At 61.3% G+C, this 57,671-nt stretch carries 50 protein-coding genes and 2 pseudogenes (1 of these 52 running past the window's edge); 22 read left to right on the forward strand and 30 right to left on the reverse strand.

From position 1 onward, the window contains the following. The 3 genes from AC1RQC_RS31660 to AC1RQC_RS31670 form a co-directional block, all read left to right on the forward strand. On the forward strand, positions 1-304 hold a 304-nt coding region (locus AC1RQC_RS31660), incomplete at its 5' end, for a hypothetical protein (RefSeq protein ID WP_492885634.1). A gap of 265 nt (positions 305-569) precedes the next feature. Further along, positions 570-1,577: an amidohydrolase family protein gene (locus tag AC1RQC_RS31665; RefSeq protein ID WP_492808691.1), complete on the forward strand. Its 1,008-nt coding sequence runs from the start codon at positions 570-572 to the stop codon at positions 1,575-1,577. Positions 1,578-1,716: 139 nt separating this feature from the next. After that, complete coding sequence (locus AC1RQC_RS31670; protein ID WP_492808693.1) at positions 1,717-2,496, forward strand: hypothetical protein; 780 nt, start codon at positions 1,717-1,719, stop codon at positions 2,494-2,496. Positions 2,497-2,583: 87 nt separating this feature from the next. Here AC1RQC_RS31670 and AC1RQC_RS31675 read toward each other — a convergent pair whose 3' ends face one another. Both AC1RQC_RS31675 and AC1RQC_RS31680 read right to left on the reverse strand, forming a co-directional pair. After that, entirely contained in the window at positions 2,584-2,718 is a 135-nt protein-coding gene (locus AC1RQC_RS31675; protein ID WP_492808694.1) for a hypothetical protein, read from the reverse strand. A 6-nt stretch (positions 2,719-2,724) separates the two neighbouring features. Continuing rightward, positions 2,725-2,877: a hypothetical protein gene (locus AC1RQC_RS31680; protein WP_492808696.1), complete on the reverse strand. Its 153-nt coding sequence runs from the start codon at positions 2,875-2,877 to the stop codon at positions 2,725-2,727. Positions 2,878-3,461: 584 nt separating this feature from the next. On the opposite strand from AC1RQC_RS31680, the gene AC1RQC_RS31685 reads away from it, so the two are divergent. The 11 genes from AC1RQC_RS31685 to AC1RQC_RS31735 all read left to right on the forward strand — a co-directional run bounded on the left by AC1RQC_RS31685 (position 3,462) and on the right by AC1RQC_RS31735 (position 16,790). Beyond that, on the forward strand, positions 3,462-3,671 hold the full coding sequence (locus AC1RQC_RS31685; RefSeq protein WP_492808697.1) for a hypothetical protein: 210 nt from the start codon (positions 3,462-3,464) through the stop codon (positions 3,669-3,671). Between the two features lie 71 nt (positions 3,672-3,742). Continuing rightward, positions 3,743-4,225, forward strand: a complete 483-nt coding sequence (locus AC1RQC_RS31690; protein ID WP_492808699.1) for a hypothetical protein — start codon at positions 3,743-3,745, stop codon at positions 4,223-4,225. Positions 4,226-4,588: 363 nt separating this feature from the next. Then, positions 4,589-6,196 (forward strand): DUF1302 domain-containing protein, encoded by a 1,608-nt coding sequence (locus AC1RQC_RS31695; protein ID WP_492808701.1) that lies wholly within the window; start codon positions 4,589-4,591, stop codon positions 6,194-6,196. 46 nt (positions 6,197-6,242) lie between these two features. After that, a complete protein-coding gene (locus AC1RQC_RS31700; protein ID WP_492808702.1) occupies positions 6,243-7,616 on the forward strand; it encodes a DUF1329 domain-containing protein in 1,374 nt (457 codons plus the stop codon). 14 nt (positions 7,617-7,630) lie between these two features. Continuing rightward, a complete protein-coding gene (locus AC1RQC_RS31705; protein ID WP_492808704.1) occupies positions 7,631-8,704 on the forward strand; it encodes a WD40/YVTN/BNR-like repeat-containing protein in 1,074 nt (357 codons plus the stop codon). Between the two features lie 18 nt (positions 8,705-8,722). Next, complete coding sequence (locus AC1RQC_RS31710) at positions 8,723-11,281, forward strand: efflux RND transporter permease subunit (protein WP_492808706.1); 2,559 nt, start codon at positions 8,723-8,725, stop codon at positions 11,279-11,281. An 18-nt stretch (positions 11,282-11,299) separates the two neighbouring features. Then, positions 11,300-12,451 (forward strand): acyl-CoA dehydrogenase family protein, encoded by a 1,152-nt coding sequence (locus tag AC1RQC_RS31715; protein WP_492808707.1) that lies wholly within the window; start codon positions 11,300-11,302, stop codon positions 12,449-12,451. A 9-nt stretch (positions 12,452-12,460) separates the two neighbouring features. Beyond that, positions 12,461-13,447 carry an acyl-CoA dehydrogenase family protein gene (locus tag AC1RQC_RS31720; protein WP_492808709.1) on the forward strand — a complete coding sequence of 329 codons (987 nt, stop codon included), beginning with the start codon at positions 12,461-12,463 and terminating at the stop codon, positions 13,445-13,447. Positions 13,448-14,103: 656 nt separating this feature from the next. Beyond that, positions 14,104-15,120 carry a zinc-dependent alcohol dehydrogenase family protein gene (locus AC1RQC_RS31725; RefSeq protein ID WP_492808711.1) on the forward strand — a complete coding sequence of 339 codons (1,017 nt, stop codon included), beginning with the start codon at positions 14,104-14,106 and terminating at the stop codon, positions 15,118-15,120. 30 nt (positions 15,121-15,150) lie between these two features. Continuing rightward, the gene (locus tag AC1RQC_RS31730; protein ID WP_492809068.1) at positions 15,151-16,323 is read left to right on the forward strand and encodes a thiolase family protein; all 1,173 of its coding nucleotides are present in this window, start codon (positions 15,151-15,153) and stop codon (positions 16,321-16,323) included. An 11-nt stretch (positions 16,324-16,334) separates the two neighbouring features. Then, entirely contained in the window at positions 16,335-16,790 is a 456-nt protein-coding gene (locus AC1RQC_RS31735; RefSeq protein WP_492808713.1) for a Zn-ribbon domain-containing OB-fold protein, read from the forward strand. A 290-nt stretch (positions 16,791-17,080) separates the two neighbouring features. Here the strand turns inward: AC1RQC_RS31735 and AC1RQC_RS31740 are convergent, their stop codons facing one another. Next, on the reverse strand, positions 17,081-18,691 hold the full coding sequence (locus AC1RQC_RS31740; protein ID WP_492808715.1) for a long-chain-fatty-acid--CoA ligase: 1,611 nt from the start codon (positions 18,689-18,691) through the stop codon (positions 17,081-17,083). After that, a complete protein-coding gene (locus AC1RQC_RS31745) occupies positions 18,688-20,043 on the reverse strand; it encodes an alpha/beta fold hydrolase (protein WP_492808716.1) in 1,356 nt (451 codons plus the stop codon). The genes AC1RQC_RS31740 and AC1RQC_RS31745 overlap by 4 nt, the downstream gene beginning before the upstream one ends. A gap of 247 nt (positions 20,044-20,290) precedes the next feature. On the opposite strand from AC1RQC_RS31745, the gene AC1RQC_RS31750 reads away from it, so the two are divergent. Further along, positions 20,291-21,070 carry an enoyl-CoA hydratase-related protein gene (locus AC1RQC_RS31750; protein WP_492808718.1) on the forward strand — a complete coding sequence of 260 codons (780 nt, stop codon included), beginning with the start codon at positions 20,291-20,293 and terminating at the stop codon, positions 21,068-21,070. Between the two features lie 37 nt (positions 21,071-21,107). Here AC1RQC_RS31750 and AC1RQC_RS31755 read toward each other — a convergent pair whose 3' ends face one another. The 16 genes and pseudogenes from AC1RQC_RS31755 to glnT all read right to left on the reverse strand — a co-directional run bounded on the left by AC1RQC_RS31755 (position 21,108) and on the right by glnT (position 40,644). Further along, on the reverse strand, positions 21,108-22,232 hold the full coding sequence (locus AC1RQC_RS31755; RefSeq protein ID WP_492808720.1) for a CaiB/BaiF CoA transferase family protein: 1,125 nt from the start codon (positions 22,230-22,232) through the stop codon (positions 21,108-21,110). 928 nt (positions 22,233-23,160) lie between these two features. Then, a complete protein-coding gene (locus tag AC1RQC_RS31760) occupies positions 23,161-23,844 on the reverse strand; it encodes a molybdopterin dinucleotide binding domain-containing protein (protein ID WP_492809070.1) in 684 nt (227 codons plus the stop codon). Between the two features lie 15 nt (positions 23,845-23,859). Then, positions 23,860-25,302 (reverse strand): annotated as a pseudogene (locus tag AC1RQC_RS31765) (molybdopterin-containing oxidoreductase family protein); the annotation flags it as partial. Between the two features lie 27 nt (positions 25,303-25,329). Then, positions 25,330-26,694, reverse strand: coding sequence for an FAD-dependent oxidoreductase (locus tag AC1RQC_RS31770; protein WP_492808722.1), 1,365 nt, complete (start codon positions 26,692-26,694; stop codon positions 25,330-25,332). Between the two features lie 2 nt (positions 26,695-26,696). Next, positions 26,697-26,957: a 4Fe-4S dicluster domain-containing protein gene (locus tag AC1RQC_RS31775; RefSeq protein ID WP_492808724.1), complete on the reverse strand. Its 261-nt coding sequence runs from the start codon at positions 26,955-26,957 to the stop codon at positions 26,697-26,699. 265 nt (positions 26,958-27,222) lie between these two features. Then, a complete protein-coding gene (locus tag AC1RQC_RS31780) occupies positions 27,223-28,971 on the reverse strand; it encodes an FAD-binding protein (RefSeq protein ID WP_492808725.1) in 1,749 nt (582 codons plus the stop codon). Positions 28,972-29,724: 753 nt separating this feature from the next. Continuing rightward, positions 29,725-29,842, reverse strand: a pseudogene (locus AC1RQC_RS31785) (DUF2274 domain-containing protein); the annotation flags it as partial. Positions 29,843-29,884: 42 nt separating this feature from the next. Further along, a complete protein-coding gene (locus AC1RQC_RS31790) occupies positions 29,885-30,697 on the reverse strand; it encodes an NADPH-dependent F420 reductase (protein WP_492809072.1) in 813 nt (270 codons plus the stop codon). Between the two features lie 165 nt (positions 30,698-30,862). After that, positions 30,863-31,648 (reverse strand): SDR family NAD(P)-dependent oxidoreductase, encoded by a 786-nt coding sequence (locus AC1RQC_RS31795; protein ID WP_492808727.1) that lies wholly within the window; start codon positions 31,646-31,648, stop codon positions 30,863-30,865. Positions 31,649-32,306: 658 nt separating this feature from the next. Beyond that, positions 32,307-33,305 (reverse strand): Lrp/AsnC family transcriptional regulator, encoded by a 999-nt coding sequence (locus tag AC1RQC_RS31800; protein ID WP_492808729.1) that lies wholly within the window; start codon positions 33,303-33,305, stop codon positions 32,307-32,309. Positions 33,306-33,454: 149 nt separating this feature from the next. Beyond that, complete coding sequence (locus AC1RQC_RS31805; RefSeq protein ID WP_492885636.1) at positions 33,455-34,414, reverse strand: alpha/beta hydrolase; 960 nt, start codon at positions 34,412-34,414, stop codon at positions 33,455-33,457. Positions 34,415-35,007: 593 nt separating this feature from the next. Then, entirely contained in the window at positions 35,008-36,033 is a 1,026-nt protein-coding gene (locus AC1RQC_RS31810) for a LysR family transcriptional regulator (protein WP_492808733.1), read from the reverse strand. Between the two features lie 247 nt (positions 36,034-36,280). Further along, on the reverse strand, positions 36,281-37,645 hold the full coding sequence (locus AC1RQC_RS31815; RefSeq protein WP_492808735.1) for an FMN-binding glutamate synthase family protein: 1,365 nt from the start codon (positions 37,643-37,645) through the stop codon (positions 36,281-36,283). Between the two features lies 1 nt (position 37,646). After that, positions 37,647-38,339: a protein glxC gene (locus AC1RQC_RS31820; protein ID WP_492808737.1), complete on the reverse strand. Its 693-nt coding sequence runs from the start codon at positions 38,337-38,339 to the stop codon at positions 37,647-37,649. Next, positions 38,327-39,235 (reverse strand): class II glutamine amidotransferase domain-containing protein, encoded by a 909-nt coding sequence (locus AC1RQC_RS31825; protein ID WP_492808739.1) that lies wholly within the window; start codon positions 39,233-39,235, stop codon positions 38,327-38,329. The genes AC1RQC_RS31820 and AC1RQC_RS31825 overlap by 13 nt, the downstream gene beginning before the upstream one ends. Positions 39,236-39,249: 14 nt before the next feature. Continuing rightward, positions 39,250-40,644: a type III glutamate--ammonia ligase gene (gene glnT, locus AC1RQC_RS31830; RefSeq protein ID WP_492808740.1), complete on the reverse strand. Its 1,395-nt coding sequence runs from the start codon at positions 40,642-40,644 to the stop codon at positions 39,250-39,252. 163 nt (positions 40,645-40,807) lie between these two features. Here glnT and AC1RQC_RS31835 point away from each other — a divergent pair, with 163 nt between their 5' ends. Continuing rightward, positions 40,808-41,410 carry a helix-turn-helix domain-containing protein gene (locus tag AC1RQC_RS31835; RefSeq protein WP_492808741.1) on the forward strand — a complete coding sequence of 201 codons (603 nt, stop codon included), beginning with the start codon at positions 40,808-40,810 and terminating at the stop codon, positions 41,408-41,410. Between the two features lie 58 nt (positions 41,411-41,468). Here the strand turns inward: AC1RQC_RS31835 and AC1RQC_RS31840 are convergent, their stop codons facing one another. From AC1RQC_RS31840 to AC1RQC_RS31860, 5 genes are all read right to left on the reverse strand, one after another. Beyond that, a complete protein-coding gene (locus AC1RQC_RS31840) occupies positions 41,469-43,157 on the reverse strand; it encodes an electron transfer flavoprotein-ubiquinone oxidoreductase (RefSeq protein WP_492809074.1) in 1,689 nt (562 codons plus the stop codon). A 79-nt stretch (positions 43,158-43,236) separates the two neighbouring features. Then, the gene (locus AC1RQC_RS31845) at positions 43,237-43,857 is read right to left on the reverse strand and encodes a HutD/Ves family protein (protein ID WP_492808743.1); all 621 of its coding nucleotides are present in this window, start codon (positions 43,855-43,857) and stop codon (positions 43,237-43,239) included. 29 nt (positions 43,858-43,886) lie between these two features. Continuing rightward, a complete protein-coding gene (locus AC1RQC_RS31850) occupies positions 43,887-44,834 on the reverse strand; it encodes an electron transfer flavoprotein subunit alpha/FixB family protein (RefSeq protein ID WP_492808744.1) in 948 nt (315 codons plus the stop codon). A 17-nt stretch (positions 44,835-44,851) separates the two neighbouring features. After that, complete coding sequence (locus AC1RQC_RS31855; RefSeq protein WP_492808746.1) at positions 44,852-45,604, reverse strand: electron transfer flavoprotein subunit beta/FixA family protein; 753 nt, start codon at positions 45,602-45,604, stop codon at positions 44,852-44,854. Positions 45,605-45,667: 63 nt separating this feature from the next. Beyond that, a complete protein-coding gene (locus AC1RQC_RS31860) occupies positions 45,668-46,852 on the reverse strand; it encodes an NAD(P)/FAD-dependent oxidoreductase (protein WP_492808748.1) in 1,185 nt (394 codons plus the stop codon). Between the two features lie 167 nt (positions 46,853-47,019). Between AC1RQC_RS31860 and AC1RQC_RS31865 the strand changes: the two genes are divergently transcribed. The 6 genes from AC1RQC_RS31865 (at position 47,020) to AC1RQC_RS31890 (ending at position 53,756) form a co-directional block, all read left to right on the forward strand. Beyond that, positions 47,020-48,033 (forward strand): LysR family transcriptional regulator, encoded by a 1,014-nt coding sequence (locus tag AC1RQC_RS31865; RefSeq protein ID WP_492808750.1) that lies wholly within the window; start codon positions 47,020-47,022, stop codon positions 48,031-48,033. Positions 48,034-48,043: 10 nt separating this feature from the next. Further along, positions 48,044-48,865 carry an N-formylglutamate deformylase gene (gene hutG / locus AC1RQC_RS31870; protein WP_492808752.1) on the forward strand — a complete coding sequence of 274 codons (822 nt, stop codon included), beginning with the start codon at positions 48,044-48,046 and terminating at the stop codon, positions 48,863-48,865. 658 nt (positions 48,866-49,523) lie between these two features. Further along, positions 49,524-50,795 (forward strand): ammonium transporter, encoded by a 1,272-nt coding sequence (locus tag AC1RQC_RS31875; protein WP_492808753.1) that lies wholly within the window; start codon positions 49,524-49,526, stop codon positions 50,793-50,795. A gap of 37 nt (positions 50,796-50,832) precedes the next feature. Continuing rightward, complete coding sequence (locus AC1RQC_RS31880; protein WP_492809076.1) at positions 50,833-51,174, forward strand: P-II family nitrogen regulator; 342 nt, start codon at positions 50,833-50,835, stop codon at positions 51,172-51,174. A gap of 264 nt (positions 51,175-51,438) precedes the next feature. Beyond that, positions 51,439-52,203 carry a TorF family putative porin gene (locus AC1RQC_RS31885; RefSeq protein ID WP_492808755.1) on the forward strand — a complete coding sequence of 255 codons (765 nt, stop codon included), beginning with the start codon at positions 51,439-51,441 and terminating at the stop codon, positions 52,201-52,203. A gap of 83 nt (positions 52,204-52,286) precedes the next feature. Then, on the forward strand, positions 52,287-53,756 hold the full coding sequence (locus AC1RQC_RS31890; protein WP_492808757.1) for an MFS transporter: 1,470 nt from the start codon (positions 52,287-52,289) through the stop codon (positions 53,754-53,756). A 298-nt stretch (positions 53,757-54,054) separates the two neighbouring features. Here AC1RQC_RS31890 and AC1RQC_RS31895 read toward each other — a convergent pair whose 3' ends face one another. From AC1RQC_RS31895 to AC1RQC_RS31915, 5 genes are all read right to left on the reverse strand, one after another. Continuing rightward, the gene (locus AC1RQC_RS31895; RefSeq protein ID WP_492808759.1) at positions 54,055-54,258 is read right to left on the reverse strand and encodes a hypothetical protein; all 204 of its coding nucleotides are present in this window, start codon (positions 54,256-54,258) and stop codon (positions 54,055-54,057) included. 45 nt (positions 54,259-54,303) lie between these two features. Next, positions 54,304-55,164 (reverse strand): bifunctional 5,10-methylenetetrahydrofolate dehydrogenase/5,10-methenyltetrahydrofolate cyclohydrolase, encoded by an 861-nt coding sequence (locus AC1RQC_RS31900; protein ID WP_492808760.1) that lies wholly within the window; start codon positions 55,162-55,164, stop codon positions 54,304-54,306. 5 nt (positions 55,165-55,169) lie between these two features. Next, complete coding sequence (purU, locus tag AC1RQC_RS31905; RefSeq protein ID WP_492808762.1) at positions 55,170-56,039, reverse strand: formyltetrahydrofolate deformylase; 870 nt, start codon at positions 56,037-56,039, stop codon at positions 55,170-55,172. A gap of 43 nt (positions 56,040-56,082) precedes the next feature. After that, positions 56,083-57,213 (reverse strand): aminomethyl transferase family protein, encoded by a 1,131-nt coding sequence (locus tag AC1RQC_RS31910; RefSeq protein ID WP_492808764.1) that lies wholly within the window; start codon positions 57,211-57,213, stop codon positions 56,083-56,085. Positions 57,214-57,279: 66 nt separating this feature from the next. Continuing rightward, on the reverse strand, positions 57,280-57,671 hold the 3' end of the coding sequence (locus AC1RQC_RS31915; RefSeq protein WP_492808765.1) for a heme-dependent oxidative N-demethylase family protein. The gene runs 631 nt beyond the window's last position; 392 of the gene's 1,023 nt are visible here — the last part of the coding sequence; the start codon falls outside the window, past its right edge; the stop codon is at positions 57,280-57,282.

Raw genomic sequence — 57,671 nt, forward strand, 5'->3', positions numbered from 1 at the left:
CTGCATCAAGCGCGTCAGAAGCCTGCGCATCGATCGCCTTTGTAATGCGTCATCGAATCGCCGATACGAAGCGACTGCCTACAACAACACCGGAGACACCTCAATGACAGAGCAGTCAGCGTACATAGCGCGCCGAGCCGACACGCCCAGAGATGCGGCTTCCAGGTTGTTGCTCGCATGCGTGAGCGCTGCCCCGGCGTTCAACTTCGACGTTGACGATCTCGACTTCAAGATCCGCTGGGACAACACGCTGCGCTGCAACCAGGGCATACGCGTTCAGAATCAGGACGGCATGCGTTTGTAGAGCAGGATTGGTGCGCTAATTCTGATCCTCGACCGTCCCACACATTTCCACGCAATGTGAGAGTAACGCTGATCGCGGCGAGCCGCGCACTACTGGCACGATAGAGCAGATCCGCTTTCAGCGTTCGATATTTAGTGGGATGGAGATCAATTCTGCTTTGGATTGGAGGCGTTGCCTCCGAAGTGCCGAAGAGAGCGAGTGGCGCCAGAATCAAGACGACATTGGCGACAGGAACAATAATCGATTAAGTCACGGAACTGGAGAGATGGACTCTACCCTTTGGAGAAGCCTCGTCAAGGAGGAGCCGCTCGAACCCGAGCTTGGCATCATAGACGCGCATCATCATCTTTGGGACGCTCCGCCCGTTCCACAGTTCGAATCCTATGGCGAGCAGGCGGTGTTGGCCGATCAGGTGGCAGGCCATAATATCGTCGCTAGTATCTACGTAGAAGCCGAATCGTACTACAGAACGTCTGGGCCTCGGCACCTTCGTCTTGTTGGCGAGACGGAATATATCAACGCCGTTGCCGAGCGAGCGGCGAGCCGCGAGGGCGCGGGCGGCGGCGCTTGCGCCGGGATCGTCGCGCGGGTAGACCTCCTTCTAGGCGCGGCTGTCGAAGAGGTGCTGCACGCACATCGCGAGGCCTCTCCGATGAGGCTTGTCGGCGTGCGGCATCGCACCTCATTTGATCACGACGTGCCTGAGCACAGCGGAACGCTCCCGGGTATTCTCCTAGAGTCAAAATTTCGCGAAGGCTTCGCCCGGATAGCGCCGGCCGGCCTGACATTCGACGCGACTGTGTTCCAGTCGCAGCTCCACGAATTGCATGATCTCGTGAGGCAGTTCGAGGGCACCACGGTGGTGATCGATCATCTGGGCGGCCCGATAGGCGTAGGGCGGAATGCCGCCCGCCCTCGCGAGGCGTTCCAGGAATGGCGCAGGGATATGCTCGCTCTGTCGGCTTACGACAACGTGTATGTCAAGCTGGGTGGTCTGAATATGGATTTTACCGGGCTCGTCCGCGCCGATCGTGTTTGCCCTCCTACGTCCGATGAGGTAGCTGCCAGTCAACGCGACTACATACTGGCCGCTATCGACATGTTTGGTCCCTCGCGCTGCATGTTCGAAAGCAACTTTCCGGTAGACATGCGGAACATTTCCTATGTAGTGCTGTGGAACGGATTCAAGAAGATCGTATCTAGCTTTAGTGACGTGGAAAAGGAATTCCTGTTCCACGAAACGGCCAAAAATGTTTATGGTATGAGCCGATGAAAAGTAATGTCGGTGGGCCAAAGGAATTATAAGAGTGATGAACCATCAGGCACTGCCTGCGATGAATGAAGTTCTGGAAGTTCGTGGAAGTGAATTAAGGTGTTCACGACTGTTCTAGCAATGGATAAAGGAGCTTTGAATGTACTCAATCGATGAAGTCATACGAAATATCGATGCAAGGCCATTGGCGGTGTCCTTGGCTGCGGCAATGGCGATGCTGGTCGGATACATCCAGTGCATAGAAAGCATAAGGCTCGGTTTTCGCGATAGAACGCATGCGATGCCGCTAGCGGCGACGACATTTTTCTTTGCGCATGATACATTTTTTGCTGGATCGTATTTTATGGGGCACGGCGTTTCTAACCATTGGTTCTTCGCCGCTGGCGGTTATGTAATCGCACCATATATAGTATTGGAATTTGTGCTTTCTTGGCAGATAATAAAATACAGTGGAAAAGAGATCGGCTTGGGTGAGACAACAGGGAGGGTGGTTTTGTCTTACTTTTTCATTCAGGTGGCGATGTACGTATTCTTTATATTTATGCGATCTGTAATTAATGATCAGTTGTATCTGTTAACGACATATATCTCTCTGTTCGTGGGGACTATCTGGATGATTCCAATGATGATTAAGAGAAAATCTCGCAAGGGGCAGTCTATTCTTTTGGCTGTCGTATTGTGGATCGGTCAATCTCTGTCGCAGATAATATATTACCCGTTACTATCTCCGTATTTCTCGTCACCTATGATTATAGCAATTGGAACGGTCCAGTTTTTCATCGGCGCCGTATACACATACATGGTGATAAAGGCCCCTTCTTATGATGCGGGTCGGCAGCTCGACGATCTGAAGCAGGAAGGTTCGGGATACATGCGGGCGAGCGTTCCGGGTTCGTCCCGTTGGGTGCCCGGGCAATGAACCAAGGGAAAGATGTCATGACCGAGCCATCTCCGTTGATAGAGGGTTTGCCTACGGGGTTGGGGCATATCAAACAGAACTGGCTCATCATCGTGGACGTTCCAGCAAGCGTGGACTTTTGGGCGTGCCCTTGTCGAGGCATTCCTCGTCTTTGAAATCGGCGTGATTGATGATGTCCACGTCGGCCGCCGGGAACTTGGGCACCGCTTTGCGGGTGGTCACGTGGACTCACACCCGCACGTCAGCCCTGTGCGCCGACGCCACCGCGGCGCGCATTTCGGCATTGGACATGTTGCGATAACGGACGCTCCAGTAGAGGTCGTGGCCTTTGCTGGGCAGGATCTTGATGATCTCAGCGCCGAACAGGATCTCCTGGCGCACTGCCTTGATCCTCTGCGGCACGCCATCGATCGGGGGGCGGACAGGGCCCAGCACTGACCGCAGCGCTCGCAGTCGCCGGTCGTCATCACGAGCCGGCCGCTTGGCATGATGTACGGCCCTTCGATCCATTCCGGCCCCTTGGCCATGCGCAACTGGATGTCGTTGTTGTGCCCACAGGACGCCGACAGTGATGGTGTCGTCAGCGCTGGACCCCATAAGGACTGTGGCGCCGCGTGCGCGGTGTATATCCGCCGCATGCGGAAGCACTTCTGGGCGAACAAGGAGAACCTCGTGGTCCCGGGTATGTGAAGGCGAGAAACCTCTCCATCACTCAGAGCGATAGTTCCCATAAGCTCGGACCGGGAACTACTCGTTCACTCGCTCGAAAGTACCATATCACTACATGAGCAAGCCAGCTGGCCAGCAGTTGGCAGAGTGCTTCTTCATTCTGTTCCAACTGGACGTGGGCACCGGCAAATCCCGAATTGCGCGCTGAGCAGGCGGCTCATAGCGCCAGCGGACCTGTGCTAGGCGATACCGCATCTGTTGGTGCTGCTGCGTGAGGAGGGCGAGTAGGTCAATGTATGGTCGGTGACAAGCTCGTGTCGGCGTTGCTGAAGACGGCTGCGGAGGCGACCGAGGAGCGGGGCGTGCAGGTCGGTCCGCGCCAGAGTATCCGCGAGAAGCGGCTCGAGGACATCATCGCGTACATCAGCATGCTGCACCTGAGCAATCTAGATCTCCCTCTGCCCACGCTTGCGCAGGTGCGCCAGATCTCGCAGCGCAACCTCTGAAATTTGCTCAAGGAGCATGGCACCGCTTTCTCCGACTTACTGTGAAAAATCCGGCTCGCGAAGTCGCATGATTGGATTTCTCGCTGGACCGGCGCGGATACACCATCACCGGGATCGAGATGATGGCTGGGTTTAAGAGCGCGGCGCATTTCGCCTGCATGTTCCGGGAGCACTTCGACTGCTCGCCGTGGGAGTTTCGCAGTTGTGACAGGCAAGGATGCCGTGTGCGAGACGATCGACGTCGCGAAGGCGGTGAGGCCTTCGCTGGGCGCGCCGCGCTCGCGGGCAAATCGCCCTGTACGCTGGGGCGCGAGCCGCGACGCCGAGAGGCCCAGGCTGCACGGATCAACGCGAGCGGTATACACCTGTACATCGATTTCCAGTCGCCGGCGGCCTTAGCGTCGCGCCCAGTATCGGCGGCGATCTCCCGCCTCCAAGCCATCGTGTTCCTGCACGGCGGCGGACAGACCCGCCACAAGTTGGCACCGAGCATTCGAGGCGTTTGTCGTGGTCAGCTACCACGTGGTCTCGCTCGACACGTGCGGCTGCGGTGACAGCGACTGATCAACGACGGGCGACCATGGGATCGCCGCGCGCGTCTCGGATCTTTGCTCAGTGCTGGAGTGACTGACGCCCGGCCCAATCGTCCTCGGCGCCTCGCTAGGCGGAATGATTGCGCCGGTCGCGTTCGCCGGTCTCGCTTCGTCGCACACACACACGGTCACGTCGTTGCATGGAGGCACCGCTTGTATTGCACGCGCAGGCAAGCCCTCGACGGCCGCACTTCTTAGAATGCATCGTACGAAGGCGCAAGTTGCTTCGGGCTCATCGGAGGCCTGCGCATCGATCGCCTTTGTGATGCGTCATCGAGTCGCCGACACGAAGCGACTGGCTACAACAACACCGGAGACACCACAATGAGAAAGCAGTCAGCGTGCGTAGCGCGCCTAGCGGGCACGCCTAGACATGCGGCTTTCGGGCTGTTGCTCGCATTCGCGAGCGCCGCCCAGGCGTTCAATATCGACGTTGATGATCCAGATTTCAAGGTCCGCTGGGACAACACGCTGCGCTACAACCTGGGTGTACGCACACAGCAGCAGGATCCGGCTATTATCAACACGCCGCCGTACAACAGCTCGGACCTGAAGTTCAAGCGCGGCGACTTGGTCGCCAACCGGATCGATCTTCTGTCCGAATTCGACGTCACGTATAAGGCCGACCACGGCTTTCGCGTGAGCGCGGACGCGTGGTACGACCAGGCCTACCACGACCTCTCGGTAAAGGGAGCGCCGGGCACATACCCCGGCGACGTCTACACCCCCTACGTTAGGCGCTTCACCCGCGGCCCTTCTGGCGAACTGCTTGACGCCTTCGTTTTCACTAAGGTTGACCTTGGGGAGGTCCCCTTACGTCTGAAGATCGGCCGCCAAAACGTCTATTGGGGCGAGTCACTGTTCTCGGTCGCCAACAGCATCGCGTACTCGCAGGGTGGGCTTGACGGGATCAAGGGCGTGGCGAACCCGGGAAGCCAGGCGAAGGAGCTGTTCCTTCCGCTGACCCAGGTTTCAGGTCTGGCGCAGGTCACGAATGACCTCTCGCTTGGCGCACAGTACTACCTCGAATGGCAACCGTGGCGCCTGCCGCCCGGAGGCTCGTACTTTGGTTCCGCGAACTTCTTCAACACCGACGGAGGCACCTTCCTTGCGCCCGGTGTGCCGTTCAACGGCTCCTCCGTCGACCGGCCAAAGAATAGTGGAAACTGGGGAGCGATGGCGCGTTGGTCGCCGGAGTGGCTCGCGGCTACCGCCGGTTTGTACTATCGCCAGTTCGACGAGAAACTGCCGTGGTTGGCCGTCAGTCCGGATTTCAGCGAGTCTCACCTGGCCTATGCGCGGGACACCAAGATGATCGGTGTGAGCCTAGCCAAGAGCGTGGGGGGCGTCAGCTTTGGCGCTGAAGTTTCCTACCGCAAGGACGCGGCGCTCAACAGCGCGAACGTCACGAGCCAGGGCGCGCGAGGTGACACGTGGCATGCGTTGGTGAACATGGTGCAGTACTTCGGCGGCAATCCGCTCTGGGACGCTGCGCCGCTTACCGCCGAACTCAACTACACGCGCCTGGGCAGGGTGACAAGCAACGCCGATAAGTTCGCTGCCGTAGACTCGCCGGCCTGCTCGGGCGGGGTTAGCAACGGCTGTATCACGCGTGACGCCTGGGCGATCAACCTCGCGCTTGAGCCGGTGTGGTACCAGGTATGGCCGGGCGTGGACCTGAAGATGCCCCTGAACTTCGGCATCGGTCTCAAGGGTAACGGCGCGACACTGGGCAGCAGCCGCAAAGGGAACGGCGCGTGGAGTGTGGGCATGACGGCCGAAGTGAGGAACCAGTATTTCATCACCTTGAGCTACGCCGGCTACATGGGGCAAATGAGTACGGTAGGCAACCAAGTTGTCACGAACAACTCCGCTGGCGCAATCTACAACGACCGCGGCTGGCTTTCACTGACTCTCAAGACCACATTCTGAGGGCGCATCCCTCCCAATCAAGTTTGAACTGACTCAAGGAACCGACATGAAGACGAGCATTCAAATCACCGCCTGCGTGCTGGCCGTGCTGGCCACTCAAGTCGCTGCTGCCGCCGTCACCGCGGACGAAGCAAAGCAGCTCGGCACGACGCTGACTCCGTTCGGTGCGATCAAGGCCGGCAACAAGGACGGCACCATCCCCGAGTACACCGGCATGCCGATCAAGCCTCCGGCCAGCTTCGATCCGAAGAGCCCGGGCTACCTGCCTGACCCGTTCGCCGACGAGAAGCCCTTGCTCACGATCGACGCGAAGAACATGGCGCAGTACGCCGACAAGCTGGCCGATGGCGTGAAGGCCATGCTGACCAAGTACCCGAGCTTTCACCTCGACGTGTACCCGACGCACCGCACAGCCTACTACCCGAAGTACGCGCTCGACAACATGGTGTCGAACGCGACGAAGTGCAAGCTGGTCAACGAGGATCTTGAGGGCGAGTGCAAGGCGGGCCTGCCGTTTCCGATTCCGAAGACGGGCGAGGAAGTACTCTTCAACAAGTCCCTCAGCTTCATGGGCACGGCGATCAAGTACATCGTGGGCTTCTATGTTGTCGACAAGTCCGGGAGGATGACGCTGATGTCGTGGTTCAACGCCGCCAGCGAGCAGCCGTTCTGGCAGCAGACCAGCTCCGCAGACAAGCAGGAAGACCGGATCATCTTGCGCTCCCGGTACGACACCGAGGAGCCGGCACGCAGTGCGGGTGAACGCTTCTTGCAGAATGTCCCGATCGATCAGAAGGCTGCTACCTCGACCTATCAGTACCTGCCGGGTCAGCGTCGTGTGAAGCTCTCGCCCGACCTGGAGTACGACACGCCGAACCCGTCGTCCGGCGGCACGTCGGCGATGGACGAAGTACGTGGCTTCTTCGGCCGCGCGGACCGCTTCGAATGGAAGCTCGTGGGCAAGAAGGAGATGTACATTCCGTATAACAGCTACAAGCCACTGCAGAAAGAGTGCAGCGAAGAGAAGTTGTTGACGCCGAACCACATGAACCCGGCCTGCGTGCGCTGGGAGTTGCATCGCGTCTGGCAGGTGGAGGGAACACTGAAGTCGGGGCGCCGCCACATCTTCTCTAAGCGGGTGATGTACATCGAGGAGGACACGTACAACGCGGGCGTCTACGAGGGCTATGACGCGTCGGGAAAGCTGTACCGAACGACGATGCAGTTGCCGTTTTTCGTCTACAGCAACCCGGATCTTGGTACGTTCCCTAGCCCGTTCGTCACCTACGACAACCAGACCGGTGCGTACGGCGCGTTCAACCTGATCAGCTACACTCGCAAGGGGTCCGCGCCCATCGCGGCCAAGCTGCCCGCGCGTGAGTACACCCCCGGCGCGCTGACCGCTGGCGGCGTTCGCTGAGCGACGAGGCGGCTATGAAGCGAGCATTGCGTACACTCCCGCCTCTGGCCGCTTGCGTGCTGTCGCTCGCGGCCCATGCGTTCCAAGGGCCGTTGAGCGTCCCGGCACCAGTACTCTCCGAGCCCGCGCGGTCGCCGATGTTTGCGGCCAAGCGCGTCGGGCAGCGCGTGGTGGCGGTCGGCCGCTACGGCGTGATCGCCGTGCGAGATGGCGCTGGTGCCTGGCGGCAGGCCAAGGTCGACGTCTCGAACGACCTTGTCGACGTCGCGTTCGGCAGCGAGCGCGACGGCTGGGTCGTCGGGCACGGCGGCGTCGTCCTGCATACCACCGACGGTGGCGCCACCTGGGCGCGCCAGCTCGACGGCCAGCAGGCTGGTGCACTGGCGCTGGAACACTACCGGAGTACGGCCGACCAGCTCCCGCCGGAGCAGCGCGACGTCGTGTTGCAGCAGGCCGAGCGCTGGGCGAAGGAGGGGACGACGCAGCCGTTTCTCGGCGTCTGGTTCAAGGACGCGAAGACCGGGTTCGTTGTCGGCACCTTCAACCGAATCTTCCGCACGGCCGACGGCGGCGAGCACTGGGCGCCGCTCATCGAGCGCATCGATAACCCGCAGGAATTGCACCTTTATGCGGTCGGTGGCCTCGGCGACGAAGTGTACCTCGTCGGCGAGGGCGGCAACGTATGGCGGTGGGATGGGCCGAAGGACCGCTTCGTCAACGTGGCGACGCCTTACAACGGCTCGCTGTTTGGCGCGCTGGTGACGCCGCAGTCGGTGTTGGTCTTCGGCATGCGCGGCAGTGTGTTCCGCACCACTGACCGCGGTGCCCACTGGAAGCAAATCCCCACCGGGATTGCGGGCGGCATCGTGTCGGGCGACGTCAGGCCCAACGGCGACATCGTCCTCGTCAGTCAGGCGGGCGAGGCTCTGGTGAGCACCAACGGCGGTGCCACGTTCAAGCCGCACGGCAACGGCCTACGCGTTCCCGTCGCCGGCATCGTCAGCGCGCCAGACGGAGGTCTGCTCACCGTCGGCTCGACGGGCATCCGGATTGAGCAGGCCGCGGCTCCCGCGTCCTCGCGTCCCTAGCTCCAAGGAACAGAATCAATGGCTCACGTTACAGTCACGACCCCATCCGGGGCGACCGACAACTACAGCGATCCCGCGCGGTTCGACCGCTCGTCGGGGAACGTCATTGAGCGGCTGGTCTTCAACCACCGCAGCTGGGTGATGCTCATCTGCCTTGTCGTGACGGCGGCTCTCGGATGGCAGCTTCGCCTGCTGAACGTAAACGCCAGCTACGAGAAGATGCTGCCGCAAAGCCACAGCTTTGTACGCAACTTCCTCGACAACCGCGCGGAGTTGCGCGGCCTTGGCAATACGGTGCGGGTGGTGGTCGAGAACACCAAGGGCGATATCTACGATCGCGACTACCTCGAGGCGCTAGCCAAGGTGAACGACAGGATCTTCCTGTCGCCGTACGTTGACCGTGCGTGGATCAAGTCACTGCACTCACCTGCGGTGCGCTGGTCGGAGGTGACCGAGACGGGCTTCGACGGCGGCCCGCTGATGCCGAACGACTACGATGGCTCTGAGCGGTCCATCGCCAAATTGCGCCTCAACATCCAGCGCGCGAACCAGGTGGGGAACTTGGTGAGCATCGACCAGCGCTCGAGCATGATCGTTGTGCCGCTGCTCGATCGCGACGCCGACGGGCGTTCCGTGGACAACGAGGCGTTGACGCGATTTATCGAAGAGGTGCGCGCCAGCACGGAAAAGGACCCGCGCTACCGGGTATACGTCATCGGCTTCGCGAAGCTCGTGGGCGACCTGATTCATGGCCTGGAGAAGGTGATGGCCTTTTTCGGCATCGCGGCAGCGACTGCGGCGCTCATCATCCTTCTCTATACCAGGTGTTTGCGCAGCACCGCGCTGGTGATAACCTGCTCGATCGTGGCCGTGGTGTGGCAACTGGGCATCGTCGCAAGCCTGGGCATGGAGATCGACCCTTTTTCCATCCTGGTACCGTTCCTCGTGTTTGCGATCGGCGTGAGTCATGGCGCGCAGAAGATGAATGGAGTGATGCAAGACATCGGCCGCGGCACCCACCGCTGGGTTGCGGCACGCTTCACGTTCAGGCGCCTTTTTCTCGCCGGCCTCACGGCACTGCTCGCGGACGCAGTAGGTTTCGCGGTGCTGGCGGTAATTGACATCCCTGTTATTCGCGAGCTAGCACTGTCGGCGAGCATTGGCGTGGCAATCCTGATTGTCACCAACCTGATGTTGCTGCCCGTACTGCTGTCGTACGTTGGAGTTTCACCAGAGGCTGCGCGCCGCAGTCTGGCGGCCTCCGGTGGCGAAGTCGCCGGCATCTGGCGCTGGATTGCGCGATTCACTGGGCGCGGCTATGCGCTCGCGGCGATCGCGACCTCGCTCGTGCTGGCGGGTCTCGCCTTCGTAAAGGCGCATGACGTGAAGATCGGCGACCTGGATCCTGGTGCGCCGGAGCTTCGCGCCGACTCGCGCTACAACCGAGACAACGCCTATATCACCGAACACTACGGTATATCCAGCGATGTGTTCGCTGTGATGGTGAAAACGCCTACCGACGGCTGCCGCTCGTTCGAGACGCTTACCGAGATGGACCGCCTTGGGGCAGAACTGGGTCGCGTGCCGGGAGTCCAGCAGACTACCTCGCTGGTCGATCAGCTTCGCGCGTTCACCGTGGGCGCCTACGAGGGCAACCCAAAGTGGTCGACGGTCGCGTGGGACCCGCTGGTGCTCAAGGACCGCATCGGCCTCGCGCAGAACTGGAACTCCGAGATGCTGAACACGGACTGCTCGGTCATGCCGGTGCTTGCCTACCTCGCTGACCACAAGGCCGAGACGCTGACGCGCGTGGCGAAGGTGGCGCAGGACTTCGTCGACCGGCATTCGTCGTCGAACTCCGACCGGACATTCCTTCTTGCCGCGGGCAACGCCGGCATCGAGGCCGCAACCAACTCAGTGGTGGAGAAGGCTAACCGCGAGATGCTTCTGGAAGTGTACGCAGCCGTCGTGCTTCTGTGCGCCATCACCTTCCGCAACTGGCGAGCGGTGGTGGTAGCGATTCTTCCACTCATCCTGACCTCCATCATGGCAGAGGCCTTGATGGCGATGCTCGGCATCGGCATCAAGGTGGCGACGTTGCCGGTGGTTGCGCTCGGCGTGGGCATCGGCGTGGACTACGCGCTCTATTTGCTCAGTGTTCAGCTCGCGTTTCAGCGCCAGGGTGTCCCGCTCGATCAAGCTTACCGCTCGGCGCTGGGCTTCACCGGCAAGATTGTGGCGCTCGTGGGTATCACACTAGCTGCCGGGGTCGTTACCTGGGCGGCATCGCCGATCAAGTTTCAGGCGGACATGGGGATCATGCTTACCTTCATGTTCCTGTGGAACATGATCGGTGCGCTCATCCTGATTCCGGCGCTGTCGCATTTTCTCCTGAAGGACGTGAAGGGCACGCGACGCGGCGCCGCAGTCATGGCAGAGTTTGCTTCGGATCGTGCTCAGCCTCATGAGCCTCTGGAGCAGGATCCACGCACTCATTCAGATTCCGCCTCTCCCGCACATCCCCCAGAAGGGCGCGCTGCATGCGTCCGCCCGGCTACTACTGATGTCGCGATGTGAACCCCCTATCTCAAGCTCATGATTGACACTCTCCAACTGGCGTCCGTCCCGGCCGCCGACGAAGCGTTGCGCAAGGATGTGCGCGGGTTTCTGCGCGAATATCTGCGTGACGTCCCGCCTCACCGGCGCGCTCGCTCATGGGCAGGCTTTGATGCTGGCTTCAGCCGCGCGCTTGCCGCCCGCGGTTGGGTGGGTGTCACCTTGCCTGCCGGACTTGGCGGCGGCGGGCGCAGCCCGTTCGCACGGTTCGTCATCTCTGAGGAACTGCTCGCGGCTGGCGCCCCGGTGGCGGCGCACTGGATTGCCGAGCGCCAGAGCGGGCCGCTGATCGTCAAATACGGCACCGAGGCTCAGAAGGCCTTCTATATTCCACGCATCTGCCGCGCCGACGCTTTCTTCTGTATCGGCATGAGCGAGCCGGGTTCGGGATCTGACCTGGCGAGCGTGCGTACGCGCGCGGTGAAGACCGCCGACGGTTGGCGGCTAAGCGGACAAAAGATCTGGACGACGCACGCAATGCGGTCGCAATACATGATTGCCCTGGTGCGCACATCGGGCAGCCCGGATGACCGTCACCGAGGCTTGTCACAGGTCGTCGTCGACCTGTCGCTTCCGGGCGTGACCATTCGCCCTATTGAGGATCTGACGGGCGATGCGCATTTTTCGGAGGTCTTCTTCGACAACGTTGAACTCGGCGACGACGCGCTGATAGGCAGCGAAGGCAGCGGCTGGGAACAGGTGACCGCCGAGCTTGCCTACGAGCGCAGCGGTCCCGAACGCATCTATTCGAGCATCGTGCTGCTCGAGCCGTGGCTCGAGTGGCTGCGAGCACATCCGAATCCGACCCGCGCAGAGCTGGCGCAGGCGGGCGCCATAGCGTCGCGCTTAGCGGTGTTGCGCAGCATGTCGGTGGCGGTGACTGCGCGTCTGGCGGAGGGTTTCAGCCCAGTGGTGGAAGCCGCATTGGTGAAGGACCTCGGCACGACGTTCGAGCAGGAGCTACCGTCGCTCGTTGCGGATATCGTTCATGCCGATCCATATGTGCCGTCCGGTGCGGAGTTGGAGCGGACCCTTGCCTATGTTACGCAAGTAGCGCCGGCATTCTCGCTGCGTGGCGGTACGCGCGAAGTGCTGCGCGGAATGATCGCACGCGGCCTTGGCCTTCGTTGAGGAGCGACCATGCACGACGACATGTTGACGGATGCAATAGAGGCGCTGCTTTCAGGCTGCTCTACACCGAAAGCGGTGCGAGCGATCGAAGCGGGTGGATCGAGCGAGACACTGTGGGAGGCCCTCGAAGCGTCCGGCTTCTGCGACGCGTTGGTGCCCGAGTCGCAGGGCGGCGCAGGGCTGGGCCTTTCAGACGTGTTCGCGTTGTTCGAGGCTTGCGGCCGGCATACCTTGCCAGTGCCGTTCGGCGAGACAATTATGGCTCGGGCACTGCTAGCCCTCGATGGTGAGCCAGCGCCGGAGGGTGCCATCGCCCTCGCGACGCGGACCGAGCCGGTGCGGGCCATTGAGGTGCACCACGGCCGTGTTGCTGACTGGGTGCTTGTCGACGACGGTCGGTCGCTGCGGCTCTTCGACGCTCATGCGGCGTGCCGCGAAGCGCACAATGGTCTGCCCACCGACGCATACCTGCAATGGCATGAGGGCGCGCGGCCGGAGCGGACCCTGCATACCCATCATGACCTTCGAGTCATCCAGTCCGTGGTGATTGCCGCGCAGATTTCGGGCTCGATGCGCGAGGTGTTTGCTCGAACCCTACAGTACGCCAACGAGCGGGAGCAGTTCGGCCGCTCGATCGGTAAGTTCCAGTCTGTTCAGCACCAATTGAGTGTGATGGCCGAGCACGTGGAGAAGTCCCGGATGGCTGCGCGCATCGCGTGCGCTTCGTGCGGTGTTTTGCCCGCCCCACTGCTCGTGGCCGTGGCCAAGGCGTGTACCAGCGAAGCCGTCGTGCCTGTCGCCACCATCGCACACGGGGTCCACGGCGCCATCGGCATCACGGCAGAGTACGATCTACAACTGCATACCCGCCGGCTGCACGCTTGGCGCGTGGCGGCGGGCAGCGAATCCTACTGGCAACAGCGCATCGGGCGCGCCTTGTTCGAAGGGACGCAGAGCGTCCCAGATTTCGTGCGTAGCGCCCTGACGCCGGTGTGATAGCTTACAAGCCTGTTCCCCAAGTGTGGACGGTGCGCCCGCAGATGGGTACCAGGCTGCCATCTCGTCGCGTTCCGCCAGTGTCGGCGACGACCGCCATTGGGGAGCCCTCGCGAGATCACGGATCTGGATGGGTATGCAGGCGAAAGGGGCGCGGTGGAAGCGGACTTGTCGATGTCCTCGCGAAGCGGTTTACTGGGCCAGTATCTCGACCGATTGCCACGGCCACGGTGGATTTCACCAGGCCAGACGGCGCTTATTGCCGCGCAGGACAAGCAGCATCGGTCGTTTGGGCCGACCATTTACATGGCGACTGCGCTAGCGCGTCCAACGAGATAAAGGAAATGCCGAAATTACAGTCCATCGTCGCCCCAATCTTGGCGGTTAACCCTGATAGCCCTAGCGCAGCCACGGAACGGCTACAAGCCCATCATGGCAATCAACAAGGACCTGGAGCACCGATCTTCGGCGTCGCCGAATATGGGTTCGAGACCAACCCGCTCACTGCCCTGCCGGCACTGATCGCGACATCGTAGCGCTCAGACCGCCGTGCGCTAGGAGATCGTTCGGTTGATCTGCATGGCCCAATTCCCGAGACAACAACCAGCGCTCGTCAGTCTTGTCCCGTCGAGCGCGGCAATTTGAAAGGAGTGATCATGAGAGCTGTCCGCATTACGGACCCTGGAAGCTATGATGGCTTGACCCTGGTAGAAGAGCCCACCCCGGAGCCCGGTCATCGCGAGGTTCTGATCCGGGTTCATGCAGCGTCGCTTAATTTCCGCGACACCATCATTGCCAAAGGTCTTTATCCGGGGCCTCTGAAGAAGGAGCCGGTACCGCTGTCCGACGGCGCGGGCGAGGTCGTCGCGGTCGGCGCGGGCGTCACCCGCGTGAAGGTGGGCGACCGGGTTACAGCGAACTGCCAATGTCACTGGATTGGCGGTCCGTTCGTCGATGAGTTCCAGACGCACAGCATCGGCATGACCATCGACGGGATGCTGGCCGACTTCGTCCTGGTCGACGAAAATGCGGTGTTGAAGATTCCTGAATATCTGTCGTATCAGGAGGCCGCTTCGCTCCCTTGTGCCGCAGTATCAGCATGGTCTGCTCTCACATACGCTGAGCCTCTTGTACCGGGTCAGATCGTCCTCGTGCAGGGAACCGGTGGCGTCGCCTTGTTCGCGCTCCAGATTGCACGCATGTTCGGGGCTCGCGCGCTCGCTATCACATCGTCCGAGACAAAGGCTCAGAAGCTGCGGGATCTGGGCGCTGAGGCCGTCGTCAACTACCGGGAGGTGCCGGATTGGGAGAAGGCCATCCTAGACCTGACGGATGGGAAAGGGGTCGACAAGGTCGTCGAGATCGGCGGTGAGACGACGATCGAACGTTCTGTAGCGTGCACGCGGATCGGCGGCCAGATCGGCCTCGTGGGCTTCGTCACCGGGTTTGGAGGCGGACTCGCGCCACTAAGCATCCTGAAGCGCTCGATCAACATCCGAGGCATCGTGATTGGCCCCAGGTTGAGCTTCGAAGCGCTGCTAGCGGCGATGAGCGCCTTTCGAGTCCACCCTGTGATCGACACCGTGTTCCCATTTGCTGAGTTCAAGCAGGCCTATCGCCGTGTGGAGAGCGGCGCGCATGTCGGCAAGGTGGTGATCGATCTCAGCGCCTAGCGCCAGAGAAAACAGGAGAAGCCCTTGAATATGCCAACTGGCGTTGCTATTGCAGCCAGCTACGAAGTGCCGCCCGCGCGCTTTCCCGAAATCAGCCCGCACAACCTCTATCGGCAGGTGGCAATTGGCGCGCTGCGCGAATGGGGCCTTCGCCCGAGCGACGTCAACGGCCTCCTGGCGGTACCCTCAGGGCAGGGCGTTGGCACCATCGACATCTATACCCACGAGAAGCTCGGTGCCGAGCTTGGGCTGCTGCCGGGCTTTGCCGAGACGCTGAACGCAGGCGGCGCGAGCTTCGCGATCATGGTGGGTCGCGCTGCCTCGGCGATTCGCGACGGCCTTGCGGACTGCATCCTCTGCATCGGCACCGGCAAGTTCACGAAGCCGAGCTCGGGCGGTGCCGAAGTGATGGCCCGCATGATCAGCGAGCCCGACTTCGAGATCGGCTACGGACCGTTCATTCCCGCACTGTATGCGCTGATCGCATCCCGCTTCATGGCCGAGCGCGGCACGACACAGGCCGATCTCGCGCGCGTGGCGGTCTCAGCGCGCCAATGGGCTCTGCGCAACCCGCGCGCGCTGATGCACAACAAAGGAGCGATCACGGTCGAGGACGTGCTGGGCTCCCGGATGATCGCTGCACCGTTCCACTACCTTGACTGTTCCGTGCCCTGTGATGGCGGCGGGGCGGTGCTTGTCACCACGGCCGAAAAGGCGCGTCAACTCAACTCGCAACCCGCCTACCTGCTCGGCTACGGTGAGGCACACAGCCACGGCTCACTGAGTTCGGCAGGCAACCGCCTGATCGATACCGTCGCCGGCCGCACTGGCGACGACGCCTTTAGGCGCAGTGGCCTGTCGCGTAAAGACATCGACCTGGCAATGCTCTACGACGCCTTCTCGGTGACAACGCTGATCCTGCTCGAGAACCTGGGCTTCTGCCGACCAGGAGAAGCTGGCGCCTTCGTGCGGAGCGGGGCAATCGACTTCGGCGGCAGCCTGCCCGTCAACACCAACGGCGGCCTGCTGTCCTTCGGTCACACTGGCGAAGCCTCGGGCATGTCGTTGATCGTTGAAGCGGTGCGACAGGTAATGGGCCAGGCCGGAGAGAATCAGCTCGAACGCGCGGAAACGGCGCTCGTCCATGCTTACGGAGGAATGATGTACGAACATGCCACGTTGATCCTGGGACGGTCGCTATGAGCGGTGGACCGATGCCCGAAGTCAACCCGGTGAACCAGCCCTTCTGGGACGGGACCGCGATCGGTGAGCTCCGCATCCGCATTTGCAAGGCTTGCGGTGCCCGCTTTCGCTTCGTCAGCGAATGGTGTCCGACCTGCTGGTCCACCGACCTTGGCTGGCACGCGGCCAGCGGGCGCGGCAAGGTTGTGGCCATGACCGTGGTGCACGTGCCGCCATACGAATCCGTGGCCGCGCGCGTGCCCTACGTGCTCGCGCTGGTCGAACTGGCTGAGGGGCCGACAATGATGAGTAACATTGTCGACTGCGACCCCGATGCGGTGACCGTCGGCATGCCGGTGCAGGTTACGTACGAGCTACGCGGCGATTTGCAGCTCCCGCAGTTCAAGCCCGTCGTAGCCGGGGCAGCCATATCAGAGGCTATGTCTTGCCCGCATTGGATTTCACCCAACACCGCTTCCGAGAGCTGAGGGTCGGCGACCGCTTTTGCCTTGGCGTGCGCACGCAGTCGCACGAGGAGATAACCGGATTCGCGGCGATGCACGACCCACAACCTTTCCATTTGAACTACCAGGCTGCACTTGAGGCTCCCCGGACGTTTGAACGCCTCCATTTGCGAGACGGTGGGGAACTCCACCGCCATCTCAACGAGTTGCCCGAGGCTTGGCTGTGTCATTCACCGATCATCACTAACACCTGGCTCTGATTTTCGCATCTGTCAGAACGTGGCCGATGCCGGTGAATGGGTTCGTGCATTGTCTCAGCCGACGTTCCTTACCTCTCTTCGCCAGTAAGGTTCGCGCAGCACGCGCCGAAGGATTTTTCCGTTGGGGTTGCGCGGGAGCGCATCGGCAATGTCAATGGACTTTGGAGCCTTGTACGCAGCGATACGCTCGCGGGCCCAGTCGATCAAACGGTCGCTGTCGATCGTGGCGCCGAGCCGGGGCACGATGACCGCCTTGACCTCCTCTCCCCACCGCTCGGAGGGAATCCCGATTACCGCGACGTCGGCCACGTCTGGGTGGCAAGACAGCACGTTCTCGACTTCTAGCGGGTAGACATTCTCGCCGCCGGATACAATCGTATCCTTGGCGCGGTCGACCACGGTGAGATAGCCGTCCTCGTCGAGCACGCCAATGTCGCCAGTGCGCATCCAGCCATCGGCGTCGACTGTTGCCGTGGTGGCTTCGGGTCGCAGCCAGTAGCCGGCCATCACCGCGCGTGAGCGCACGACGATCTCTCCGACTTGACCGGTGGGCATTCGGGTGCCGGTACGGTCGACGATCGCGAGTTCGACGCCGAGCATCGCGCGTCCCGCGGACGAGAGGCGCTGTGGCTTTCCTTCCCTGTGATCGTCTGGCGTCAGCGCCACAATGCCCCCGGCCGTCTCGGTCATACCGTACATCTGTGTAAAGCCGCAGCGCAGAGCCTCAACCGCATCTTTGAGCAGTGCCGGCGCGATCGGCGAACCGCCGTAGGTGAGGTAGCGGAGCTTTGGTACGGGTGTGGTGGCCGCGGCCGGATGCTCGAGCAGCATGCGCAGCGCGGTCGGCGCGAGGAGCATGTGGGTTGCGCCGGAGCTTGCGAGGAGGGCCCAAACCTTGGCGGCGTCGAATTCACTTCCAATTACGAGCCTACCGCCGCTGTGGAGCCCGAAGAGGCCGTATGCGGTGCCAGCGATGTGTGCCACTGGCATCACGACGAGACTGGCGTCACCGGCACGCGGGAACCAGGCAAGCCCCGCCTGCAAGCCAGGCTCGCGCAGCGCGAGTACATTGGCATGCGTCAGCATCGCACCTTTGGGAGTGCCGGTGGTGCCGGACGTGTAGATCTGGAGCGCCACGTCGTGAGCTTCCACGCGTGTGGGCAGTATCGTGGCGTCGCTCGGCTCAAGCAGCTTGGCCCAGGTCGCATCGTTGGCAAGCGACTGTACAGAGGCCAGCGCGAGTCGTTCGCCAAGTCGCCGGCTCTGCGCTTCGAAGTGATCATCTGCGAAGAGATGGGTCACCTGAGCATCGCTGAGGATAAAGGCCCATTCGTCGGACGCGAGACGCCAATTCAGAGGCACGAGTACGAGACCGGCCTTCGTGGCGGCGAAGAGCAGCTCGAAGTACCGGTCGCAGTTCTTGCCGAGGTAACCTATGCGGCGGCCAGACTCTGGATGCAACTGCCTCAACGACGCAGCTATAAGGTTCGTTCGGCGATGGAACTCGGCGTAGGACGTCCTGCGCCCCTCAAAGTCGAGCGCAATATCGTGCGGACGGATCTCGGCATGGTACGCGAGCAGGTCTGGTAGTGTCTGCAATCGGACAAAGTCAAGCGTGGCTACGCTCGTCCGTACTGGCGCTGGCATGGCGCTAGCTTTGGTCATGTCAGTTCCTCCCGAGCCACATGCACGCGCCGGTACTTACCCTGCAGGAATAGCAGGGGATCGCGCGCGGGATCGAAGTGCACGCGTGACACGCGCCCGACGACGATTAGGTGATCCCCCCCTTCGTGCATCTCCTCGATCGAGCACTCGAAATTGGCCATCGCATTCTGAATAATGGGTACCCGTAGGCTCCAGCCCTCGCAGTTGAGGCCCGCGAAGCGGTCTACGATCTTGGACGCGAATGCGGTCGATATCGCCTGCTGGCCGATGTGCAGGAGGTTAACCGCAAAGGCGCCATGCGCGCGCAACGCTGCCACACTGGGGGAAGCCCGCTTCACGCAGAACAGCACCAGCGGCGGGTCGAGTGAGACCGAGGTGAACGAGTTGGCAGTGAAGCCAACGGGCTCGCCTTGGGCTGTCGTGGTAGTGATGACCGTGACGCCGGTGGCGAAGCAGCCGAGCGCATCTCGGAGCAAGCGGGGCTCGATTCCACTCTGCGGGCGAGAACTCGGTCTCGGGACGACACGCTCGAGGAACTCGAGGATGGTTGCGTCGAAGGCATCGTTGCAATCGCCTACGATCGCGCTGCCGACGCCGGCAAGGTCGGCGCATTCCGCGTGCGGGACCAATTCGCGAAAGGCAATGACGCTATCCTGATCCACCGTCGCACTTCCTTCCCCGCGCACGAGAATGGTCGGAATTTTCACCGCTGCCGCCGCCGCTGTGAGCCGTTGCAGGGCGGGCAGGCGCACCGATGCATCTTCGGTGAAGGCGCGGTAGGCCGGATCGATATGCCAGCGGAAGCGTCCGTCGTCGGCGCGCCGCAGGTGGCGCTGCATTTCATCCGTGCTTGGACGCGCACCCGGAAGCAGGTACGGCGCGACTGCATCGGCGGCTTGCTCGACGCTGGTGAAACCTGCAGAGTCTATGGTCATCAGCTTAGCCATGCGTTCAAGCCCTTGTCGTGCCATGCGCGGAGCCGCGTCGACGAGCACGAGCGCACTGGCGATCGGCTCGGTGTGCTCGCCGATCGCGGCAAGGGCGGCCAGACCGCCCAGCCCGGCACCGACTACGGCTGGCCGAGAGGGCAACTGCCCGATGACAGCTGTAACGTCCTGCACTAGGTCGCCTAGTTCGTAATGTTGTCGCGATGACCAGTCGCTGTCGCCATGGCCTCGGAGGTCGAGCGTGACGACGTAGCGGCCAGCCGCGGCCAGCGCTTTGGCAGCGCGCGACCAGGCAGCGCGAGTCTGGCCAAAGGCCGGCAGCAGCAGAACTGGAGGACTGCTGGGATCGCCTGTCACGTTTGCGGCGAGCGTGATGCCGTCGAAGCCGTTGAATCGCATCGTCATTGTCGGAGATTCCATCTATGAAGGTCGTGGTTCTAATTTATCGAATGGAGGCAACGTTCGCTTGTCTTTGTCTGCGCTGAGAGTTGTCGGTCGTTAGCATGAGTATCGTGAGGGCCGCGGCCGGGCCGGTCAGGCTTGGGATGAAAAAAGCTCGCACAAGCAAATCCCTTTGCGGAGTGGCGGTAGTGTCAATGCGATGCCGGTCAATACAATCGTCCTGCACGTCAATTCAACCGAGAGGCAGACCATGAACGCATACGAACACATCAAGCTGAACGAAGACGAGGGAGTTGTGACGCTTGTCCTTAACCGGCCGCAATCGCTAAATGCCTTGTGTACCGATATGCTGGATGAAGTCATCAACGCACTGGATATCGTGCGCGACAGCGGCACCGCACGCGTGCTGCTATTGACCGGTGCGGGGCGAGCGTTCTCGTCAGGTGCCGACCTCGCGGCCGACGGCTCAAGCGGCGATATCGGGGCCAAGTTAGAACGCTATTACAACCCAATCCTCGAGCGCCTCCTCGCGTTGCCGTTGCCTTTCGTGACGGCAGTCAACGGTCCTGCGGTGGGTGCTGGTTGCGCACTAGCACTGGCCGGTGATATCGTGCTGGCGGCCCGATCTTCATACTTCCTTCAAGCCTTCGTGAACATTGGCCTGGTGCCGGATGTCGGCAGCAGCTGGCTGTTGCCTAGGCTGATCGGTCGCGCCCGCGCACAGGCGATGATGATGCTGGGCGAACGGATCCAGGCCGAGCGCGCCGAAGCCTGGGGCATGGTCTACAAGGTGGTGGATGATGACGCGCTGGTGGCCGAGTCACTCGAACTTGTACGCAGGCTTGCCAAAGGCCCGACACGGGCCTATGCGCTGATCCGCCAAGGTATTCGCTTCGGGCTGGACCATTCGCTCACCGAGGCACTGGCCGTGGAGCGGCACCATCAGCGCCTCGCCGGACAGACGAAGGACTTTGCCGAGGGCGTCGCTGCCTTTCGCCAAAAGCGGCCTGCAGCGTTCACTGGGCAGTGAATGGGCAGGGCGCCCCCTGGGAGGCGCCGCCTTGTTGTCAGGCCGCCCCGGGCCCGGTCAGTTCATCGACATGCAGAGGGGCCAAGCCCCAATCCTGCAAGACCTTGCGAGCCGCCACCCCCGTGCCTGAAGCCTGGATCGCACTCGGGGTGGATGAGAAGCGTGGCGCCGGAGCCGGCTGACGGACGCCATCGATCTCGACAAACGTCGATCGGGCGACGTTGTGCGGGTCCTGCGTCGCCTCGTCCGCTGTTAGAACGGGCGCGAAGCAGGTGTCGGCATCACCCATGATCTCGACCCATTGGTCGCGAGTCTTGCTTGCGAAGACCTCGGCGAACGTGCTTTTAACTACCGGCCAGGCCTCGTGGTCCATCTGCTCGTGCGGCAGCTTGCCGGCTAGGCCCATTTTATCGAGTAGCATGGCGTAGAACTGCGGCTCGATCGCTCCGACGGAGACGAACCTACCGTCGGCGCACTGGTAGGTATCGTAGAACGGCGCGCCGCCGTCGAGGAGGTTCGCAGCGCGCTGGTCCTTCCACTGGCCGAGCGCACGAAGCTTGTAGAAGATCGTCGTCAGTAAGCTGGTGCCGTCGCTGATCGACGCGTCGACCACCTGGCCCTGCCCGGTGGCGCGCGCATGAAGTACCGCTGCAAGTAGGCCGACGGCAAGCATCATCGCGCCACCGCCGTAGTCGCCTACCAAATTGAGCGGTGGAACTGGCTTGTCCTTGGTACCGATCGCGTCCAGTGCTCCGGTGATCGCGATATAGTTGATGTCATGTCCGGCGCGTTGCGCGTATGGGCCGTGCTGGCCCCAGCCGGTCATGCGCCCATAGACTAGGCGCGGGTTGCGCTTCAGCACCACATCGGGGCCAAGGCCAAGCCGCTCCATCACGCCTGGACGGTAGCCTTCGAATAGCATGTCGGCCTTGTCGCACAGAGCCAGGCAGGCAGCCACGGATTCGGGACGCTTTAGGTCGAGCGAGACCGAGCGACGTCCGCGCCGGTCGACCTCGAAACGGTCACGGCTGGCATCGACGCCCTTGCGATCGATGCGGAGAATGTCGGCTCCCATGTCGGAGAGCAGCATGCCGCAGAATGGCCCGGGGCCGATGCCGGCAAACTCGATTACTTTTAGGCCTTGCAGAGGTCCATTTGTCACGGGAGGGTATCCTTGATATCGCGCCCCATCAGGGGCGAGTTGGCGGGGGGCTTTAGCGTCGATCTCAGACATGGCATTTTCAAGATTGGGAGGCAGATCGCATTCGCAATGTCAATCTCGAGCCACCTGGCGCGGGTATCGTGTCGGTGATACCACCTAGTCGTGATAGGTGTCGCTTCAGGGCACCATTCGTTTTTGGAGTCCACGACAATTTCCTGCGCATGGCTCCTCTCTTGCATGTACCTTAGAGAGGATTGTGTCGATCGCCGTTGCAAGTAACAAGATAACCGCGGATCTACCGATACCCTTGTCTGCCGATGCGGGCGAGTTTGCTCCGGCCGGCACTCCGGACTCGGGGTGTTGTGGGCGACAGTCATCTGCGGTTGTTCCGGTGGTGCCGAGGCAACGACCCGGGGGATCACGCATTTGCGTTTCCACAATCTGCCACGCGAGCCGAACAGCGAGCCCCGTGTATGACCAGCGCACCCAGGCGCCTCTGCAATGGGAGACCAGCGAGGTCATGTGCGAGATGGGGAGTCCAAATGACGGACAAAGGCGATAATGCATCGTATCCAAAGGGAAGACATCATGGGCATGCGTTGGATGTTCTGCCTACAGCGGCGCTGAGTGGACGGTAGCCGCGAGATCGTGCCGGCTGGGCGGATTGAATGGCGATGAGGGCGCCGGCAAGCTTGCATTATTCTCCTATGGGATCGGCCGACGCTTGAACAGATCGGCTTCCACTTCCAGCGCTTGCTCTTCAAGCAGGTGCCAGAGGGCATAGATGCCAGCAGATCCAGTACTGACACCTCCGTTCGGCATAGACGAAGTCCCAGCTTCTTAGCGAGGGACTGTCGATAAGGATGATCTCGACACGGGAACAACAAACATCAGCACGGCTGCTGAACTCGTTTGAGGGGAGCTGACTTCAACGAACCGGCTTTGAGATGCGTTCGACGATAACAGGCACCTCGGTCAGCCACGAATTGTAACGCAGAGGTTCATACTCAGTGCCAACCGGCATCAACGCGTTGCAGTCGACCCCCGATTTCTCTGATGAGAGACGGAGGCCGTATGCGCCCTTGTTGCCATAGCCGTGGCTCATGGCGACGACGCTGGGGCGCAGAGCGCTGTCTATTCTCACCTGTGTCTCGATGGTGCAGAATTCGTTGAATACGCAAATGGAGTCACCGTCATGCAATCCGCGGGCAATAGCGTCCGTTTCGCTCATATGCAGTGGGTTGACGCACTCTCTGCCACACCGAAATTTTCCGATATTGGTCAGCCAGCTGTTTTGCATGTAGCGTGTGCGCAACGAGATCAGTTTGAGCGTGTCGGCGGGTTCCTGTTGCAGCTCGGCGAAGATGGCGTCGCAGCGCTGGAATAATCCCGCATTCGCGAACGAGGTTGGGCAGCAGTCGATTCTCTTGTCCGGGTGCTGCAGGCACTTGTCGAACAGCGCATCCCGCGGTTCCTGTGGGAATGTGACCGTTTGATGAGGTTGCGCGCGCATTTTTTTGATAGAAAGGCACTTGGTAGCCAGCATGCCGTCGATGAGTTCGACAGCGTCGGTCAATTCCGGGTTGTGATCGAGTGGTGAGGGCAAACCCATCGCTTGCGCTAGGCGCTGGACGATCCGCCAGCCGTTTCGACGCCCGAACGCTGGCGGCTCGATGGCATCTGCGTATTGCACATACGGAATCGGCTGCATCGCGTTGCCGTGGATGTTGATGTCCATCCGTTCCAACCAGTCGGTGGCCGGCAGGACGTAGTCCGAAATTTCACCAGTTGCCGACCGGTAGATGTCCACCGCCACGATCAAGTCGAGGCCCTCGCACGCTTTGCGCAGAACGTCTTCACCGCCCACGGTGATCAAAGGATTGCCGCCCAGTACCACCAAGGCGCGGACGTCTCCTTTCTCGATCAGGGACGGCAGTATGACGGCGGGGAGGACGCCGAATCCCATCGGGTCAGCAATTTGGAATGTGCCGACAGACGTCTCCAGGGTCTGCGTGGCCCCGTTGGGCGGGAACTCGTTTAGCAACCCAGCGGGTTTGTGCATTTCTCCCAGGCGGCCGAGATTTCCGCCAGCGAAATTGATCATCTCCACTAGCCAGAAGCACAGCATGCCCTGACGGCTCTGGTTTAGACCGGTTGCCATGTGCACCGTGGCGGACTTCGCGGCAATGATCTCGCCGGCGATAGTCCGGATTTCGCTGGCGCCGACGCCGGTCACTTGGGCAACCTTCTCTGCCGGATAGCACTGGATGAACTGTTTCATCTCGCCGACATGTTTGCCGTGTTTCGTCAGCATGGCCTCGTCGAAGCCACCTTGGACGTGAATCTCGTTCAATAGCGCCGCCAGGAAGTACACATCTGTTCCCGGCTTGATCAGCAGCGTCGGTCCCGTTTCCTCGGTGGACGACTCGATTTGCCGAGGGTTGACGAAACGTACCTTCCCGCCTCGCTGCTTGATACGCTTCACCACGTCGAGACCACCGTTGGGCATGGAGGCTGTTGTCCAACGAGAGACTTTGGGATTTGTACCCAGGCAGAGCAGATAGTCGGTGTGGTACAAGTCGGGCACCATGATAGAGCTGGCCGACCCGAATATCTCAGCAGCACCGACGAACTTGTTGGCAGTATCCTGCGTGTTGCCGCTGAAACGCATTTGGGTGCCAATGCGATCCATGAAATCCACTGCCGAGAAGTACGGGGGTGCACTCATCGATCAGGGGTTGCCGAAGTAGAACGCGATGGCGTTTGGCCCGTACCTTTCCCGAATGGTTTTGAGCTTCGCGCCCATTTCCGCCATGGCGGTGTCCCAATCAGATTCCACAAAGTCGCCGCGCGGCTGCGTGCGAGGGTTGAGGCGCTCAAGTGGCCACTTCACTCGGTCGGGATCGTTGTGCACTTCCAGGTAGGAGAGACCCTTGTGGCAGGCGATACCGCCGCTCGGATGCTCCGGGTTGGGGTGCAACTTGATAACTTTTCCAGTGTCGTTGAGCTCGGCGACGATGGGGCAATACGGTTCGCAAATGCGGCAGAAGGTAGGCTTGGAGTGAGACATTTTTCGTTCTCCGATGCCCGGGGGCGATCACGCCTCTGCGGCCAGAGCCAGCATGGTGGCGCTATCCGTCAGCTTAACTCGTGGGCGATGCTGCGCTCTGCCTGCCTCACGCTCGAGGTGGTCAATGGTTTGCCAGCCTGCACGCGACACGAGATCGGACTTTCGCCTCCTGATCGTGGCCATAGCTTTGTCTTTGTCCAGGCTGCGTTTTTTTAGTCGCCCTGCTCGTAGGTCCTCCAACAGGAGGTCGATTGTTTCGCGGGCGCACTTCTTGTTGCTACCGATGATGCCTCGACACCCACGTTTGGCCCAACCCGTTACGTATACGCCGGGAAGGACGCCGTCATGGTCGGAGACACGGCCAAGACGATTGCGGATTACCCCAAGCCGTTCGTCAAAAGGCAAGCCCAGGACAGGGGTGCCGTGGTAGCCGATAGCACGCAGGACCAAGCCGGCATTGAGTGTCGATTCTTCGTTGCTCGGGCGCGCTTGAAGCCCGCCATGCTCGTCGCGCTCAAGGTGATTGCGCACTACTCGCATCCTCTCGACCTTGCCGTTGCCGTGCAGCTCGACGGGGGAAGTGAGGAAACGAAACACGATGCGTTTGTTGCCAGGGGTTGGCTCGCGTACGGCTAGCCGCTGAAGGGTTTGCACTTTGCGGCGCGTCTCCCAGTCGGATCCACCGAGTACGGCTTCATGATCGCCGGGCAGCTCATTCCCTTGGAGTAGCACATCCACGTGGTCGAGGTGTTCAAGTTCCTCGAGCTCGGGGTTGTGGAAGGCTCCTTGCAAATGGCTGCGGCGACCGAGTACCACGACTTCGCGGATCGAGCTGCGACGCAGAATCGCAAGGGCGTGGTCGGCGATGTCTGTCCTTTCCAGTTCGGCCACAGGCATCGTGAGGATACGTGCAGCGTCGAGGGCAACGTTCCCATTGCCGACGACAATGGCGCGTTCGCTCGAAAGATCGAAACGGAGATCGCGATAGTCGGGATGACCGTTGTAGAAGGCAACAAACTCCCGCGCTGACCAACAGCCCGGCAATTCTTCACCGGGGATGCCCATGCGAGTATCTCCATCAGCACCGCTTGCGTAGATCACAGCGTCATACCAATCGCTCAGTTCGGCGGGATGAATGTCGCGACCGATGTCAACATTACCGATGAAACGTACGCGGGGGTGCTTTAGATAGAAATCGAACAGTCGATCGACGACAAGTTTTTTCTCGGGGTGGTCGGGTGCCACGCCGGCGCGCACCAGTCCCCATGGCATTGGCAGGCGCTCGAACAGATCGACTTCCACCTCCAGCCCCCGCTCTTCTAGCAGGTGCCCGAGGGCGTAGATACCGGCAGGCCCGGTGCCGACGATCGCGATACGCACGGTTGGTGGCATGGTTACGCTCCTTTCGCGAAATATGCGCGATTGACTTGCGCGTAGTGCTGCCACTTCGGGGGAAGGCAGCCCTCTTCGTAGATTGCCAGTACCGGGCATGCACCAACACAGGCGCCACAATTGACGCAGACGTCGGGATTGATATACATTTGTTCGGCATCTCCGAAGTCCTCGTCCGAGGGGGCCGGACTGATACAGGCAACGGGGCATATCTCGACACAGGAATAGTCGGCGACGCAAGGTGCTGCGATCGCGTAGGCCATTTGTTTCCTCCAACTGGTAGTCAAGCTTGAGGGCCTCTCGATGCCAAGGCCCCGAGCGGCGGCGGGATGGGAACGATCGAGAACGCCCGCATACACGTCTTGGAGCACTTGAACTCAGGACCAGCCAGGCCTCGGTGTCCAAGAGTGGCAAGGCTCAACCCACATTCCGCTTGATGATGCTGGTGGTTGCAGCGACGTCGCTCACTTGTCTTCTCCTCGAATGTGTGGGGATCGGCAAACCCCGTCGCTAAGACGTGTTTCAGTTTCAGCTAGACAGGAAAGGCACGCATCCGGACGAGCTAGTGGTGGCGAGTGCCGCAGCGCCGAGCGACGCTGACGAGGCAGCGATGTGATTGGCTGCCAGAAAGCCAAAGACCACGGCCGGCCCCAGTGTGCCACCTGCACCCGGATAGCAGTTTCCGAAAGGCGAGGCGGATGCGTTGCCAGCCGCATACAGCCCAGGGATCGGGCTGCCGGCGGTGTTCAACACACGCCCGTGCTCATCGGCCTTTAATCCGCCTTTAGTTCCGATATCGCCAAGATTGACGGGGAGGGCGTAGAACGGTGCCTCCCCGATGGAGCCGAGGCAAGGATTGGGCTCCACCTTGGGGTCTCCGAACGTTCGATCATAGTCGGATCTGCCTCGCCCGAACTCGATGTCGATACCCGTCGTGGCGTAATGATTCATCCGCATGACTGTCGCCTGAAGTTTTTGCGCATTAACGTTAATCTTGGCGGCGAGCTCAGCGACGGTCTGAGCACGGAATAGATAGTGATCCCAGTGGTCAACAGGAATCCGCGAATCTGGCTCGATCTGCGAAGGCATGTAGCCCCCTGCTGGAAATTTGCGGCGAAACTGCGCATCGAAGATCAACCAGCAGGGCGCGTTGGCCCCCGTCTTCAACTGGTCCTGTACCATTGCATTGCCAAATCGGTCGTAGCTGCATGCCTCATTGACGAATCGATCGCCGTTCCGATTGACGCAGACGCTGTGAGGACGGCCATGGTCGAAGACAACCATGTGGATTTCGTCGAAGTTGGATGCGCCCGGAATGGGCTTTGACATGGAGGGGCACCACCATCCCGTTTCCATGAACTCAACGTCTGCCCCAATGACCATGCCAGCACGCAAGAGGTCTCCACGATTGCCTTCTTCCGGCGTGTTGCTCCACCGTGTGTCACCTGGAACAGTGAAAAATCTTTCACGGAGAGCTTGGTTCCATTCGAAGCCGCCAGCACAGACGATCACGGCTCGGCGCGCGTGGATAGTTGAGCGTTGGCCGAATTGCTCAACTTCTACGCCTACGACGCGCCCGTTATGCTGGACAAAGGACTTTGCTGCAACACCCAGCCTAATCTCGATACCTCTATCCATCAGCTTCTTGCGGAGCCGACCAATGATGGAGCCCCCGAGGCTGAGCAGCCGATCACGGCGAGTAACTCGGCGGGTCGTGATGTCGGTCCAATACCGTCCAATGACACGTCCCAACTGGCCAATCCAACCGGGTGTCTTGCTGCTAATGCCAAACGCCTCCTGGAAGTCCATCGTATAGCGATTGAACAATTTGAAGCGAGTGAACTGCTCGCGCATGAGATGGAACTCTTGGCCTAATTCGGCCCCGTCATACATAGGACATATAAGCGATCGGTCGAATCGGGCGCCAGGAAGTTCGGAGAAGTAGTCCGGCCAGGGCGTGATGGCGAGCGGGAGTCCGAGCGAGGTGAGGTATTTCACGGCGCTAGCGCCCCCATCAATGAATGCCTCCAGCCGCTCCGAGCGAACATGCCCCTGTGTAGTGCCCCGAATATATTGCAATGCCTCTTCCCGGCTGTCGCCGGTGCTGAGGCCATGATTGGGAATCCAGAGTACCCCACCGGAGGTTGCCGAACTGCCTCCATATTTGTGAGCCTTTTCCAGCAGGATGACACTCAGACCGAGATCGTGAGCTCGCGCAGCGGCCGTCATCGCAGCCATGCCGGAACCTGCGATAACGACATCGTAAGTATTGTTCATTGTCTCTCTCCGCCTGTTCGCGGGATCCTTGTCGGTCACGTCGAAGGTCGCATCGAAATCTTACCTTTGGGATTGCAGGCTGCGGGCGTCTCACGTGTCCATGAACGCTTTCGGTCTTGCCTATGCCGGCTTTTTGATCTGTCCGTGGCACTACGTGACTCGACTGAGCACGTCTATCGCACCGGAGATGCAAAATAGCTCTTGCTGAGCTCGGCGAGAGTTAAATGGTTGATGCGCTGCGCTGTTGTGAGGGAGCCAGCTTTTCACCGGGGGATTGGATCTGGATGAGGTAGATTGAGCACATACGTCCCGGATGACGAGAGACGTGGGTGCGCAGGCCGCTCTACGTGCACACGAGCAGACCCTTCGAGCGCAAGCAGTTGCGTTCGACGCCAAGCTTGCGATTCCATTCCGGCGGGTACTTGGTGCCATCGAGGATGAGTGCGAACGCCCATACAGGCGATGCAACCAGCCGGGGTGTGCTCGGCGCCAAAGCGATCTGGATTGGCATGAGTATACCCAACGTAGTGACGCTGCCACCCAAGCTGCACGCCTACGTACGCGCTACTTTCTGCGGCAGTTTTGCTTCGAAGGCGACCTATGTAATGAACCCAACGGTACTTCTGTCGAGTTTCTGGACACAGGGGAGGTCTGTCACTGCAAGCATGCGAATACGCGATTAACTAGAGCACGAACCTCGCGGATGGATTTCGGGATATCCCTTGCCGCAATATCAAGCGGACATGAGTGGAAATGCAGTGCCGCATGGTGGGCGAGGTCAGCCTTTAGGCTGGCCGGGCTTGCAAAAGGTCAGCTTCTTAGACTCCGTTTCCGGGAGCGGCCCCAGCCGCAGCTTGCGGGTCGTGCTCATCAACAGAGTGAGGAAACCACATCCCGCTTGCGATCGCCCATATCAATCCGCGAGTTGCTCCGCTTCGAGACCACGGTAAATCCGTACGACATCCTTACTGGTGTAACCAAGCGTGTACTCCCCCTTACTTAGCGCCGCGAGGAAACCTTCGCCGAAGTCCTCCAGCTTCTTGAGCGAGAGATCACGAAGCTTGGATGATCTCTCTTTGACGGCTCTGCTGAGCGCGTCTTTCAGTTCCGCAGCAGTCAGATCGGTGCAGTACGCTGGCGTGCCCGGTTGCTGCCGCCACGATTCAGACAACATCCCTGCATCAAATCCGTCAAAGCCGATATCATCGACCAAGCCTATGACCATCTTCTTTGCGTTCGCATCACCGCCGTAAACCGACAAAGCAAGTCGGTCCGGCGTACCTGCTGGCCTTCCCTCGTGCGCCTGGCTGTAGGCCAGCATGTTGTTGAATGCTTTGACGATCGGGCGCCCTATTTGCGCGGACACCCAAACACTTTCCACCATGCCATTCTCGATGGCAGGAATGATCCTGTCACGGGCTGGAAAATAGTTCGAAGTGTCAACCAGCACTACATTGCTGGATGCGCCGTCGAACAGATCCTTTGGTAGCGTGGGAATCGCGTGAAGTGGGATTGTGGTGACGATGACGTCAACGTCTTTGACTGCGTCCGCAACGGACACCGCCGTTGCACCTGTCTCTCGAGCGAGATCAGCAAGCGCTTTCTGGCCTCGCTCACTGGAAATAAGAACTGAATGCCCCGCGGCTGTCCACTTCTTCGCAAGGTTGGTGCCGATTAGTCCGGCCCCAATTATTCCAATCTTCATACCATTTCCCTGTTCTTGAATTAGAAATTCCGACCCGGACGATTCTGAGCTTTATGCTGTTTCTTCGCTTTGTTCTGTGAACGCCCAGATTTTCTCAACGCGCGATAGCGCGGCAGGATGTCGTCGCTGACGTGTTCGCCGAATGGCAGTATCCATTCGATGCCGATTCGCCGTTGCGGACCAAGATCACAGCAAGACCTGGCCTCCATCAACGATAAGCTCCGTACCGGTGATGTAGCGGTTGTCGTCGCTTGCGAGGAACAGCACCGCATTCGCGATGTCGTCAGGCATCGCCTTGTAGCCTAACGGGACGGTCGCTGCGGTCATCGCGTCGAGATCTAGCGCCGTCGTCGCATCCCCGCCTTCAAGCGCACCCAAGTGGCCCCACGCCGGTGTCTCGACAATTCCGGGGTGGATCGAATTTACGCGGATTCCGGTCCGATTCTGCGCGCATTCAAGCGCCGCGACTTTCGTCAGTTGCGCCACGCCCGCCTTGCTGGCGCAGTAGGCCGACATGTTGGCATACACCTTCTTTGAGGCCGTTGACGAAATGTTGATGATTGTGCCGCCACCACTGGCTTCAATGAGCGGGATTGCGTGCTTCATGCCAAGGAACATGCCATCAAGATTCACCGCGAATTGCATGCGGAAGGCTTCGTAGCTCATTTCCGTGAGTGGGGCTGGGCGGCCAATTCCGGCGTTGTTGAGCAGGATGTGCAGCGCACCATGATCGGCTCGCACCTGAGCGATCAGGGCTATCCAAGCCGACTCCTGCGTCACGTCGAGTGCCATGAAAACCGCCCGCCCGCCGGTCGCGTTGATCTTGGCGGCGGTCGACCGGCCTGCGTCCTCGCTGAGATCGGCGACCACCACAACCGCGCCTTCGGCCGCCAGGCGCGACGCGCAGGCGGCGCCAATTCCTTGTGCCGCGCCGGTGACGAGTGCGACTTTTCCGTCCAATTTACGCTGCACGATCCAGTCTCCAGATATCAATTAGTGATACGCCCACCGGGCTGAGCGCTTCCCTCGGACTGTCCCTGTCGGAGCGAATTGCCCAGCATCCGGTCGGCCGTCGTCGCGATGCCGGGGCGGCGATCGAAACTGAGGTGCTTGCAGCCAGATGCGCCGCTGTTCATATCGTAGGAACCGTCGTCGATTCTCTTTCGCGACGTGCGTTGCCTTGCCGGCTTCGGGAATTCCGCGCCGTCGGCTCTCACAATCCAGCAACATAGAGAGCAGCGCAAACATAGTGCAATCTCGTTTGCTCGACATACAGTACTAGTTAATCGATAGCATCAGAGTAACAGATAAGCATGTGTGTAGTTGCCTCCCTGGGAACTAGACCTTATCTCTGACTGAGCATTGGGACTGATCTGCATTCATGACTCCCTACAGTGCTGTTCACTGGTTCATTACGTTCCATCTAGGGAGGTGGAGCGAGTGAAGGCTCGTTGAGCGTCCAATGCGCGATCCGGAGCAGGCGGGGCTGAAGAATTTCCAATTCGCGGGTTGACATCTGCAGGTGCTGTGGTCGGGTGCGCACTGGCGCGATCTTCCGGAATTCTACGAGCGAAGATGCCAGGGCTGCCAAACTCCGGACCGATCGCCGGGAAGAGATGGCCGGAGCACATCAGGTGTATTGCTGAGCCCAGCGAGTGTCCATCTTATACGTGTTGACAAGAGTAAATACGTTCACGCTCACGATGCCTTCGATCGCCGTGAGTTCTTCGCTCTTGATGCGCGTGATCGCCTCCATGCTGCGGGCCTGAATGATGCCCTTGATCGGCGCCGGGCCGGTGGTCACAAAGATCTGCGGCAGCCACGGACGGTCGCGCAGCCTTCCGACGACCTCGCCCAGACGATTTGCCTCGGGTTCGATCTCGACCAGTGCGAACGAGTGCAGTCCGACCGAGACAGGATTGAGTACCGTAATAAACCGCATCAGTCCACGGCTTTCCAAATTGCGGATCCTGTAACGGATCGTGCTGGGATTAATCCCGTACTTGCGTGCGATGGCATTGATCGACTGACGCGCATTGTGCTGGAGTTCCGCGACAATTTGCTTGTCCACTTCGTCGAACGTCCCGTCGGGCAACTCGCGCTCCAGGTTGTCCATTGCCGCTTCCACGCTGCGCTCCATCAGCAGATCAGTTGAGTACATCACGTAGCGTGGAGAGAAGCGCGGTGTATCGAGGACAATCGACACAATTGAATGGAAGACACCCCGGATGGTGCCGATGCGATTCGAGGCTATTTCGTGCAGTGCATCCACGGTTGTGAATCGCACCAGGATCAGCAGGTCACGCGAGCCGCCCATCAGCGTGCTGATCAGCAACACCTCTTGCATCGGTGTGATTTCCGCGACGACCGCGTCAATGGAGCGGCCGCGCACGTCGAGCAGGATGAAGGACAGCAACTGACCTGAGGCCTTGAGATCCAATACCGCGAAAATCCAAGACGCCTCGCGCTGGTCGAGCGCTCGTATCCGTGGCGCGACCTGCGAAACCGCTGCACCGGTTGCGTCAGCAACGGACCGGACGCTCGCATGTGGATCGCGCGTCAGCACATCCAGTATCGCCCGGTCGAGATCGCTGAGTATTACCTCTCGGCGCACCTTCTTTGTCGTCATGGGATCTCCTCGATGCAGGAATGGGCAGAGGCCTAGACGAGCGCTTGCGCGGCTGAGGTTCTTGTTGTCCGTGCATAGACTCAACGCTCGAGACGGCCGGTGCCGCCGCGCTCGGCTGTTATCAGAATTTCCACCAGGCAAGCATAACGTCAGCCGGCCGTTGCCGCGAAAACCCGACGCAGGATCGCGTCGCGGTCAGCGATGAAACGCTGGCTGACCGTGGCATTTGGGCAAATCTGGTCGAACCCGTGCGGCGCCGCGGGGTAGACGTGCAACTCGGTCGGGACACCGGCAGCTATCAACCGCGTCGCATAGTCGATGTTTTCGTCCCGGAACAAATCCAGCTCGCCGGTCAGGATTGAAGCGGGCACAGATCCCGTCAAGTCCACCATGCGTGCTGGCGCTGCATAGGGCGACACCGGTGCATCGGCTGCACGTTCACCAAGGTAAGCCCGCCAAGCGATAGCATTCTTGCGCCGGTTCCACACCTTCGCATCTGTGACGAGGTGCGCGGAAGGCGTGTCGTTGCGATCGTCGAGCATTGGATAGATTAGCATTTGGTGCGCGATCGAGAATTCTTTCCTGTCGCGCACGAGCAGCGCAACTCCCGCGGCCGAGCCGCCGCCTGAGCTTTGCCCCGCGACAACTAAGCGGCGGGTATCGATACCCAGTCCGCCGGCATCCGACGCCATCCAGGCCAACACCCCGTAGCAATCCTCTGTGGCCGCCGGAAATGGATGTTCTGGTGCGAGACGCCAAGCGACCGATGCGACCAGACATTGGTGAGCGATGACAAGGTGCTGGCAGATCGCATCGTCCAGCAATTTGCTATTGAGTACGTAGCCCCCGCCATGGATCCAGCAGATAGCAGGTAACGGCGCAGCGCACGCTTCGGTCGGGGCAAAGACGCGAATCCGCACTGGCGGGTGATCGCCCCGACCGGGCACGGTCATATCGCGCACCGATACACGCGGGTCTGACGGAACCGGCATAGCGTCAACCATTGCGTGATATTCGAGGCGCGCGCGCGTCATATCCGCAATATCGAAATCTGGCATCGCCGCCACCGTGGGTGCGATTTCTGGATCGATGCGATCAAAAATGCTCATCAAGACCCTCGTCAAGGTTTGGACGTTCAGACCCTTCTCCCCATCTATGAGCGGGGAGAAGCAACGGGTTCGTCACGATATGAGAGTGCTTCATCGCTCGCACCGGCTGGACGCGGGGTCCACGATGAATGCGTAAAATCGGATCGATAAATTTACTCGAAATCGGACGTTAGCACATTATTTCGATAATTTCGCTCAAATATTGGCGAAAATTTGGTGCGGTATCCGTTAAGGCTCGCCAGCGCGAGGAGGAACAAGGTAGCGTTCGGTGTGTTCGAGGTGTGCCTGAACTGCGGCCTGAGTCGAGCCCAGGCGTCACTATGTCGTATTAAAGAGCGGGTCGCTGGGATTTCGCGGCACGGCTGCATGCGGCCGGGGAAAATGTATTCTTTCACGAACGTGAATGTTTTGCCGGGGTACCAACACAACACGTCGGTCCGACGCAACGGCCACAGGCTTCGCGTGCCTGATACGCTTTCAGCGTGGCAACTTCCGATCTCGATCGATATGGCAAGAATGGGCGCCGGTGAGTTTCCAGCGCGCGGTTGCCGACGCGCTCGATCATTGATTCATTGCGGCAACCGTGTACTAGATCAGGTCGGCGATCGTCCCAATCTTGAAGCTATGTCGTCATTCCAGATCTCGTGGGTGTGCAAGCCCAGGAGTTCGGCCATCTGGGGTGCCAATTGCTTGTGCATTGCCTGTCGTATGATGCGTTCGGCTTCCAAAGGCAGTCGTCCCAGTTCGTCCTCGCGGTGCATCATGTAGAAGCTTCGGGTCAGCGCCGGGTAAGCAGCCTGGCGCGGCCGGAAGCGGCTCAGTGGCAGCACCCGCAGTCCCTGCGCCGAGTGGCGCGATTGCCAGACACACATCGGTGTCGAGATCGCAAATCCAACACCGGCCGCGACCAGGCTGAGCAGAGGGTCGGAGGCATCGAATTCGCAGGTCTGTTCGATGATGTCTCCCATGTCCTGCAGATAGCCCTCGATTTGCTGGCCGATGTGTGAGCGGGCACTGTATCGGATCAAGGGCAGGCGCCGGCTCAAATCGCTCAGAGAGCAGGGTTGGCCCGGGTCGAAGGCGAATGGCAGCAGCACGTAGTAGGGTTCGGAGAACAGCAGCGAGCGGCGCATGCCCTCTTGCTGCACCCGGCCGCTGGTGGTGATGGCGATGTCGAGCTGACGGGCTTCGAACTGGGCCTCCAGCGTGGGAGTGATGCCCGACCACAGCCTGATCTGGCGTGATGCGCCAGATAGTCCCTTAAAGAGTGTCGGACCGACCGAGGCGGCGAAGGAATCGATACACCCTATCCTGACGATGCTGCGCTTGGCTCGTCCTTCGCCGCGCACGTTTTCGCTCATCTGCGCGAGCTGGTGCAGTAAGCCGGCCGCGTCCTGATACAGGCGCTCTCCGGCGAGGGTTGCGCGTGCCGGCCGTGTGGTGCGATCGAGAAGCGTCGTGTTGAGCGTGGCTTCCAGTTGCTTGACGCGTTGGGAGATGGTTCCCTGCGAGACACCCAGCCTGCGCGCTGCTTCCGAGACGGCCTCAGCCTCGAAGACGGCGACCCATGTCGAGAGCAAGTTCCAGTCTGGATAGGGCTGGCTGTCAATAGGTTTCATAGGTGAGGCTCGGCTGCAGGTGGGTCGGCATCGCGCATGTGAAGAGTAACGGGGCCTTGCGCACTGGGGGATGCGCAAGGCCTCGGGCTTACAGGACATCCCTAGGGCAAGTGGCACTCGATGCAAGGATCATGATCCGGTCGACCGTGGTATCTGCCCTGCGAGTCCGGCTCGACGAAGCGGGATGCGCACATCCACATCCCGCTTCTCTTAGGCCAGGCTTGCGTATCGCAGGGAATTGGCCAGGTCAGAAGCCTGGCTGGCCCTTGGCTCCCGGATACCAACTCGTGCCGACCAGCGGGATCTGGGTCATCGCTGCCGCTTCCAGCGTCAGCGCTGCCAGATCCTCCGGTTCCAGGTTGTGCAAGTGGGACTTGCCGCAGGCGCGCGCGATGATCTGCGCCTCCATGGTCATGACGGCCAGATAATTGGCAAGCCGGCGTCCGGCCTGCACCGGGTCCAGGCGTGCCGCCAGGACTTTGTCCTGCGTGGTGATGCCGGCCGGATCCTTGCCTTCGTGCCAGTCGTCGTAGGCGCCGGCGGTGGTGCCAAGCTGCCGATACTCCTCCTCATGGCGCGGATCGTTGTCGCCTAGCGCTACGAGCGCGGCCGTGCCGATGGCCACCGCATCAGCACCCAGGGCCAGTGCCTTGGCGACGTCGGCGCCGTTGCGGATGCCGCCGGAGACGATGAGCTGGACCTTGCGGTGCATACCCAGGTCCTGCAGCGCCTGAACGGCGGGGCGGATGGCGGCCAGGATGGGAATGCCGACATGCTCGATGAAGACCTCCTGCGTGGCAGCGGTGCCGCCTTGCATGCCGTCGAGCACGACTACGTCGGCGCCGGCCTTCACGGCCAGGGCCACGTCGTAATATGGACGCGTGGCGCCCACCTTGACATAGATGGGCTTCTCCCAGTCGGTGATCTCGCGTAGCTCGAGGATCTTGATCTCGAGGTCGTCGGGGCCGGTCCAATCCGGGTGGCGGCAGGCCGAGCGCTGATCTATGCCTTCAGGCAGGCAGCGCATCTTGGCCACCCGCGGGCTGATCTTCTGGCCCAGCAGCATGCCGCCGCCGCCCGGCTTGGCGCCTTGTCCGATCACTACCTCGATCGCGTCGGCTTTGCGCAAGTCGTCAGGATTCATGCCGTAGCGCGACGGCAGGTACTGATAGACCAGGGTTTGCGACTGGCCGCGCTCCTCGGGCGTCATGCCGCCGTCGCCGGTGGTCGTGCTGGTACCTGCGATGGTGGCGCCGCGGCCCAGGGCCTCCTTGGCGTTGGCCGAGAGCGCGCCGAAACTCATGCCGGCGATGGTCACCGGCGTCTTCAGATGGATGGGCTTCTTGGCATAGCGGGTTCCAAGCACCACGTCGGTGCCGCACTTTTCGCGGTAGCCTTCGAGCGGATAGCGGCTTACCGAAGCACCGAGGAACAGCAGGTCGTCGAAGTGCGGGAGCTTGCGCTTGGTGCCACCGCCGCGGATGTCGTAGATGCCAGTGACCGCGGCGCGCCGGATCTCGGCGAGGGTGGGCGGGTCGAAGGTAGCCGAGAAGCGCGGCAGGGTTTGCGGGATATGGGGAGGGGCTTCTTTGGTCGTGTTGGAGGCGGTCATGTCAGTAGGCTCCTGCGTTGTCGACGTGGAAGTTGTAGAGCGTGCGGGCCGAGCCATAGAGCTTGAAGGAAGAGGGATCGATGTCGATATGGCCGGCTTGCCGCAGCAGCCCGGCAAGGATCTCGCGCTCGGTCTCGCCCATGGTCTTTTCCTCGCAATCCGCGCCCAGACTCTTGACCGAGCCGCGTACGAAGATGCGGGCCTCATACAGCGAGTCGCCAAGGGCCTCGCCCGCGTCACCCAGGACGACCAGGTTGCCGGCTTGCGCCATGAACGCGGAAAAGCTGCCGACTGAGCCGCCGACGACCACGTCTGCGCCCTTGAGGGAGATGGCACAGCGCAGGCCGGCGTCGCCGTCGATGACCAGCAGCCCGCCCTGCGCGGTGGCGCCGGCGGCGTTGGACGCGAAGCCCTTGACATGGACCTTGCCGCTCATCATGTTCTCAGCGACGCCGGTGCCGGCGCTTCCGCTGATGGTCACTGTCGCCAACTGGTTCATGCCTGCCGCGTAGTAGCCGGCATGGCCCGCGATGGTGACGTCGATGGGGGCATGAAGCCCTGCGGCGATGGCGTGGGCGCCGCCGGGGTTGTCGATGCGCACCTGAAGACCGGAATGAGCCGGGGCTTCTCGGTGCAGGTATTGGTTGACCTCGCGCAGTGGCGTTTCGGCCAAGTCGAACTTTACGCTTTCCATACGTACATTTCCTCGGGTGCGGGTTCAAAGACAAAGGCGTTCTTGACTCCGGGCAGATGGGCCAGCGAACGGAATTCAGATGCGATGGCGACATAGTCGTCGGTCTCGGCCACCACGGCAGGCTTGCAGGCAAAGGGGTCGCGGATAAGTGCAAGCTCGGTCGGCGTGCCCATCAGGAAGGTGTAGAAGCCGTCGAGGACCGCGAAGCCTTTCTGCAACGCGTCCTTCAGCTCGTCCCCTTCGCGCAGGCGCCATTCGAGAAAGCGCGTGGCTGCCTCGGTGTCATTGTCGGTGTCGAACTCGATACCATGCGGCGCCAGCATGCGGCGGATGCCGTTGGGATTGGACAGCGAGCCGTTGTGCACCAGGCAGAAGTCCTCGCCAGCGGTGAAGGGGTGGGCACGGTCCGGCGTCACGGCCGACTCGGTAGCCATGCGGGTGTGGCCGACCAGGTGGCTGCCCTTGAAGCCGGCGAAGCCGTAGCGCCGTGCCACTTCCGCGGGCGTGCCGATGTCCTTGTAGAGATCGATGCTCCTGCCGGTGGAGAACACTTTGAGCAGGGGCTGGTAGCTCTTGATCCAGGTCTTGACAGCTTCGGGGTCGATGCCGAAGGTCACGATGGCGTGGTTTCCCTTGGCTTCGGCCGATGCATCATCGCCCAGGTCCTGGTTGAGGGCCTCCACCAGCGCCTGCCAGTCATAGTGGTCGCCGCCTTCGACGTAGCCCGAAAAGACGCTGACCTTGCGGCGCCCGCCAGCCAATGGCGGCGCGAAGACAGCCAGGCCGGCCGAGTCCGGGCCGCGTTCGGTCATTCCGATCATCATCGGGACCATGAGTTCGCCCAACTGCTCGCGCAGCGCAGGGTTTTTGACGAGAAGTCCAACGATTCCGCACATGGCGTGATTTCCTTTCAGAAGAATTCGAGGTATTGCTTGATTTCCCACTCGGAGACATGGCGCTGGTACTCCAGCCACTCCATTCGCTTGAGGTTGAGAAACTCGATCGCTACTGGGCCGAGTGCGTCGCAGATGACGCTGTCGGCTTCGAGCTTGTCTAGTGCCGCCCCAAGGTTCTGCGGCAGCAGGCCGATGCCGGCCTCTGCCAGTTGGGACTCGTTCCACTCGTACAGATTGGCGTTTTGCGGCGCGCCGGGGTCTAGCTGGCGGTCGATGCCATCGAGTCCGGCGGCGATGACCGCCGCGGTGGCCAGGTAGGGATTGGCTGCGCCATCGGGCAGGCGCAGCTCCAGGCGACCTTTGGGGATGCGGATCATGCAAGAGCGATTGTTGTCGCCGTAGCTGACGTAGGCGGGCGCCCAAGTGGCTCCGGTCAGCGAGCGGCCGACTACCAGCCGCTTGTAGGAATTGACAGTCGGCGCGCACAGGGCGGTCAGGGCGGGGGCATGGGCCAGCAGGCCGCCCAGGAAGTGGTAGGCCAGTTGCGACAGCTCCATGCCGCGGGCGTCGCTCTTGTCTTCGAACAGGTTGCGCTGGCCGTCGCCGATTGACAAATGCATGTGCATGCCATTGCCGGGGCGGTTCGCAAAGGGCTTTGGCATGAAGGAACAGACCAGTCCGAGCTCGTTGGCGATCTCGGAGGCCGCCATCTTGAAGAACACGAAGTGGTCGGCGGAGGTCAGGCAGTTGTCGTAGGTGAAGTTGAGCTCGAACTGGCCATTGGCGTCTTCGTGATCAATCTGATAGACGTCGATGCCGCTCGCACGCATGACGTTGGACAGGCGCTCCAGGAATGCGCGCGTGCGCGACAGCCCCTTGTAGTCGTAGCAGGGCTTGGCGAGTGTGTCGGTGGGCTCGCAAGGTGCGATGCTGCCGTGCTCGTCGCGGCGCAGCAGCGAGAACTCAGGCTCCAGCCCGGTAAACAGGGTGTAGCCCCTCTCGGCCAGCCGCGCGACCTGCTTCTTGAGCGTCACGCGGCTGTCGTAGGCCCAGGGCTGGCCGAGTACGTGGCCTTCGCAGACAATGCGCGCCAGGCCAGGTTGCCACGGCACGACCGACAGCGTGGCAAGGTCGCCTACGGCCATGAAGTCCGGGCCGTGGGGCTCGATGCCGACACCCCAGATGGCAAAGCCGGCAAAGCCCGCACCCGCGCTGAGCACCGTGGGAAGATGGGCGACCGGAACGGATTTGGCTTTGGCGACGCCGTGGATGTCGACGAACTGGGCGAGCACGTAGCTCACTCCCTGCGCGCGCAAATAATCCTGTGCTTGCTCGACGGTTTCAAAGCGTGGAGGAGAGACGAGTTCGCCCGGTGGGTGAACCAGGTGTGCAGTCGGGTCGGATTTCACGGGACAGGTTCCTAAGGTCTAAAGGAGAAGCGTTGCGAAGGACAAAGACGACTGTGATCAATGGGCCGAGGCAATCGTCTTGATTCATAGCATGCAACAAATATGCCTGGTGTGAATCATGCGTGGATGTCTAGTTAACGCCGCACCAGCTAAACTAGAACTTATGGAAAACTTCAATGAAACCCGCGCACCTGCGCTTGAGGAGTCGGTCGGCGCTGCCATCCGGGAACTGCGATTGAGAGAGGGGCTGACCATTGCCCAAGTCTCGGAACTGGCGGGAATCAGCCGTGGGATGCTCTCAAAGATAGAAACAGGTAGCACCATGGCGGGCATGGATACGCTGGCCCGGATCGCCCGAACTCTGGGGGTGGCGATGTCCGTGCTCTTTAGCAAGTACGACGCGACTGCGTCCACAGCGCAACATGTCAAGAATGGTGCAGGCATGGAAGTGGTGCGAAGAGGCACTAAGAGCGGGCACACGTACCATCTGCTGGCCTATGGCCAGGGGCCTGTCAAACTGTTTGAGCCGTTCCTGATCACCATCGAGGATGACAGTCAGCGATATCCAACGTTCCAGCATCCAGGCACGGAGTTTCTCTACATGCTCGAAGGGGTCATTGAGTACCGCTGCGGTCAACAAACGTATTTGCTGGAGCCTGGAGATTCATTAAGCTTTGATGGCGAGGTTCCGCATGGCCCCGAGAACCTCGTGCAGTGTCCTATCAAGTTTTTGTCGATCATCGTGTACCCGCGCAACACCGAATAAGCAAAAGCAGCGCCGTGGCGCTGCTTTTGCTGGGTGGTCGGGGTCGGGAAACGAGCGTTCACATGCTCGAATAATTGGGCCCACCCCCGCCCTCTGGCGTGACCCAGACAATGTTCTGGGTGGGATCCTTGATGTCGCAGGTCTTACAGTGCACGCAGTTCTGGGCGTTGATCTGCAAGCGCTCGCCGCCTGCGGATTCATCAGGCACGAACTCGTACACTCCAGCCGGGCAGTAACGCGACTCGGGGCCGGCGTAATGCGCCAGGTTGATCTCTGTCGGCACACTTGTGTTCTTGAGCATGAGATGGGGCGGCTGGTTCTCGGCGTGATTGGTATTGGAGACAAACACCGAACTCAGGCGGTCGAAGGTAATCTTGCCGTCCGGTTTGGGATAGCTGATCTTGGCGCTCTCGGCCTCGCGCTTGAGGAAGGTGTGGTCGGCCGCGGGGTTCTTCCGTGTCCACGGCGGCGTCTTGACGCCCAGCTTGGGCAGCAGCCAGTGCTCGATGCCCGCCATCAGCATGCCGATCGTGCGGCCCTTCTTGAACCAGGGCTTGAAGTTGCTCGCGGCTCTGAGTTCATCGTGCAGCCAACTTTTCTCAAAGGCCTTGGGATAGGCGGTAAGTTCATCGTGCTGACGGCCCGCGGCCACAGCGTTGTAGATGGCGTCGGCGGACAGCATGCCACTCTTTATGGCGGCATGGCTGCCCTTGATGCGGCTGGCGTTGAGATAGCCTGCATCGCAGCCGATAAGCGCGCCACCTGGAAACACGGTCTTGGGCAGGCTGGGCATGCCGCCATTGTTGATCGCGCGTGCGCCATAGCTCAGGCGTTTGCCGCCTTCGATATGCTTGAGGATGGCAGGGTGCTTTTTCCAGCGTTGCATTTCCTCAAAGGGGCTGAGCCACGGGTTTTTGTAGTCGAGGCCAATCACAAAACCTAACGCGACCTTGTCACCTTCAAGGTGATAGAGGAAGCCGCCGCCAAAGGTCTCCTTGTCCATGGGCCAGCCAGCGGTGTGCACCACCAGACCGGGCCGGGCCATGTCGGTCGGGATCTCCCATAGTTCCTTGATGCCGATGCCAAAGCTCTGGGGCGCCTTGCCGTCCTGCAGCTTGAATCTGGCCAGCAACTGGCGGCCTAGGTGGCCGCGAGCGCCCTCCGCAAAGACGGTGTACTTGGCATGCAATTCCATGCCAAGCTGAAACTCGTCGGTCGGCTCGCCGTCCTTGCTAATGCCCAAGTTGCCGGTGGCGACACCCTTTACAGAGCCATCTTCGTTGTAGAGCACTTCGGCGGCCGCAAAGCCTGGGAAGATTTCCACACCGAGGTTCTCGGCCTGCCGCGCGAGCCAGCGCACGACGTTGGCCAGGCTGACCACATAGTTGCCATCGTTGTGGAAGTTGTTGGGGAGGAGCGCGGCAGGCATCTTGGTGGAGCCGGTCTTGGACAGCAGCAGCACTTCGTCAGCGGTAACCGGCTGGTTGAGGGGGGCGCCTTGCTCTTTCCAGTCAGGCATGAGTTCCGACAGAGCCTTGGGGTCCATCACCGCGCCGCTCACGATGTGGGCGCCGGGCTCGGAGCCTTTTTCAAGCACCAGCACCGAAATGTCCCTGTTATTTTCGGCAGCTAGCTGCTTCAGGCGGATGGCCGTGGCCAGGCCGGCAGGGCCTGCGCCCACGATAACCACGTCATATTCCATGGACTCGCGGGGGCCGTACTGTTCGAGGATTTCTTGTGGGTTCATCGTTTGAAATGCTTGTAATGCAGCCAAGGCCGCAGGATCGGCGCACCGCATGCCAAGACGGCAAGGAGGAGGGTAGCTGTCAGACGCGCCGCAGTATGGCGTGGATCAGGCAGGAATCGGGCTGAAGCGCCAGTACGCGTAAGCGCTGGCAGTCGGCGGTGATGCACAGGCCAGCTTCGCTGCCCATCTGGCAGGTTGCACTGCCTTGGGTTTCGTAGCCGAGTTCGGCAGAAAAGCGGCCGCGGACAACGAGCAGCACGGTGGCGGCCACCCCATTCAGGTCAAGCTCGCAGTCTTGGTCAAGCCTGGCGAGTTCGGCTCGGGCGCTTCCGCGCCGAGCCATCACGTTGAAGAGCCGGGCCGGCCCGCCGGGCAGCTGTGCGCTCAGTGCAGTCTCGCCCGCGAAACTGCGCACGGAGCCTATCTGGTCGAAGACGAGGGGGGCTTGCGGAGCAGGGCCGCACAGGGTCAGTCCCGGGCCAAACACCAAGGCTGCCGTGCGGTCCACGCCGTCGAAGATCGAGAAAGCGCCTTCACTGCAGATGTCGGCCAAGCTCACGCGCCAGTCCCAATTGGCATCGTCGGCGGAGGGGTGCATCAGAAGCTCACGTGTGTAGCCACCGCCGTTGCGCCATGCCTGCGGCGCGACGTCCGCTAGGGTGAAGGGGCGCAAGCCGGGCGGCAGTCTGGATACGGTCATGATGGCAAGTTCCCGATGATCGTCCAGGGTCAGGCGGCAGCTGCTGGCAAACCGGATTCCAGCGAGGGCAGGGCTTCGAACAGATCGCCCACGATGCCATAGTCCGCGATCTGGAAGATCGGAGCATCCGGGTCCTTGTTGATGGCCACGATGCACTTGGCGTCTTTGATGCCGGCCAAGTGCTGGATGGCGCCGGAGATGCCGAGTGCGACGTACAGATCGGGTGCTACAACCTTGCCTGTCTGGCCGATTTGCACCGAGTTGGCCGCGAACCCGGCGTCAACCGCCGCACGCGAGGCGCCCACCGCGGCACCCAGGTGGTCTGCCAGGTGTTCGACCTTAGCCATGTTCTCGGCCGAGCCGACCCCACGCCCGCCAGCGACGACGATGCGTGCGCGGCTTAGGTCCGGGCGGGTGCTGGCGCTGCCTTCGCGGCCCAGGATGCTGGTGCGGACGTCCGCTTCGACGGCCGGGACGTCCTGGACCGGTGCCACCGTAGCTGATGTTGGAGCAGCCGGGAATGCGCTGGCCCGCACGGTGAGGAAGGTCGATGTGGCGATAGGCTGGACCCGGGTCACGACTGCGCCGGCATAGGCCGGACGCTCAAGCCAATCGGCTGAGGTCCGGGTGACGTCAGACAGATACGCGGCACCGGCAAGCGCCGCCGCGCGCGGCAGCGCCGCGCGCGCCTGAAGGCTGTGTGTGGCCAGGACCCAGGCATAAGGGGCAGCGAGCGCGGCCACTTGCCGGCCCAGCGTCTCGGCATTGAGCGCTGCGAATGCCGGGGCGTCAGCCGTGAGGACGACACAAACGCCAGCTAGTGTCGCGGCTTGGGCGGCGACGGCCGCGACTTCGTGGCCGACCACCAGCAGGTGCACTTGGCCGCCGGCGGCCAATGACTGAGCGGCGGTCACGACGCAGGCAGTGGAGGCGTCAAGTTGCTGCCCGTCGTGGGAGGCAAGAATGAGAGCGTTCATGGCGGTGACTCCGGAAGTCATGATTGCAGGACGGGCAGGGCACGCAGCTGCTCGATCAGCGCGGGCAGTCCGTCGAGTTTGATGCCAGCCTGGCGAGCCGGTGGTTCGCCCACGTGCAATTGCCGCACCGTGGCCGGCGCGCTGTCATCCAGCGCGGCGGGGACCTGTGCGATGATCGCCTTCTTGGCACGCATCATCGCGGGCAGGGTGATGTTGCGTGGGTCGCACAAGCGCAGATCGACGCTGAGCACAGCAGGCAAGTTCACGGCCAATCGCTCGGTGCCGCTATCCGCGTCGCACGAGACCTTGAGTTGCCGGCCTTCGACATGCAATTGGCTGACCGAGACTGCTTGCGGCCAGTCGAGCAGCGCGGCCAGCATCGGACCGGTGGCGCCCAAATCGTCGTCGATGTCCTGCTTGCCGCACAGGACCAGGTCCACGCGTTCGCCCGCGACGAAAGCGCGCAGCAGCCGCGCGGTGTGTAGTGGCTCCAGCGGCACGCCGCCGGTGTCCACCAGCACGGCCGCATCCGCGCCAATGGCCAGCGCGGCACGCAGCACGTCCTGTGCGACCGCTGCGCCGCATGCGATGGCGGTGACTTTCGTGGCCAAGCCCTGCTCCTTGAGGCGCACGGCCTGTTCCATGGCGACTTCATCGAAAGGATTGATCGACATCTTGACGCCGGTCGTGTCGACGCCGGAGCCATCGCTTTTGACGCGCACTTTGACGTTGTGGTCGATCACACGCTTGACGGGTACGAGGACATGCATGGCTGGATTCTGATCGGTACTCAAAGAGTTGGATGGGACGGAAGTGAGTTAGGACAACAAAACTCAAGAAACGGCACCCAGGCCGTATTTGCCAGTCAGCAGGCCGCCAGTGCGGAAACGCTCGAGCGCATAAGGCGCGATATCGACATCGGTCTGCAGGCCGAGAGCGCATTGCGCCAGCATCAGGCCGACGGCAGGTGAGAGCTTGAAGCCGTGGCCGGAGAAGCCGTAGCCGACCACGAGCCCAGCCAGGTCGGGCAGGCGACCGAGAACCGGGTTCCAGTCGGGCGTGACGTCGTAGACGCCGGTCCAGGAAGACGCCACGCCAGCAGTCTCAAAGCTCGGGAAGCGCTCGGCCACTTGGGAACCCACTTCCACCATGTAGTCCAGGCTGATGTCGCCCTGTTCGTTGTCGGGTGCGAGCAGGGTCTCGCCGACAATGCCCTCGCTGACGAGCATCTGGCTGCCGCCGTAGCTGCGGCAGTAGAGCATGCCTGGCGAGCCAAGGTCCTTGTAGACCGGCATCCGGAAGGTGTAGGCCTCGGGCCCTTCGAGCGCGAGAACACTGTGGCGCTCGGGTACCACCGGGCTGGCGATGCCGGTCCATTGCTCGATGTCGCGGGCCCAGATGTTCTGCGTGCTGATGACCGTGTCCGACAGGAAGGTGCCCACCGAGGTCGCGACGCCCACCGTCTTGCCATTGTCGACCAGCAGCTTCTCCACCTCGACACCTTCCATCATCTTCACACCCATGCGACGCGCAGCGCGGGCGAAGCTGGTCGCTACCAAGTACGCATCGGCGAAGCCCGCCTCGGGCTCGTAGCCGATAAGCGCGGCATCGTCGAAACGGGCGATGGGCAGCCGGCTTTCGGCTTCCTGGCGTGTCAAGTAGCGTACCTCGATGCCTTGATCACGCTGGGCTTGCAAGGCCGACTGCAATGGCTCAAGCTTGGGGCCTTCGGGCGCCGCAATGAGATAGCCGCACTTGACCAGGCCCGAGGAAGCGTCTTCGTCGCCGAGGTAGTTGGCGAAGTCGTTGAAGACGTTCCACGAGGCTTGCGCGAGCCTGACGTTCTCGATGACCGAGTAGTGCGTACGAAGAATGCCGCTAGATTGAGAGGTCGTGCCCGCGCCGATCTGCGTGCGGTCGAGCACCAGGACCCGGCTACAGCCCAGCCGGGCCAAGTGGTAGGCCACCGAAGTGCCGATGACACCGGCGCCAACCACGATTGCGTCAAAACTCTCCATGTCTGCTCCGAGTAGCTTGAGATTTGACGCAAGCATATGCAGGACGGCTTGGGTGCCGTGCAAGTGAAGATAATCTAATACAGATTATTAGCTTTTGTGTTGTTGTGGCCGATGTGCTGCGGCTCAGGCGAATATGTCAGCCAGCCCCTAGCTTGGAGGTCATAAATATGCAGAGCAGTTCGTTGCAGATGCGCCGCGAAAGAGTGATGCCCGACCTCCACGCGCTGGAAACCTTCATGACTGTTTGCGAGGTGGGCTCAATGGCACTCGCCGCACAGCGGATGGGCGTGAGCCAGAGTGCCGTCAGCCAGATGATCAAGGTGCTGGAGGGAGCCTACGGCGTGCAACTGCTCGATCGCGAGGTGCGGCCAGCCAGGACGACACGTGCTGGCAACATCCTGCTGGAGATGGCCGACAGCCTCCTTGCTGATGCGCGCAACATCTCTAACCGTCTCAGGCAGAGTGTGCGCCAGGATCATGCCCAGCTCCGGCTGGGCTGCGTGGATTCGTTTGCGGCCACTGTCGGCCCCTCACTGATTCGCGCGCTGTCGGGTTCGGCCCGCCAGCTTCAGCTCTGGTCGGGACTTACGCCTAGCTTGAATACACAGCTACTGGCGCGCGACCTCGATCTGGCGGTATGCACCGAGGTGCCGTCCGATCCCCGCGTGGCACAGCGCATGCTCTTCTCCGAAGCCTGGGTCGCCGTGCTGCCACGAGGCGCGGACAGCTCTGCGCTGCGAGAGGCTCTGGACATCAAACGCCAGGCGCAACTGCTACCGCTGATCCGCTATACCTCGCGCTCCGTCATTGGGCAGCAAGTCGAACGATTCCTGCGCCACCTGGGCGTCGAGATGCCACAGCGTTTTGCTTTTGACGCGACCGATCCCTTGCTAAGCGTGGTGGCCGCCGGTCTGGGCTGGGCCATCAGCACGCCGTTGTGCCTTTGGCAGTCGCGTGCTTGGCTGGACCAAGTCCAGGTGGTGGCGCTGCCGCCATCCAGGCTGGGCCAGCGCGAGTTTCATCTACTGTACCGCGATGCGCAATGGTCGCAGACCGCCGACGAGATTGTGCGTTTGACCCGCACGACGCTCGAACTGGATCTGTTGCCAGCCTTGCGCGCGGCTATGCCCGCGCTTTCTTCCGGCGCGCTAGTCGTGAGCGCGCCATTTCCAACCCCTTGAAGACATCATCATGAGCACGCCTGTTTTTGAACTCCACCAGGGCACGTTGCCGCTGCTGATCTCGATTCCTCACCTGGGCCGGCGCTTGCCCGAGGAGATCCTGCCGTCCTTGTCGGAGGAAGCCAGCATTGTCAGCGACACAGACTGGCATCTTGACCGGCTCTACGGATTCGCCCAAGACCAGGGTTATTCGGTGCTCAATGCGACGCTCTCTCGCTACGCTATTGATCTCAATCGACCGCCAACCGGAGAAAGCCTGTACCCGGGGCAGACGACGACCGGCCTGTGCCCGATTGAAACCTTCAAGGGCGTGCCGCTCTATCGGCCCGGTCAGATGCCTGACGACGCGGAGATCGCTCGCCGCCGTGAGACCTACTGGCGGCCCTATCATCAGGCGCTGCGCGCCGAGCTGGACCGGCTCGTCCGGCTGCATGGCTGCGTCTTGCTGTGGGAAGCGCATTCCATCGCCAGCGTGCTGCCGCTGCTGTTTGAGGGCACGCTGCCGGACCTCAATCTGGGGACCAACTCGGGCGCCTCCTGTGCCGACGCGGTGCTGCGGGCCGCGCTGGCTCCGCTGGCCACCATGCCCGGAGGGCGGGGCTATACCTATGTTGCCAATGGCCGTTTCACGGGAGGCTACATTACGCGACATTACGGCGAGCCGCACAAGTGCGTCCATGCCATCCAGCTGGAAATGGCGCAATGCCTCTATATGGACGAAGAAGCCCCCTTTAACTATCGATCGGAACTGGCCGAACAGGTCCAGCCGCTGCTAAAGGCCATGCTAGCTGGGGCACTGGAGCAGATCCAGAGTATCGGCCGCGCGTCTTGATCTGCAGTGCTGTCACTCTCTATTGGTGCAACATGAGGGCGCGCCGTCGCACGCATGACGGCGTTGCCGGCCCTCGCCCTTGATTCCCTCGCGCACGACACTGGCGTTCCGCTGGCGCGTGAAGGCTCCCCGCCCCAGGTCTATGCCATGCTGCCGCACCATGAGGGTCACAAATAACGGTGTGAGCTGATGGCCGGCTGTCGGGCGGTCCGTCCCCGCACTGCCCAAGAGTGCCGGACGGACCATAGGCGCGGGGGGCCTGGTCCTGTCGTGCGCAATTGCCAGTCTCAATGGCTGGCGTGCACCAGCGGCGCGTGCGCCAATCCGATGGAACGATATGCCCACGCTTTCGGTGCCTCATCGCCCCGGCTCAGCTCCCGGCGCTGACCGGACCATTCCTTTCCAGATTCACCGGACCACGTTCCCACGCACCATTGGCAAGTGCGCGAGCGCATTGCGCCCCATTGCGGCGCGGCAACTTCGTAATCTTTTAAGTACTTCTTAATAGGAATATTTAATTCCCAGCATGAATACTGGCATGGTACTTGCGCAATGGTGAGAAGTTGGCCAGCGGGCCACGTTTTTCACCATTGACTGGAATGCCATGACAAGCTCTGCAAGACACGGAATTCGCACGGGAGGTGCCCTTTTTGCGTTGATGGCCAGCTCCTGCTGGGCTCAGACAGCGAAGGCCGTACCAACCATCAGTGCTGGCGACACCGCCTTTGTTTTCACATGTGCATTGGTCGTTTTGCTGATGACGCTGCCCGGCCTGGCCTTGTTTTACGCCGGCTTGGCGCGCGCAAAGAACGTGCTGTCGGTTTTGACGCAAGTGTTTGCCGTAGCGTCGCTCATCTGTGTGCTGTGGGCCATCTATGGCTACAGCTTCGCGTTTGCGGATGGCGGGGACTGGCAGGCCTATATCGGCGGGGCTTCCAAACTCTTCTTGAGCGGAGTGACGCCGGAGTCGGTTCACGGCACCATCCCCGAACTGCTGTACTTCTTGTTCATGATGATGTTCGCGGCAATCACGCCAGCCATCATCGTGGGTGGCTTCGCCGAACGCATGAAGTTCTCGGCAGTGCTGGTGTTCATGACCGTCTGGTTCACCATCAACTACGTGCCCATGGCGCATATGGCCTGGGGCGGCGGGTGGGTCTTCGTCTGGGGGAGCCAGGACTTCGCTGGCGGCAACGTGGTGCACATCAATGTCGGCATCGCGGCCCTGGTGGCGGCCTGGATGGTTGGACCGCGCAAGGGCCTGCATGCCACCGCCATGGCACCGCACAACATGACCATGACCATGACTGGCGGCTCCTTGCTGTGGGTGGGCTGGCTTGGATTCTGCGGCGGCTGCGCCCTATTGGCCAATGGCTTTGCCATGCTCGTCATCGTGAACACCATGCTCGCGGGAGCAGCGGGCGCCATGTCGTGGCTGTTCATCGAATGGTTGCACCGTGGCAAGCCCAGCTTGTTGGGCGTTGTCACGGGTGCAGTCGCCGGCCTAGTAGGTATCACACCAGCATGCGGATTTGTCGGGCCCATGGGGGCGTTGATGGTCGGTGCCATCGCCTCGCCTTGCTGCATCTGGGCGGTCGAGAAGCTCAAGCCCGCGCTAGGGCTGGACGACTCCTTCGACGTGTTTGCGGTGCATGGCGTTGGTGGCATTGTCGGCGGCCTGCTTACGACCATGTTTGCCTTGCCCGCTTTGGGCGGCGTCGGCTTGCCCGAAGCGCGGGACTTCGGCGGGCAGATGCTGGTCCAGGTTGGCGCTATTGGTTTCAGCATCCTGTTCTGCCTGGCCACGAGCTACATCGCACTCAAGGTGGCCTCGCTGTGCTGCCGCGGGCTGCGTGTGGACGAAGACAAAGAAGTCGAGGGGCTCGACACATCCGAACATGGCGAAACTGGCTACAAGCTACCCGCCTGACCCCTTCCACTTGAACTCGCGAGGCAGCCTCATGGCGATCAAATTTATTGCCGCGATTATCAAGCCCTTCAAGCTTGACGACGTCAGGAACGCGCTGGCGGGCGTCGGCATACAGGGGCTCACGGTGACCGAGGTCATTGGCTGTGGCCTGCAGAACGGTCATACAGAACTGTGCCGCGGCGCGGAGTATGTGAAGGACCTTCTGCCCAAGCTCAAACTGGAACTGGCCGTCGACGGTGTCTTGGCCGATCGCGCAATCGACGCGATCCGGTGGTCCGTGCTCACTGGCAAGCTCGGCGACGAGAAAATCGTTGTGCACAGCGTGGCGGATGTCCGCTGCATCCGCACTGGTGAGCGGGGGCACGATGCTGTCCGATGACCGCTTCCCCTTAAAAGCCGCGGCGAATGCGCACACCATGCAGCCCCGCCGCGCGCGCCTAACAGGCGAACCGCACCCCGCCCGCGAAATCGCGCTCCCAACCCGGTGGCGGCAGGCGGAAGCCGGTCGTAGCAGCTAGCACAGCCACTGTCATTAGTCATCTCCATAGGCCAGTTCGCGAGCACGCGACGAGAGCATGCTATTGCCGTATTCCGAAATACTCATTCAGTAATCAATTTATAGCGACAATAAAAGGGGAGTTTTATGAAAAGAAATGTTATCAATAGGAAAAAAACCGCTGGAAAGTATGAAAAAAAGACAGGTAATTGGCTTTCGGTTGTGCTCCTGCCGGCTGCGGTACTAGGTGCGAGTCACGCCATTGCAGGGGACCTTCATGGCAGCATCGCGGTTCTGAGCCATTACAAATGGGCGGGTGCGGACCAGGACTTCTATGAGGACAAGGCGATTTTCCCGACCCTGCAGGCAAGTTTGTTTTACGGGTTCGACAACGGAATTTACCTCGGGAATTGGTCCTCTACCATCAAGATGGTGGACAACAACCGGATAGATTCGACGACATACCTCGGGTATCGCTCAAAGCTCGGTCCCGGAGTTTACGACATCAGTGTCGGCTATAACTTCTATCCGGGCGCGGCGTACTTGAACACCACATCGTTGTACGCCATATATTATCTTCAAAATTTCTCCATTAAATGGACCGGAGTAATCAGTAAGTATTACGTCGGGCTTCCTGATGGACGGGGCCGGCAGGCTTTGGCTCTGGAGGGCTGGAAGAATCTGACCGAGAAAATTGTGGTGAAGGGCGAGATCGGCCGCTTGCTATTGCCGGTTGGGCTAAAAGATCAAGGGTTAAAGGACAAATACTATTTTTTGGTCGGGGTCGACTATAAATGGCGGGATGACATGACATTGGGGCTGGTGTATACCGGCGCCTCCACTGTGGGTGGCCCGAATGTCGGGTGGAGAAACAAACCGCGTTTCGTCGCATCAGTCACCTATTCGTTCTAGCCGTTTTTCCCCAAATGCCCGTGTAAATCCTTGTTGCGAGGCCAGTCCAGAGACGGTTCGCAACTCCTCTTTAGGGTGCCCCCATGTCCAGTACAACTCTTGGCAATACCGCGGTCGGACAATCATCCGCGGCTCGATGGGTCGCGCTTGCGGTCCTTTTCCTGACGCTTGCCATGTCCTTTTTCGACCTCACGTGCGCCAACATTGCGCTGCCGTCGATCCGCAAAGGGCTAGGTCTGTCCGAGGCTGCGTCGTCCTGGGTCCTCGCCGGCTACGCGCTCGCCTACGCGCTCTCCCTGGTGCCAGGAGGCAGGCTGGGCGACCGCTACGGCCACAAGTGGGTGTTCCTCCTGGGCACCTTGCTCTACGTGCTCACCGGAATTGCCGTCTCCCTAGCCTCGGACGAACGCCATCTGGTAGTGTTCCGCCTGCTCCACGGCGTTGCCGGTGGATTGATGATTCCGTCGATTGCCGCACTCATCCAGGTGATGTTCCACGGTGCCGAGCGCGCGCGGGCATTCGGCTTCTACGCTTTCGTCGTGGCATTCGCTGCACTTTTCGGTCCCATCATCGGCGGTTGGATCATCGAGACGGTCGGCATGGAGAATGGCTGGCGCTGGGCCTTGGCATACGGCTTGTCGCTGGGTGTCCTCGCCATCCTGCTGGGTATTCCCACCTTGCCTGGCAAGAGCAGCGCGGCAGAAGGGCTGGGACGTTTCGACTTGCTCGGGTCCATCCTGATGTCGCTGGCGGTGGTCGGATTCTTCGTACCCTTGATTCAAATCAGCAACGGCCAAGTGGCCTGGTGGGCGTCGATCAGCGCGATCGCTGCCGTGCTGCTGCTGATCGCCTTCATTCTCTGGGAGCGCCGCCTTGAGCGGGCCAACGCGTTCCCGCTGTTGCCACTGAGCCTGTTCAGGGAGACGACGTTCTCCTTCGGCCTGGCTTCGGCATTTCTGACGTTCGCGAGTTTCACCGGCTCCATCTATATTGCCTTCGCGGTCATATGGCAAAGCGGCCGGGGCGAGGGTGCCCTTGCGGCGGCGCTGGTGATTCTGCCTTTCTCGCTCGGTAGCTCCATCGGGCCTCTGGTCGGCGATCGATTGGCCAACATGCTCAAGCGCTGGGTCATCCCCGCATCCCTCTTGATGCTGTCGGGCGGCTACCTGGTCAGCTACCTCATCCTGCGGGCCGATCCCCATGTCAGCCCGGCCGTGCTTATCGTGCCATTGTCTGTCGCCGGCTTTGGCAGTGGTGTCTTCTTCAGTCTGAACATGGCGTCGACGCTCTTGACGGTCGCGGGCCGCAACGCCGGCAGCGCGGTGGGCATGCTGGTGACTGTACAGCGCATCGGCGCGGCACTCGGATCCGCGATCGTGATCCTGCTGATCTCCCAGCCGGGGCCAGGCGGGCCGCAGGACTTCGGGCCGGAGACGATGCTTCGCACCGGGACGAGTTCGGTCCTGCTCTGCGCGTTGCTTGCTGGCGCGGCTTTAGTTATCAGTGTGATTGAAGTGCTGGGCACGCGGGGGCGCGCACGAACGCAATCGTGAGGTCCGCAATGGGCTAGGCCAGCGGCAGCAGGCTGAATGCATTGAACCTGTTTGTCGCGACGATCGCGCGGAAGCCCGGCCCGGGTGTCCGCGCGATTGTGGGTTAAGGTGTAATGGATGCCGGTGCTGGCCGTGTTTGCGCCTGGCCAAGGCAGAGCAGCTGATTCACAATCGCCCGGAGCCGTCGGCGTTTACTGCGCAATCGAGTCCAAGCACATGAGTGCTACGACCCTGCGCGTCAGCTTCCATTCTTCCGGATAGGCAACCTTGGCGGCGCTATGCCTTGGCGCAATCAAACCTACAGGCGAACTACCCATTCACTTGGCCAGCCTGCCTGCTCGCCCAAGCTCATCCGGTCGTGCAGCCTGCGTACAGACCCGATCGCCGCAATCCCCCCGTCGTAAAAATCGGGGTCTCCAAGCATCAGGCTCCAATAAAGAATGCCAGTCAGCGTTTGCTGACTGGCATTCGATCCTGGATGGCTTGCTTCATGGTCAGGCATTCAACCAAGGCCTGGGAACCTGTGCCAGGAGACCAGGTTTCACGATCAACGCGCCAGCAAGGATTGCTGTCTGGCTGCCTGGACCGTGTTGGCCATGAGGTTGGCGATGGTCATGGGTCCTACGCCGCCGGGCACCGGCGTGAGCGCAGAGGCCACTGCAGCGACATCGTCGTAGGCGACATCGCCGACTAGCCGGGTCCTGCCCTGTTCCTGGACGCGGTTGATGCCTACGTCAATGACCACAGCGCCAGGCTTGATCCAGTCGGACGTGATCAGGCCTGGCCGGCCTGTAGCGACCACCACGATGTCGGCAAGCCGACATAGCGCCGCACCGTTGAGCGAGCGTGAATGCAGGATGGTCACTGTGCAGTCGGCCTTTAGCAGCAGCGCCGCCATGGGCTTGCCCACGATATTGGATCGACCGATGATTACGGCATGCTTGCCAGCGAGGTCGGCAACGGTTCCTTGGAGCAGTTGCAGGCAGCCTGCGGGCGTGCAGGGGACGAACGAGGGCAAACCTTGGGCCAGCGAGCCGACATTGTGGCTGTGAAACCCATCCACGTCCTTGAGCGGATCCAGTGACTGGATTACAGCCTGCTCGCTGATATGGCGTGGAAGCGGCAACTGCACTAGGATACCGTGCACAGAGGCGTCCAGATTGATCGACTCGATCAGCGCGAGCAGGCGGTCCTGGCTGGTGTCGGCCGGCAGGCGGTGCTCGGTCGAGAGGATACCGACTTCCCGTGCCCTTTGGACCTTGTTGCGGACGTAGACGTCGCTGGCTGGATCCTCGCCTACGAGGATCACCGTCAGGGATGGGACGATGCCGTTCGCCTTGAGTCTGTCGACTTCGCTGGCCGTGACGGCCAAAAGCTCGGCTGCGGCTAGTTTGCCGTCGATGCGCATTGCACTCATCGGAACACTACCGTCTTGTCGTGGTTGGCGAACACGCGGTGCTCGAGGTGGTACTTCACTGCGCGGGCCAATGCCACGGTTTCGGTGGCGCGGCCCACGGCGACCAGATCGTCGGGCCGGTATGTGTGGTCGACGCGCTGCACTTCCTGCTCGATGATCGGGCCTTCATCGAGATCGCCCGTCACGTAATGGGCCGTCGCGCCGATGAGCTTGACGCCCCGTTCATGAGCCTGGTGATAGGGTTTGGCACCCTTGAAGCCGGGTAGAAACGAGTGATGGATGTTAATGGCGCGTCCTGCAAGCTGGCTACAGAGATCGTTGGACAAGACCTGCATGTAGCGCGCCAGCACTACGAGCTCGGTTTGTGTTTCGCGCACAATCTTCATCAGCTCGGCTTCCTGTGCGGCTTTGGTCTCCTTGGTGACCGGAAGATAGACGAAGCGCAGACCCTCGCGTTCGACCATGGGACGCAGGTCAAGATGGTTGGAGACCACGGCGGTGATGTTCAAGCCGATCTCGCCCTTGCTCCGGCGATAGAGCAAATCGGCCAGGCAGTGGTCGAATTTGCTGACCATTAGCAGCACCTTCATCGGCTCGGCGCTGGAAAACAGCTCCCATTCCATGCCGAAGTGTTCGGCGACGGGGCCAAAGCCGCTGCGGATCGCCGCGATGTCCGAGCGAGCTGTTGCAGAGAGGCGGAAGACTCCGCGCATGAAGAAGCGGCCGGTGTCTTCGTCGTCAAACTGGGCCAGTTCGCTAATGTAGCAACCCTGTTCCGCTAGATAGGAAGTGATGGAAGCCACGATGCCCGTGGTCGCGGGGCAAGTGATTTTGATGACGTAGTGGGTTGGAGAGGAAGTGTCCATGGGGAGGCTTATCGGGGCAGCATTCAGGGGGATGGTTGCGGGATCAGCCCTTGGCGGTACGCTTGCCCTTGGACGGGTCGTCGAAGGGCATGGGTTGCGCGGTGGCGGTGGATGTCAGACTGCCGCGCACATGCAGCGCAGTTCCCGCCACTGCGCTGTCGACCTCGAGCCGGGCGATAGCGAGCGAGCGCTGCGTCAGCCGCGAGTACATGGCGCAGGTGATGACGCCGACCTGCTGCCCGTCGCGCCAAAGGGTGTCGCCGCTGGCTGCGGCTTGCTGGCTGTCGACCTGCACGCCGAAGATCTTGAAGCGCTCGCGGCCCTGGAGACGATAGTGCTCTTCTGCTCCGCGAAATCCCCGCTTGCCCGGGGATACCGTGAAGTCCAGACCCAGCTCCCACAGACTGTCGCCAGGCTTCTCGTCGGCGAAGGGATACATTTCAGAGTTGTCGTAGGGGTAGAACAGCAGGTAGCTTTCGACACGCAGCCAGTCCAGCGCCGTAAATGCGCATGCAATGATGCCTGCAGGCTTGCCTTGTTCGAGGATGGTGTCCCAGATCAGGGGGGCATCGGCTGCCTTGCAGAAGATCTCATAGCCGCGTTCGCCGGTGTAGCCGGTGCGCGAGATCGTCACCGGCCGGCCGAACAGGCGGCTCTGGATGTGGTGGAAGTAGTTCAGGTCGCGGATGCCCGGGACATGCTCGGCCAGGAAGTCAACGGCCAGCGGGCCCTGCAATGACAGGTTGTGCAGGTCGTCATCGAACAACACCGCGACTTGCTTGCCCTGCGCGCCGCGGGTAAGGCATTCGTAGCCCGTGCCCGCACCGTGGACTACCATGAAGGCGTTGGGGCCGGTCCTGTAGATGACGCCGTCGTCGATGAACTTACCTTCTTCGTTGAGAAAGGCCGCGTACACGGACTTGCCGGGGTAGACCTTGGAAATGTCGCGGGTGCAAGCGTAGTCGAGCAGGCTCTCCGCATGCGGGCCGACGTAGTGCACTTTCTTCAGGCCGGAGACGTCCATGAGGCCCGCGCGCGTGCGGATGGCCTCGTGGTGATCCGCCAGCCCGGTGTCGTAGGTCCACGCCGTGCCCATGCCATTCCAGTCCTCGAGCTTAGAGCCCAGTGCGCGGTGGCGGTCGGCGAGTGCGGAAATACGCCAGGAATTGGCCATGTGATGTTCTCCAGTCTGGTTGATGTGTGATTCGACAGCGCCGTGGCGCGGTGTTCGTGCGTGCGTTCAGGATGCTTCGGGATCGAAGGGGCGCAGCCATTCGAGTAGTTGTGGGCGGTACCGGCTGATGCCCTTGTAGTCGGCAATGGGTTCGGGGAGGTCGCGTATCACGCGATACAGGCGCTGCCCCCAGCCGGGTTGCGTGACGATCTCGTCTAGGCTGGCGAGGTAGGTGCGGATGCCGAAAAGCAGGGCGTGGCTGCGCGGGAGGCGTGCCATGAGCTGCATCTCCACGCGCAGGTGCACTTTGCGACCGGCATTTTGCGCGGTGACCGTGCCGCGATCGGCGCCCCACTCGTGGTAGGTTTCCGAGGAGGTGTCCAGGCGCGGGTTGATGGTGAGCGTCCAGTTGAGGCGGCGCACGGGGTGGCCGACCTGGATGTTGAGCAGGAACTTGA

This window comes from Cupriavidus sp. GW822-FHT03E04 (assembly GCF_058801495.1).

What these genes read in the sequence shown, in the direction of transcription:
- AC1RQC_RS31665 (WP_492808691.1), top strand. Translation starts at nt 570, where the DNA reads ATGGACTCTACCCTTTGGAGAAGCCTCGTCAAGGAGGAGCCGCTCGAA.
- AC1RQC_RS31670 (WP_492808693.1), top strand. Translation starts at nt 1,717, where the DNA reads ATGTACTCAATCGATGAAGTCATACGAAATATCGATGCAAGGCCATTG.
- AC1RQC_RS31685 (WP_492808697.1), top strand. Translation starts at nt 3,462, where the DNA reads ATGGTCGGTGACAAGCTCGTGTCGGCGTTGCTGAAGACGGCTGCGGAG.
- AC1RQC_RS31695 (WP_492808701.1), top strand. Translation starts at nt 4,589, where the DNA reads ATGAGAAAGCAGTCAGCGTGCGTAGCGCGCCTAGCGGGCACGCCTAGA.
- AC1RQC_RS31700 (WP_492808702.1), top strand. Translation starts at nt 6,243, where the DNA reads ATGAAGACGAGCATTCAAATCACCGCCTGCGTGCTGGCCGTGCTGGCC.
- AC1RQC_RS31705 (WP_492808704.1), top strand. Translation starts at nt 7,631, where the DNA reads ATGAAGCGAGCATTGCGTACACTCCCGCCTCTGGCCGCTTGCGTGCTG.
- AC1RQC_RS31710 (WP_492808706.1), top strand. Translation starts at nt 8,723, where the DNA reads ATGGCTCACGTTACAGTCACGACCCCATCCGGGGCGACCGACAACTAC.
- AC1RQC_RS31715 (WP_492808707.1), top strand. Translation starts at nt 11,300, where the DNA reads ATGATTGACACTCTCCAACTGGCGTCCGTCCCGGCCGCCGACGAAGCG.
- AC1RQC_RS31720 (WP_492808709.1), top strand. Translation starts at nt 12,461, where the DNA reads ATGCACGACGACATGTTGACGGATGCAATAGAGGCGCTGCTTTCAGGC.
- AC1RQC_RS31725 (WP_492808711.1), top strand. Translation starts at nt 14,104, where the DNA reads ATGAGAGCTGTCCGCATTACGGACCCTGGAAGCTATGATGGCTTGACC.
- AC1RQC_RS31730 (WP_492809068.1), top strand. Translation starts at nt 15,151, where the DNA reads ATGCCAACTGGCGTTGCTATTGCAGCCAGCTACGAAGTGCCGCCCGCG.
- AC1RQC_RS31735 (WP_492808713.1), top strand. Translation starts at nt 16,335, where the DNA reads ATGCCCGAAGTCAACCCGGTGAACCAGCCCTTCTGGGACGGGACCGCG.
- AC1RQC_RS31740 (WP_492808715.1), bottom strand. Translation starts at nt 18,691, where the DNA reads ATGACCAAAGCTAGCGCCATGCCAGCGCCAGTACGGACGAGCGTAGCC.
- AC1RQC_RS31745 (WP_492808716.1), bottom strand. Translation starts at nt 20,043, where the DNA reads ATGACGATGCGATTCAACGGCTTCGACGGCATCACGCTCGCCGCAAAC.
- AC1RQC_RS31750 (WP_492808718.1), top strand. Translation starts at nt 20,291, where the DNA reads ATGAACGCATACGAACACATCAAGCTGAACGAAGACGAGGGAGTTGTG.
- AC1RQC_RS31760 (WP_492809070.1), bottom strand. Translation starts at nt 23,844, where the DNA reads ATGGGTTTGCCCTCACCACTCGATCACAACCCGGAATTGACCGACGCT.
- AC1RQC_RS31770 (WP_492808722.1), bottom strand. Translation starts at nt 26,694, where the DNA reads ATGCCACCAACCGTGCGTATCGCGATCGTCGGCACCGGGCCTGCCGGT.
- AC1RQC_RS31775 (WP_492808724.1), bottom strand. Translation starts at nt 26,957, where the DNA reads ATGGCCTACGCGATCGCAGCACCTTGCGTCGCCGACTATTCCTGTGTC.
- AC1RQC_RS31780 (WP_492808725.1), bottom strand. Translation starts at nt 28,971, where the DNA reads ATGAACAATACTTACGATGTCGTTATCGCAGGTTCCGGCATGGCTGCG.
- AC1RQC_RS31800 (WP_492808729.1), bottom strand. Translation starts at nt 33,305, where the DNA reads ATGACGACAAAGAAGGTGCGCCGAGAGGTAATACTCAGCGATCTCGAC.
- AC1RQC_RS31805 (WP_492885636.1), bottom strand. Translation starts at nt 34,414, where the DNA reads ATGAGCATTTTTGATCGCATCGATCCAGAAATCGCACCCACGGTGGCG.
- AC1RQC_RS31810 (WP_492808733.1), bottom strand. Translation starts at nt 36,033, where the DNA reads ATGAAACCTATTGACAGCCAGCCCTATCCAGACTGGAACTTGCTCTCG.
- AC1RQC_RS31815 (WP_492808735.1), bottom strand. Translation starts at nt 37,645, where the DNA reads ATGACCGCCTCCAACACGACCAAAGAAGCCCCTCCCCATATCCCGCAA.
- AC1RQC_RS31820 (WP_492808737.1), bottom strand. Translation starts at nt 38,339, where the DNA reads ATGGAAAGCGTAAAGTTCGACTTGGCCGAAACGCCACTGCGCGAGGTC.
- AC1RQC_RS31825 (WP_492808739.1), bottom strand. Translation starts at nt 39,235, where the DNA reads ATGTGCGGAATCGTTGGACTTCTCGTCAAAAACCCTGCGCTGCGCGAG.
- AC1RQC_RS31835 (WP_492808741.1), top strand. Translation starts at nt 40,808, where the DNA reads ATGGAAAACTTCAATGAAACCCGCGCACCTGCGCTTGAGGAGTCGGTC.
- AC1RQC_RS31840 (WP_492809074.1), bottom strand. Translation starts at nt 43,157, where the DNA reads ATGAACCCACAAGAAATCCTCGAACAGTACGGCCCCCGCGAGTCCATG.
- AC1RQC_RS31845 (WP_492808743.1), bottom strand. Translation starts at nt 43,857, where the DNA reads ATGACCGTATCCAGACTGCCGCCCGGCTTGCGCCCCTTCACCCTAGCG.
- AC1RQC_RS31850 (WP_492808744.1), bottom strand. Translation starts at nt 44,834, where the DNA reads ATGAACGCTCTCATTCTTGCCTCCCACGACGGGCAGCAACTTGACGCC.
- AC1RQC_RS31855 (WP_492808746.1), bottom strand. Translation starts at nt 45,604, where the DNA reads ATGCATGTCCTCGTACCCGTCAAGCGTGTGATCGACCACAACGTCAAA.
- AC1RQC_RS31860 (WP_492808748.1), bottom strand. Translation starts at nt 46,852, where the DNA reads ATGGAGAGTTTTGACGCAATCGTGGTTGGCGCCGGTGTCATCGGCACT.
- AC1RQC_RS31865 (WP_492808750.1), top strand. Translation starts at nt 47,020, where the DNA reads ATGCAGAGCAGTTCGTTGCAGATGCGCCGCGAAAGAGTGATGCCCGAC.
- hutG (WP_492808752.1), top strand. Translation starts at nt 48,044, where the DNA reads ATGAGCACGCCTGTTTTTGAACTCCACCAGGGCACGTTGCCGCTGCTG.
- AC1RQC_RS31875 (WP_492808753.1), top strand. Translation starts at nt 49,524, where the DNA reads ATGGCCAGCTCCTGCTGGGCTCAGACAGCGAAGGCCGTACCAACCATC.
- AC1RQC_RS31885 (WP_492808755.1), top strand. Translation starts at nt 51,439, where the DNA reads ATGAAAAGAAATGTTATCAATAGGAAAAAAACCGCTGGAAAGTATGAA.
- AC1RQC_RS31890 (WP_492808757.1), top strand. Translation starts at nt 52,287, where the DNA reads ATGTCCAGTACAACTCTTGGCAATACCGCGGTCGGACAATCATCCGCG.
- AC1RQC_RS31895 (WP_492808759.1), bottom strand. Translation starts at nt 54,258, where the DNA reads ATGCCTGACCATGAAGCAAGCCATCCAGGATCGAATGCCAGTCAGCAA.
- AC1RQC_RS31900 (WP_492808760.1), bottom strand. Translation starts at nt 55,164, where the DNA reads ATGCGCATCGACGGCAAACTAGCCGCAGCCGAGCTTTTGGCCGTCACG.
- purU (WP_492808762.1), bottom strand. Translation starts at nt 56,039, where the DNA reads ATGGACACTTCCTCTCCAACCCACTACGTCATCAAAATCACTTGCCCC.
- AC1RQC_RS31910 (WP_492808764.1), bottom strand. Translation starts at nt 57,213, where the DNA reads ATGGCCAATTCCTGGCGTATTTCCGCACTCGCCGACCGCCACCGCGCA.